The following is a 48909-nucleotide window of genomic DNA, read 5'->3' as shown; positions in this document are numbered from 1 at the left end:
CCACTATCTGAACTACCATCTATGAAGTTATCAAAGAGCAATAAACGAACTGGAAATTACCTCGAAAGAGGATTCTAAACTTACTATACGAGGAGTAACGATCATGAGTACAACAGAGCATAAGAAAGAAGCGCCAGCCCGTGTTAATTGTATGGTGATAACAGTTAGTGACACGAGAACTAAAGAAACGGATAAAAGCGGACAAACGATGATTAATTTGCTTGAAGCTGCAGGTCATGTTATTGGAGACTATGTGATTGTGAAGGACGAGCAGGAAGCCATTAAGGAGGCTATCATCAAAGGGTGTGAGAATCCTGACGTTGATGTCGTCTTAACGAATGGTGGAACGGGCATTGCGAAGAGAGATGTTACGATTGAGACTGTTCAAGGTCTGTTTGAAAAAGAGATAAATGGTTTTGGAGAGCTGTTTAGAATGCTCAGCTATCAGGAGGACATCGGTTCAGCGGCACTTCTTTCCCGTGCTGTGGCAGGAGTTGTGAACAACAAGGCTGTATTTTCCACACCTGGCTCCACGGGAGCGGTAAAGCTAGCGATGAACCGGCTGATTCTACCAGAGCTCGGTCATGTTGTGAGGGAATTGAAGAAGGACTTGTAGAAGGGTTGAGTGCCTATGACGACAAGAATAGTGGAAATCGGTTGGAAGTTGTCGTCATACAAGGTCAATGACGACAAGAATGGCGAGAACTCACCGGAAGTTGTCGTCATACAAGGTCAATGACGACAAGAATGATGAGAAATCGACAGAAATTGTCGTCATACCGGGCCAATGACGACAAGAATGACAAGAAATGACCGGAAGTTGTCGCCATAACAGGCGAATGAGGACAGGAAACGCCGAATTCCAGCGAATCCTGTCCTCAAACACAACCCTGCTCACCCAAAAGCCCCTTCTAGCTAACCCTATGGATTTTGTCCAACAACGAAGTCTCCCTATTGATGCATCTTCTCCGTAACATCCTGGTTTGTCCGATACCAGAGCCATAAATCATTGATAATCGAAGCAAGCTCTGCAATTTCGCTGTTCAACTCGCAGGACCTCGCAAAATCAGCTTCATCTGAAAGCTGTGCTTGTTTTCGATTGATGATCTCCTCCAGTTCAGCAATACGATCAGGAATTCTTCCACGAATTTTCTCCCAATGAAGCAGAATCGACTGCTGTGTTTCCTCACTATATTGATCCCACTCCAGCTGTAAATTGGGGGTGGAAATACCCAATCGTTCATTCTGTAAAAAATATTCATTCATTTAAATGCCTCCAACAGAAGTTCGCTTTTCTCTATTCTACTATACTAGTGAAAAACCTTCCATCCCGACAAAATCCAAGGGAATAAAAATTATTTTTATACAAAATGAAGAATAAGTATTGAAATGTATAATAAATCTTGGTAAATTTATATTCAAGATAAAGAATAAAAATATAAACAAATGAATAATTATTCAAACAAACCATCATTCTATAAAACTAGAATTGGCATTAAAGGGAGGAAATTTTAAACATGACAAATCAAAAAGTAGTATTAGCTTATTCCGGGGGACTCGATACTTCTGTTGCGGTTAAATGGCTGCAGGAACAAGGATACGATGTCGTTGCCTGCTGCTTGGATGTAGGGGAAGGAAAAGACCTCAACTTCATCAAAGAAAAGGCCCTAACCGTTGGGGCAGTGAGCTCTTATGTGATAGATGCAAAAGAGGAGTTTGCTAATGAATATGCATTAGTTGCCCTTCAAGCCCATACATTATATGAAAATAAATATCCACTTGTGTCGGCATTATCCCGACCTTTAATTGCCAAAAAACTTGTAGAAGTGGCGGAGAAAGAAGGAGCCGTAGCAGTTGCCCATGGTTGTACCGGAAAAGGAAATGACCAGGTGCGCTTTGAGGTATCCATTCATGCCCTGAATCCTAATCTAAAGGTGCTGGCTCCGGTTCGGGAATGGAGCTGGTCTCGTGAAGAGGAAATTGAATACGCGAAACAGCATGGAATTCCAATTCCAATCAATTTGGATAGCCCTTATTCCATTGATCAGAACCTTTGGGGTAGAAGCAATGAATGTGGAATTTTGGAGGATCCATGGGCTGCACCACCAGAGGATGCCTATGACTTAACGGTGGGCCTTGAAAATACTCCAGACACCCCAGACATGGTTGAAATTGAATTTGAACAAGGGGTACCGGTTAGCTTAAACGGCCAGAAATATCCATTATCCGAATTGATCTTGGAGCTGAATGCTCTTGCAGGCAAGCATGGGGTTGGGCGGATTGACCATGTTGAGAATCGCCTCGTGGGCATCAAATCCCGTGAGGTGTACGAGGCACCAGCGGCCATGACGCTGATTAAGGCACATAAAGAGCTTGAGGATTTAACTCTTGTAAAGGAAGTCGCTCATTTTAAACCGGTGATTGAAAAAAGAATCACAGAAGTGATCTATGATGGTCTTTGGTTCTCTCCATTAACCAATGCGTTAACTGCCTTTTTAAAGGAAACGCAGAAATTTGTAACAGGTACAGTTAGAGTCAAGCTATTCAAGGGTCATGCCATTGTGGAAGGAAGAAAATCGCCTTATTCCCTTTATGATGAAAAATTGGCCACCTATACGAAGGAAGATGAATTTGACCATAGTGCAGCAGTAGGCTTCATTCAATTGTATGGACTGCCTACAAAAGTTCAAAGCATGGTACAAAATAAGAAGGTGACAGTGTGAAGAAGCTTTGGGGTGGAAGATTTACGCGTACTGCAGAAGAATGGGTCGATGAATTCGGTGCTTCCATTTCCTTTGATCAAGAGCTCGTGCTAGAAGATCTAGACGGCAGCATCGCCCATGTAACGATGCTTGGAAAGTGTGGGATTATAGAAGAGGAAGAGGCTGGTCAGATTAAGAAGGGCCTCTTGGCTCTTAAGGAAAAAGCTATCAATAACGAGCTAGAGTATTCCGTTAAGCTGGAAGATATCCATCTTAATCTTGAAAGCCAGCTGACAGAGATGATTGGTTCAGTTGGGGGCAAGCTTCACACGGGAAGAAGCCGCAATGATCAGGTAGCAACCGATATGCATCTTTACTTGAAGAAACAAACGGGTGCCATCATTGAGCTCATTCATGAAATGCAATCGGCCCTTCTTTCCCAAGCGAAGCTCCATGTAGAAACGATTATGCCTGGCTATACCCATCTCCAAAGAGCACAGCCAATCTCATTCGCCCATCATTTAATGGCCTATTTTTGGATGCTCGAGCGGGATAAGGAGAGATACAAGGAATCGTTAAAACGGATTAATATATCACCCCTTGGGGCGGGAGCTCTAGCGGGGACGACATTCCCTATTGATCGGAAATTGACAGCGGAGCTTCTTGGGTTTGAGGGGATTTATGAGAATAGCCTTGATGCTGTGAGTGACCGTGATTTTATTCTTGAGTTCCTTTCAGCAAGCTCGATCCTGATGATGCATCTTTCTCGATTAGGGGAGGAAATTATTTTATGGTCATCCCAGGAGTTTCGCTTTATTGAATTGGATGATGCTTTTTCAACGGGAAGTAGCATCATGCCGCAAAAGAAAAACCCTGATATGGCGGAGCTTATCCGTGGGAAGACAGGGAGAGTATATGGGAATTTAATGGGACTTCTGACAGTCCTAAAAGGGCTTCCTCTTGCCTATAACAAGGACATGCAGGAGGATAAAGAAGGAATGTTTGATACGGTCAAAACGGTGACAGGCTCTCTGAAAATTTTTGCCGGTATGATTCATACGATGACGGTGAACACAAACCAAATGGAAGTGGCAACGAAAAGTGATTTCTCCAATGCGACTGAGCTCGCTGATTATCTTTCCGAAAAGGGCATTCCTTTCCGCGAGAGTCACGAAATTGTTGGCAAGCTCGTGCTTACCTGTGTGAAGAAACAATGCTATTTAGCTGATTTGACATTGGAAGAGTTTAAAGAAGCCCATCCCCTCTTTGAGGATGATATTTACCATGTTCTGAATCCCGCCACCGCAGTAGAGCGAAGGAATAGTACTGGAGGAACTGGCTTTCAGCAGGTACACCTAGCGATTGAAAAAGCAGAAGCTCTATTAAAAGAAGCACGCTAAAGTTAGCGTGCTTCTTTATGATCGGTATTTTCAAACCAATTTCACTTTAATCTTATTGTTTCAGAAGAAATAATGTACGAGAATGGATCTTTCTATGATTCATCCTTTTCTGTGCGAATGACCAACACGTCACATGGTGCATATCGAGTAATATGCTCTGAAACGCTTCCGATAAGGAATCGCTCGACCGCATTTAATCCAGTTGCTCCACAAATAATTAAATCGATATTGTTTTTCTTAGCAATGTCTTTTGGAATTTTCACCTTAGGGGAGCCGTAATCTACAATAAAAGATACTTCGTGAACCCCGGCATCCTGTGCTTGCTTTTTATAATTTTCCATAAGCTCTTTTGCAAAATGGTCTGCTCTTTCAGCAATGGTTCGATCGTATGCTTCAACGGTGGCGAAGGTACGTGTGTCAATCACATGTACTAATGTCATTTTTGCGTTGTTTCTCTTTGCAACCTCAATGGCTTTTTTAAACGCCCATTCTGCTTCTGTTGATCCATCAACAGCAACTAAAATATTTTTATAAGTGAGAGTCATTTCCATCTCCTCCTTTACCTAAATTATACAACTAATTCTTGCGAATATCTGTAACAAAATTTCGAAAACTAGCTAATGTAGGAATTAATTTTGAGGGGGGTTCTTAGTGAAGAAGGAGTCGAAAGGGAGCTCAGCTTTCTTCTATGATGAGCAGGGTACGGGTGTTGTCAGCGAGCAAATCATGAATGCTTATAATAGCGGTGTGATTGACCAGTCAGATGGTGCTTTTGATATGTCAAAGTTCACTGACGCAAAAGAGGATTAGTAGGACTAGAAAGAGGGGTGAATGATAGCGTCACCTCTCTTTGCATATAGATGACTTTGTTTAAGTGAGGACTAGTGATATTCGTGATAGAGCCAACTATCCCTTGCTCGTTAGAAAATATTTCTTTATGCTATACTTAACAAGGTGTTATAGTAATATCGAGTTTGAACATTTTTTAGGGAGGGAAAAGTATGCGCATTGGGGTGCCTAAAGAAATTAAGAACAATGAAAATCGTGTCGCGATGACACCTGCTGGAGTTGTAAACTTAGTAAACAGTGGACATGAGGTATACATAGAAACTGAAGCGGGTTTAGGCTCTGGTTTTTCTGATTCCGACTATATGAATGCTGGGGCGACTATTGTAAGCCGAGCGGAGGAAGCCTGGTCCAAGGAAATGGTTATGAAGGTAAAGGAGCCATTGCCATCTGAGTATAAGTACTTCCGTGAAGGTTTGATCTTATTTACATATTTACATTTAGCGGCTGAGCCAGAGTTGGCCAATGCTTTAATGGAGCATAAGATCACTGCGATTGCCTACGAAACGGTCCAGCTCCCTAATAAGTCTTTGCCCCTCCTTACGCCTATGAGTGAGGTAGCAGGGCGAATGGCAACGCAGGTGGGTGCACAATTTTTGGAAAAGGTGAACGGCGGAAAGGGGATATTATTATCCGGCGTCCCAGGTGTAAAAAGAGCGAAGGTAACGATTATCGGTGGGGGAGTTGCAGGAACCAATGCTGCTCGATTAGCGGTTGGACTTGGTGCGAGTGTAACGATTATCGATTTAAACCCCGATCGCCTTCGTCAACTAGATGATATTTTTGGTAGTGACGTGACAACGCTGATGTCGAATCCATATAATATTGCCGAAGCGGTCAAAGAATCTGATCTCGTGATTGGTGCCGTGCTTATTCCAGGTGCGAAAGCTCCAAAGCTAGTAACGGAAGAAATGGTTGAAGCGATGACACCCGGATCAGTCATCGTGGATATTGCCATTGACCAAGGTGGTATTTTTGAAACGACGGATCGCATTACTACACATGATAATCCAACCTACAATAAGTATGGGATTGTCCATTATGCTGTCGGAAATATGCCTGGAGCGGTTCCACGCACATCGACCATTGCTTTAACCAATGTAACGGTTCCGTATGCTATCCAAATAGCTAATAAGGGATATCGTCAAGCTTGTTTAGAAAATGAAGCTTTACTAAAAGGAATTAATACATTGAACGGTTATATTACACATGAAGCCGTAGCGAGCTCTCTTGGTTTTGAGTATAAACCAGCGAAAGAGCTTCTTGAATAAATAGATAGAAAATCCTCTAAGGGAAAAGCCTTAGAGGATTTCTTTTGCCTAAAAACCTGTGACATCATCGTAGCTGGTCCATGACAACTAGGATTAGAACCGGTTCTATTTGATGATTTGTAATTCCTTTGGAAACTTCGTTAACACTTCTAGTCCTGAATCGGTGACTACGACATCATCTTCAATTCGAACCCCCGCGACCTCAGGAACATAAATCCCAGGTTCAATCGTGAATACCATTCCTTTTTCGAGGAGCAGCCCATTCGTTTCGGTTAAGGATGGGTACTCATGAACACTGATCCCAAGTCCATGGCCAAGTCGATGAGGGAAATATTCCCCGAATCCTGCCTCGGTAATGATATTTCTTGCGCTTAAATCGACTTCGGAGCAAGGCATACCTGGTTTCGCAGCCGAAACAGCTGCCAGCTGCGCCCTTAAGACCGTATCATAGATTTCCTTTTGCTTGTCATTGATGTCGCCATAGGCCACCGTTCTCGTAATATCAGAGCAATATCCATCAACAACGACGCCTAAGTCAAAAAGGACAAGGTCTCCTTTTTGGATCTTTGTTAGACCTGGATTTCCATGTGGTGATGCCCCATTTGCTCCAGTTAAGACCATCGTTGAAAAGGACATGGCAGCCACACCCTTTTTCTTTAAGGCGTACTCAATCGCTGCAAGCACATCAAGCTCTGTCTTTCCTTCTTTAATTTCAGAGCAGCCTACCTCAATGGCATAATCAGCTAGTGCACACGCTTCACGAATGATCGAGAGCTCCTTCTCGTCCTTTATCATTCGAAGTTGTCTAAGCTTTTCTTCAGCCGACACAAAGCTTGCGCTTGGGAAGAGATGAGAAAGTTCCTCGTAGCGTTCAACATTTAAATGTTCTTTTTCAACAGCAATACGAGAAATTTTTCCTACCCTTTTAGATACGGCGTTTTGAACAAATTCCCAAGGGTTTTCAATATCGCTATAGCCGATAATTTCGTATGGCCATCCTGACTTCCGAGCGTCCTCCTTTTCCATGGCTGGACAAATGAGGAACGGCTCCTCCTCTTGGAATACGGCTACCCCGAGGAGTCTTTCATGAGGATCACTATAAAAATTACTTAAATAAAAAACATTTTCTGTTGATGTGAGAAAGCTAACTTGCACATCTGCTTCCTTCATCCATTGGGAAATTTTTTGCACTCTATCCATTGTTGGTCCCCCTCATTAATTTTTCTATTTTAAAGGCTGTGTTCATGTTCAGTGTTGATATTAGCCATATGTGCATGGTGTGAACGGGTTTTGCTCGGCACGAGCAACGTAGTGAACCCATGCACATATGGCGATATCAAGATCAACATTAAAATTTAACAGCTCTATATTTTAAAAGTAGCAACTTCAGGAGCAAAAGTAAACTTTTAGATACTATTGGAAATAGATAGTAGAGGAGGAATAAGAGATTATTTGTTGAAGTAAACATAGAATGACGAGATTGGAAGGAGACAAAAAGATGAAAATTTCATATCATGGACATTCAGTTGTAAAAATTGAGACGCAAGGTAAAACCATTCTAATGGACCCTTTTATTCGGGGAAACAGCTTAACAGATTTAAAGGTGGAAGAGCTACGTCCAGATTATATCCTCTTAACCCATGGGCATAATGACCATGTTGGCGACACGCTCGAGCTTGCGAGGAAAAGTGATGCGCTAGTCATTGCGAGTCCTGAAATCGAAACTTACTTTGGCTGGAAAGGACTCAAAACTTATGGAATGAACATAGGTGGTAGCCATGAATTTGAGTTTGGAAAGGTGAAGTTTACTCAAGCTTACCATTCGACTGGGTATGAGACCGTGGATGAACAGATCATTTATTTGGGCATGCCAATGGGGATTTTATTAACGATCGAAGGAAAAACCATTTATCATGCTGGGGATACGGGACTGTTTTCAGATATGAAACTGATTGGGGAAAGACATCCAATTGATCTTGCATTTCTTCCAATCGGAGATAATTACACAATGGGACCAGAGGATGCAGCCTATGCGGCAGGGCTTCTAGGAGCAAAAACAGTCGTGCCGATTCATTACAATACCTTCCCGGTAATCAAACAGGATCCCCATGCATTTGTCAAACTACTTCCTGAAGGTCAAGGGAAGGTGCTCACACCTGGCGAGTCGATCGATCTTTAACCTAATGAGCGCGGTATTATGCCGTGCTCTGTGCATAGAAAAAGCTAAAAAATCAGCAATAAAGATGTCATTTTCCTAGCCTGTCCGCATATGAATATTGCAAGAGGTGAATGACATGAACAAAAACCGCTATTTGCTCTGTCTATTGGGATGTGGAGCGATGCTTTATTACGCTTTGCCGAGATTGCCTGTTTTAGAGGGGAGCATGGCTTCCGTATTTGCAATTTCCTGGCTCGTTCTATGTCTCTTTGTGATTGCAGGAAATCTGTCCGCATTGCTATATGCACCGAAAAAATCAAAAGCAAAGCCGAGACCCCTTAAGCGACAAATGCATAAGAAAATTCGTCAATATTACTAATTTCTGCCTAGTTGATTGAATATCTAGCCAATTTCACTTTATAATGGGAGGAAAGAAGCATGTACAGATGTGTCTTGAATTTTTTATAAAGGGTGAAGCTCTTGGCTACGAAGCATGAACAAATATTAGAATATATTGATGGATTGCCAATTGGGGAAAAAATCTCTGTAAGGCAAATCGCCAAGGCGTTAAATGTAAGTGAGGGGACTGCATATCGTGCGATCAAGGATGCAGAGAATAAAGGGTATGTAAGCACGATCGAGCGTGTTGGTACCATCCGGATTGAGCGGAAGAAAAAAGAAAACATCGAAAAATTAACCTATGCAGAGGTCGTCAATATTGTTGACGGCCAAGTTTTAGGTGGACGAGCAGGTCTTCATAAAACGCTTAATAAATTTGTAATTGGTGCGATGAAACTCGAGGCGATGATGCGCTATACAGGGGCAGGAAATCTTCTTATCGTTGGAAATCGAACGAAGGCTCATGAATACGCTTTGAATGCAGGCGCTGCGGTGTTAATTACAGGAGGCTTCGATACGGAGGATGAGGTAAAAAAATTGGCGGACGAGCTTCAGCTCCCTATCATTTCTACTAGCTATGATACGTTTACCGTTGCGGCCATGATTAACCGGGCGATCTATGACCAGTTAATCAAGAAGGAAATTGTTTTAGTGGAAGATATTTTGAAGCCTGTTACAGAAACCATTTATTTAAAGACGACTGACAAGGTTGAGAAATGGTACGAGTATAACCGCAGTACAACCCATGGTCGCTATCCTGTTGTGGATGCAAATATGAAGGTGCAAGGAATTGTTACTTCAAAGGATGTCATTGGTGCTGATCTGAATCTACCCATCGAAAAAATTATGACGAAAAATCCGATGACTGTAGGTGGACAAACAAGTGTTGCCTCCTCTGCACATATGATGGTTTGGGAGGGCATTGAGTTACTGCCTGTCACGGACAATAACAATAAACTCCTTGGAATCATTAGCAGACAGGATGTTCTTAAGGCACTGCAAATGATTCAAAGACAGCCGCAGGTCGGAGAAACACTCGACGATATTGTCACAAGTCAGCTCATTTTAACGAAAGGGAAAACCAAAAGTGATGAAACTTATCGTTGTGAGGTCACCCCTCAGATGACCAACCATCTTGGAACGATTTCATATGGGGTTTTTACGACGATTGTAACGGAAGCGGCCAATGGAGTGCTAAGAGGTTTTAAGAAGGGCGACCTTGTCGTTGAAAATATGACGATTTATTTTCTTAAGCCAGTCCAAATTGATAGTACACTAGATATCCACCCTCGCGTTTTAGAGGTAGGGCGTAAATTTGGAAAGGTGGATGTGGAGGTTTATAATGAAGGTGTATTAGTTGGGAAGGCGATGATGATGTGTCAGCTTATTGATCGCCAGTAATTATTAAGCCGCCCTTTCTCTGAAGAAAGAGCGGCTTCAATGATTACTGATGCTTGAACTGTTCGGCTTCCTCAACGGCAAGAGGCAGATAAAACTTATACGACTTGATTCCACCCCACACATTTATAGCTCCTAACAGGACAAACACAGTCCCAACAATATAGCTAACAGCTGAATGATTGACAAAGAACTGATTTAATCCAAAAAAAGCAACGAAAAGACCTAAGCAAACGCTAGCCTTTGAAGAAATCCACTTTTTTTCGGCAGGTCTATTGGTTCGAAAATATTTTGCTTTATAAAAAACATAAAATGACAATGAGAATATAAAAAGGATAACAAGAATAGGCATAATACTTCCTCCATATTTCGACAGCTTCCTATATTTTAACGATTTTCTAAGAAAAAAGCTAGAAGAGTGTAAATCTTACATTAAATCTAAAATCATATTCTACACTTCTCAACCGAAAAATTTAGAAAATATAGCCTTTTCTTTTATTATTTGTGGTAAAAATGATAGTAGGAATAGATTTAAAGGCTAATACTTGTCAAGAGATTGACTTCCATAAAAGGAGTACAAAATGAAAGAGCAAATTTTAGAGAAGATCAAACAATACGAAACCATTATTATCCATCGTCATGTACGTCCGGATCCAGATGCATATGGCTCACAGGGCGGATTGGCGGAAATTTTAAAGGCCTCCTTCCCCGAAAAAAACATTTATACCGTTGGGAAAGAGGAAGAAACCCTTAACTATCTACGCAGGCTCGATGAGATCTCAAATGACGTCTATCAAGGCGCTCTAGTGATTGTGACAGATACGGCAAATGAAGCAAGAATCTGTGATGAAAGATATCAATTGGGTGATTTTATCATCAAAATTGATCATCACCCAAACGAAGAGCCCTATGGAGATTTGCTGTGGGTTGATACGACTGCAAGCTCATGCAGTGAAATGATCTATGAATTCTTCCTAGAGATGAAGGATAAAGGCTTAAAGATGTCCAACGAGGCCGCAAGACTTTTGTATGCGGGAATTGTTGGTGATACGGGCCGATTCCTTTACCCAAGCACAACTGAAAAAACCTTTGCCTATGCGAGTGAATTAATTAAGTTTCAGTTTGATCGGACAGAGCTTTTTGATCGAATGTACGAACTGCCACCGAACCTGGTGAAACTTCATGGTTATGTTTTACAGAATTTTGAAATGAATAAAAATGGTGTTGCCTCCATGGTCATTCACAAGGGGTTATTAGAGGAATTTGACACAAGACCATCAGATGCATCACAGCTCGTTAGCACATTGGGGGATGTAAAAGGAATTAAGGCATGGGCATTTTTTATTGAGGAAGAGGATCAAATCCGGGTCCGACTTCGCTCAAAAGGTCCAGTCATTAATACAATTGCGAGAAGATATAATGGTGGTGGACATCCGCTGGCAGCCGGAGCATCGATTTATTCCTGGGATGAAGTAGACCATGTCATGAAGGATTTAGAAGAAGCCTGTAAAAATTACTAAGATTTTAGCCTAGGGAGATAGTAGTCTCTCTAGGCTAATCATCAAATTGAATCGTTAAATATACGGAGAGGGTTGTATAGTAGATGATTTCTTCAATTTGTAGACGATATCGCTTATCATGTGCCTTAAAGGTTTTATTTTCAATGGTCCTTCTTAATAATTCGCGGCTTTTGTAGGCTGTTTCGATATCCTTTGCTAACAGTGAGCGGATATCCTCCTTCACATCCTCTTCTATTTCATAAACGCTGAAAAGATCTAATTTGTATCTTTCGTAGTTAATGATTTTGACGTCAATTTTCTGAATGGTCAGCTTATCTTTGTTCTCTTTATTGAGCTTCTGAATATCCTCCTGCCAAATTTCTTTTTCCTTCTTGAGATTATGAATACTTTCTTCTTGCTCCTTAATCGTCTTGCTGTACTTCTCCTGCCACTCCCCATAAATGTACAGAAAAATGAGCCAGCTAATAAGCGCTCCTAGCGCCATTCCTACAAAAAGTCTCCTCCATTCCTGTATCCGATAGCCAGGTGGGATTTTCATTGTGACACATGCTCCCCTGTTAACCAGGTGATGACCAGTGCCCCTGTTTGCGCTCCCCCTAATGCAGATAGAATATGGAGAAAGGTTTTGAAGAGATCCTTTGTGTCCCCGTCAAATAACCCTCTTTCAAAGCTGTAAAAAGCATCAAAGGTACCACCAATTGCTGCCACAATGGCCCATATTCGAATGGAGGATGAGATGCGAAAGATTTCTGTCATCAACGGTTTTCCCGTTAAAAAGGCTCCGATTCCACCAATAAGCGCTCCTCCAAGAAGAACACCTAAGGCAATGAAATAGCTGTCAAATAACAATGTAAAAAATGGCTGTTCCTTCATAGAATGTCATCCTCACTGTAAAAAGTCTCGTGTGACCGATACTACATCATATGGACAAACATCCACATATATGATTTTTCAGAGATACTTTTCTCACTCCGTATGAAAACGGCCTTCTGAGATCAAAAAAAAGAGAACATATTTTCTTTTTATTCACAGTGGCTCTATAATAAAGGAAAGAATGAAACGGTAAAGGTGGGGAAAAACAATGTCATTTGTTCACCTTCATGTATATAGCTCTTATAGCCTCTTAATGAGTACTGCAAGGATTGAGGATTTAGTCCAGCATGCAAAGGAACAAGGCTTCAGGGCTATTGCCTTAACGGATCGAAATGTGATGTACGGAACCATTGCTTTTTATAAAGCCTGCCTCAAGGCCTCGCTCAAACCGATTATCGGTTTAACCGTTATGGTTCAAAGTGAAAGCAATGAAGAGGTATCCTATCCATTAGTTCTATTAGCCAAAAACCAACAGGGCTTTCAAAATCTTTTAAAGATTTCAAGTACGGTCCAAACCACTTCTCCATCTGGGATCCCGCCAAAATGGCTGCGAGGATATGGGGGCGGTCTAATTGCGATTACCCCAGGATTAAAGGGTGAGATTGAGGGGTTCCTTGCCAACGGAAGCATGGAAGAAGCGAAGAGACGTGCAAAGGATTATTTAGAGATTTTTACTAATGAGAATTTTTATTTTGGCGTGCAAAACCATGGTTTGAAGAAGGAAGCAGCCATTAATGAGCAGCTCTTATCCTTAGCGAATGAGCTACAGGTTCAGGTCGTTGCCACAAACGAGGTTCACTATTTGAACAGGGAGGATGCTTTTGCCCATGAATGCTTGCTTGCTATCAAGAATGGAGAAAAGCTACAGGATGACGCAAGAGAACAGCTACCGAATGATCAATACTATTTAAAATCATCACAGGATATGGTAGAGCTTTTCTCTGCAATCCCTGATGCATTGGAAAATTCAATCAAAATTGCAGATGAATGCAATGTCATGATCGAAATGAATAAGATGAAGCTCCCAAGGTTTCCGGTCGAGGACAAAAGTGCTGAGGAGCTGCTTGAAGAACTATGCTGGGAAGGATTTAACAACAGATATAAGTCCCCAACGGAGAAAATCAAGCAAAGGCTTTTGTATGAACTGGACATTATTAAGAAAATGAGGTTTGCCGACTATTTCTTAATTGTGTGGGACTTTATGAAATTCGCGCGAGAAAACGGCATATTAACAGGTCCAGGCCGTGGCTCCGCCGCTGGTTCGATGGTAGCCTATGTTCTTTATATAACGGATGTGGATCCGATTGATCATCATCTTTTGTTTGAACGGTTCTTAAATCCGGAAAGAATTTCAATGCCCGATATTGATATTGATTTTCCCGATCACCGGAGAGACGAAGTAATCGAATACGTCGGTCAAAAATATGGCAAGCTCCATGTCGCCCAAATTATTACCTTTGGGACGTTAGCAGCAAAGGCTGTCATGAGAGATCTTGGTCGGGTCTTTGGCCTAGACACGAGTGAGCTTGATCAAGTTTCCCGTCTCATTCCCTCTCGGCCAGGAACAACGCTAAAAAACGCCGTAGTGGAATCGGAGGAACTGCGGAAATTAATTCAGGAATCTACGGTCCATCAAAGATTATTTGAAGTAGCCACAAAGCTAGAAGGTCTTCCCCGCCATACCTCAACCCATGCTGCAGGGGTGGTATTAAGCGAACAGCCGCTAGTTGAATCTGTTCCCATCCAGGCTGGACATAATGACATCTATTTGACCCAGTACGCCATGGAGCACTTGGAGGAAATAGGATTGCTCAAGATGGATTTCCTCGGTCTTAGAAATCTGTCGCTGATGGAATCGATATTGGACTCGATTCGGCGTAAGGCAGGCAGAAGATTAGAAATAAAAGACATCCCGCTTGAAGATGAATTAACCTTTGAGCTTCTTTCAAAAGGGGAAACAACAGGTGTGTTTCAGCTCGAGTCTGATGGGATGCGCAATGTTCTTAGGAAGCTAAAGCCAAGCCATTTCGAGGATATTGTCGCAGTCAATGCTCTTTATCGGCCCGGTCCGATGGAGAACATCCCACTTTATATCGAGCGAAAGCACGGATTGGAAAGAATTGAATACCCTCACCCTGATTTAGAGCCAATCTTACAGAACACATATGGCGTTATAGTCTATCAGGAACAAATCATGCAAATAGCTGCCAAGATGGCTGGTTTTTCCCTTGGAGAAGCAGATCTACTTAGACGAGCCGTTTCAAAAAAGAAGAAGAGCATTTTAATAAAAGAACGTGAGCATTTTGTTCAAGGGGCTTTAAGAAAAGGCTATGACCAAAATACCGCCAATACGATTTATGACTTGATTGTCAAGTTTGCAAACTATGGATTCAATCGAAGCCACGCCGTTGCCTACAGCATGATTGCTTATCAACTAGCCTATTTAAAAGCTCATTACCCGGAGTATTTCATGGCGGCCTTGCTATCATCTGTGAGCGGGAATGAAGGAAAAGTTGTGCAATATGTTCGAGAGATGAAAGAGATGGGGCTCAAGCTGCTCCCTCCTTCTATCAATAGCAGTGGGTATTCTTTTTTGGTCGAAAAGGAAGGGATTCGTTATAGTCTAGCTGCGATTAAAGGGGTAGGTATTGCGGCCTTAAAGGAAATTTTTCAAGCACGTAAAAATAAGAAGTTTCAAGACTTGTTTGATTTTTGCTTAAGGGTATCGCAAAGAGCTGTGAATCGCAAGGTGCTGGAAGCGCTCGTTCATTCGGGTAGCTTTGATGAATTCGGTGAAGATAGATCCGTATTATTAGCAAGCATTGATGTTGCCATTGAACATGCTCAGCTAGTGAATCCTGACGAGTTGGATGGGGCGGATTTATTTGCAGATGATGACGAGTTCTTTATTAAACCAAAATATATGGAGGCAGAGCCAATACGAATTGAAGATAAGCTTCGATTTGAAAAAGAAGTACTAGGCTTATACTTATCTGATCATCCAGTAACAATCTATGAGAATTATAGAGATGCCCTGCAAATAAAAGAATTATTTGCTGCCCTTTCAGATAAGAAGACTACAAGAGTGCTCGTCCATATTTCAGAGATCAAAAAAATTAGAACGAAAAAAGGGGAAGCGATGGCGTTCTTGACCATTTCCGATCAAAGCGGGGAAATGGATGCGGTCGTCTTTCCGAATCCGTATAAAAGGCTAATGGTTCTTTTGCAAACAGGGAACATTCTCTTAATGGAAGGAAAAATGGAGGTTCGGAATGGTAAAACCCAATTTATCATTCAAAATGCTGAAGATATTAAGCTGGCAATTGAGCGCATGAAGGATCAGAAGGGAACCCTATACTTAAAAATTGATAGGGAAAAAGAATCTCGCCCGTTGTTAGTAAGCTTGAAAAACATCATTCAACAAAACAAAGGTCTCGTTGATATCATCTTATTTTATGAAAGCTCCGAACGTTCTGTCCGCCTCGGACCTGAGGATCGCATCACACCCTCTGAAGATTGCCTGAAAAAGTTAAAAGCTTTACTCGGAGATGACTGTGTCGTCATGAAATATTCGTGAAATTGCTCCAAATGTTAAGGGAGCCATCAATTTTAAATCTTTACAATTCTACTAAGTGTAGTATATAGTTCTAAATATAAAGCGTGGTCTGACCACTAACATATGGAGAGATTAAAAAAGAGGGAGTGAATTTGGCTTGACTTTACGTGAAGAAGCATTGCATATGCATAAAATGAATCAAGGAAAACTAGAATCAAAATCAAAAGTACCAGTCAGAAATGCGAGAGATTTAAGTCTGGCCTATTCACCAGGAGTAGCTGAGCCTTGTAAAGTGATTTACGACAAGCCTGAGAGCGTATATGAATATACGATGAAAGGGAATATGGTTGCAGTTGTATCCAACGGAACCGCTGTTTTAGGCTTAGGGAACATCGGTCCAGAAGCAGCATTACCTGTAATGGAGGGAAAGGCGGTTCTATTCAAGAGCTTTGCCGGAGTTGACGCGTTCCCAATCTGCTTAAATACAACGGATGTTGACAAAATGGTCGAGACCGTCAAATTACTTGAGCCTACCTTTGGTGGCGTAAATCTCGAGGATATTGCAGCGCCAAAATGCTTCGAAATCGAAGAGAGATTGAAAAAGGAAGTTTCCATCCCAGTATTTCACGATGATCAGCATGGAACAGCGATTGTTACAGTGGCTGGATTGGTGAATGCATTAAAGCTTATCGGCAAAAAAATAACTGAAATTAAGGTAGTAGCAAATGGTGCTGGTGCGGCAGGAATAGCCATTATTAAATTACTATATACGTATGGAGTTCGCGATATCATCATGTGTGATACGAAGGGTGCTATCTATGAAGGAAGAGCATCAGGAATGAATTCCATTAAGGATGAGGTGGCCAAATTCACAAATCGCCATAATGAAAAAGGCAGTCTGGCTGATGTTGTAAAGGGTGCGGATGTCTTTATCGGGGTTTCTGCGGAAGGGGCACTTACAGCAGAAATGGTTCAATCGATGAATCCCGATCCAGTTATTTTTGCCATGGCAAACCCAAATCCAGAGATTATGCCTGATGTGGCAAAAGAGGCTGGTGCGAAGGTCGTCGGCACTGGTCGTTCTGATTTTCCAAATCAGGTGAATAATGTGCTTGCTTTTCCAGGAATCTTCCGAGGAGCATTGGATGTTCGCGCAACCCATATTAATGAAAAAATGAAAATTGCGGCAGTGGAGGCCATTGCTGGTCTTGTATCTGATGAGGAGCTATCGTCAGACTATGTGATTCCAGCTCCTTTTGATCCACGGGTTGCACCTGCTGTTGCGGCAGCAGTTGCTAAAACAGCGATGGAAACAGGTGTTGCTCGGATTAAGGTTGATCCTGAAGAAGTGAAATTAAGAACGAGCGAGCTCTCTATTATTGGAAAATAGTATATTTAACATGGTTTTTGATATGGTTTGAGAAGACTTTTTATACGAAATAGTCTTTAGAGAAGTGAGTGATTTTCAGATTTGAATACAGAAGCAGCAAGAGATAAGGTTTATATCGAAATTGTTAGGAAAATTCGCAGGATGATTGACGAAGCTGGGCTTCATCCTGGTGACAAAATTCCTTCCGAACGTGAGCTGTCAGAGCGCCTTCAAGTTGGGCGCTCTTCCGTTCGTGAAGCACTGAGAGCATTAGAGCTTCTTGGATTGATTGAAACAAGGAGAGGAGAAGGTACGTTTCTTAGAGATGCTCGAGGAAACCAGCTTGTGCAATTGCTCAGTACTTTCATTCTGCAGGATGAAAAGGCCGTAACAGATGTTGAGGAGACCAAATTTTTAATTGAAATGGATTGTTTAAGATTGCTCCTTCAAAGAAATAATGAAGAACAGTTATTAAATTTCCGTAGCAAAGTAGAACAAATGGGAGATCGGTTAACGGATTCTGAAGAACAACCTGAACAGTCTTCGATTAAGGAAGATGAGTTTTTTTTGAGTCTCGTAGAGCTGGCAGATAATCATTTAATGTACAGAATCTGGCTGATCCTTAGTGATTTTTACAATTCCTTGAATTTTAAAAAAGACTCCATAGTTAAATCAGATTATTTATCCTTATTGGATGTATTACTAGCATCTGATGAAGATGCCGTCATAAGAGAATATAAGAGGATAAGAAAATTGTCGAGCACTTAACGACAATTTTCTCAAGAATTCTTTATACCATTCATATATACTTGTACACATGCTATTTGCCTTAATTTAAGGGATTATTTTTTCGAATTAGTGGTCTGACCACTCAAAAAAGGAAATTATTCATAAGGTAGTAAATGGGGAGGTAGAGACTGTGATAAAAGATATTTTTTCGAAACCGAAGAAGAAAAAATATGCAACAATCCCATCAGAGTCGGCAAAACAGGATGTTCCCGAAGGAATTATGACAAAATGTCCGAACTGCAAAAAAATCATGTACTCCAAGGAATTAAAGAAGAATCTCAAAATTTGTTTTCACTGCGACTATCATTATCCAATGAATGCACAGGAAAGACTGGAGAGTTTTCTGGATGAGGATAGCTTTCAGGAGTTAGATGGTGATTTGATTTCTACGAATCCACTTCAGTTTCCCGATTATTTGGAGAAAATCGAAAAGGATCAAGCGAAAACAAAGCTTAATGAAGCGGTCGTAACGGGGATAGGAAGAGTGAATAATCAGACAATAGTCATTGCCGTCATGGATTCAAATTTCAGGATGGGAAGCATGGGCTCGGTGGTAGGAGAAAAAATTACAAGAGCGATTGAAAAAGCGGATGAGCTCTCCGTTCCATTTATTATTTTCACAGCTTCTGGTGGTGCGAGGATGCAGGAGGGTGTCCTAAGCCTGATGCAAATGGCAAAAACAAGTGTGGCACTGAAGAGATTTAGTGACAATGGGGGATTGATTATCTCCATTATGACCCATCCAACAACTGGAGGCGTTTCGGCAAGCTTTGCTTCACTAGGTGACTACAATTTTGCAGAGCCGGGAGCTCTTATTGGATTTGCGGGCAGAAGGATCATTGAACAAACCATTCGTGAGGAGCTGCCAGAGGATTTTCAAACGGCGGAATTCCTTTTAGAAAAGGGCCAATTAGATGCAGTCATATCGCGGGCAGATTTGAAGGATAAGATTGCAACCATTCTTGACATTCATCAACCTGGGGGTGACTTAATTTGGTTGGAGAACTAGAATTTGAGAAACCAGTGATTGAATTAAGAAAAAAGATAGCAGAATTAAAGGAAATTACAAAGGCAGCAGATGTCGATCTGACCGATGAAATTGAAAAGCTAGAGGTCCGTTTGGAACGTTTAGAAAAGGAAATATATGAAAATATGAAGCCATGGGATCGAGTTCAAATTGCTCGTCATCCAAACCGTCCCACTACACTTGACTATGTTTCCCTTCTTTTTACCGATTTCTTTGAGTGCCATGGAGATCGAACCTTTGGCGATGATCAGGCCATTGTGGCAGGAATTGCGAAATTTCAAGGTCTTCCTGTAACAATTATCGGTCATCAAAGGGGAAAGGATACGAAGGAGAATATCCGTAGGAATTTTGGTATGCCCCATCCAGAAGGTTATCGAAAAGCCCTTCGGTTGATGAAGCAAGCTGATAAATTTAGAAGACCTATCATATGTTTTATTGATACGAAGGGTGCTTATCCAGGAAAGGCAGCTGAGGAGCGAGGGCAAAGTGAAGCAATTGCAAGAAACCTGTTTGAAATGGCTGGCTTAAAAGTCCCTATTATCTGTATTGTCATTGGGGAAGGCGGAAGTGGTGGAGCGCTTGCTCTTGGCGTTGGAAATCGCATTCTTATGCTTGAGAATTCCACTTACTCTGTCATTTCACCAGAGGGAGCAGCCTCCATTCTTTGGAAGGATGCAACGAAGGCGAAGCTTGCTGCAGAGAAAATGAAAATTACCGCACCTGATTTAAAGGAACTAAACATCATTGACGACATCATTCCTGAGGTAAAAGGCGGTGCACACAAGGATATGCTTCTTCAGGCTGAGTCGATTCATCATGCCTTAGTCAAAACCTTAAGGGAACTAAATCAGCTTTCAGAAGAGCAATTAATTCAAGATAGATATGAAAAATATAAAGCAATTGGCGAGTTTTCCTCTCAGAATGAGTATATCGGGACAACGAAATGATGGACAAATCAAGAGGCGTGCTTTTATGAGTACGTTTTTTGTTTTGTTTTAGTTAAAAGCAGCTCTGATGGAGAAAAGAGATATTATGGAAATGGAGCGTTTCCATTTTACCAACTATTCTGCCTATTGATGTAAGCATTTCCATAAGTTGAGTAGTAGACTCTCTCGTGGTATGTTAGAAATAAATATTTCACTGTATAATGTTTATAATAAAAAAATGCATGCTAATCTAATAGTTATTACGAAATAGATGCTTTATCCATATTATGAATGAGGTGATACTTTTGAAAAGAATCGGTGTATTAACAAGTGGCGGAGATGCACCTGGAATGAATGCTGCGGTTCGGGCCGTCGTTCGAAAAGGAATCTACCACAATTTAGAGGTTTACGGAGTCTATGGAGGATATGCGGGTTTAATAAGTGGAAATATAAAAAAGCTTGAGCTGGGTTCTGTTGGAGATATTATTCATCGTGGGGGAACCATGCTATTCTCAGCAAGATGTGAGGAATTTAGAACTCCGGAGGGACAGCAGCAGGGAATAGAGCAGCTTCAAAAGTTTGGCATTGAAGGTCTTGTCGTGATCGGTGGCGATGGGTCCTATCGAGGAGCCAAAGCTCTTACGGAGAAGGGCTTTCCATGTGTGGGGGTACCAGGTACGATCGACAATGATATTCCAGGGACACAATTTACGATCGGCTTTGATACTGCCATTAACACAGTAATTGATGCCATTGATAAAATTCGCGATACTGCAACCTCACATGAAAGAACGTTTATCGTTGAAGTAATGGGACGAAATGCCGGTGATATTGCCCTTTGGTCAGGCTTAGCAGGTGGAGCCGAGACAATTTTAATTCCGGAAGAGAATTTTTCAATGGACGAGATTGTCGAACGGCTTCTTAAAGGAAGCGAACGGGGAAAAAGACATAGTATCATCATTGTGGCTGAAGGGGTAGGCAGCGGCGTAGATATTGGTAGACAAATTAAAGAGGCAACAAATTTTGATACCCGTGTTTCAGTCCTAGGACATATGCAAAGGGGAGGAACACCGACGGCTGCGGATCGTGTATTAGCGAGTAGACTTGGTGCGAAAGCAGTTGAGCTTTTGATGGAGAGAAAAGGTGGTCGAGCAGTCGGCATCGTGAATAACCAGCTAGTCGATTATGATATTATTGAAGCTTTAGAAAATAAAAAGCACCAAATTGACACGGGAATTCTAAGGCTATCCAAGGAGCTTTCCATTTAGAAGGCTCAGGTGTTGATACCCGTTAATCTTAAGGAGGTTTGTTGGTTAGATGCGTAAAACTAAAATTGTTTGTACAATTGGGCCAGCGAGTGAAAGTATTGAAAAATTGAAGGAACTCATGGAGGCTGGTATGAATGTAGCCCGATTGAACTTTTCCCATGGAAATCATGAAGAGCATGGACAGCGGATCAAAAATATTAGAGAAGCCGCAAGACAAGTGAATAAAAATATTGCTATCCTACTGGATACAAAAGGTCCAGAAATAAGAACACATGATATGAAGGACGGGGCCATCGAGCTTGAATCCGGGAATACGGTTATTATTTCTATGACTAAAGTGGAAGGAACTTTAGAGAAATTCTCAATTACATATGAAGGCTTAATCGAGGACGTACATGTGGGTTCTAAGATTCTTTTGGACGATGGTCTTATCGGGCTGGAAGTCACTCACATTGATAAAGCCGCAGGGGAGATTCACACCAAAATTTTGAATGGTGGAACGCTAAAAAATAAAAAAGGTGTAAACGTTCCAGGAGTATCTGTGAAGCTTCCAGGTATCACGGAAAAAGATGCGGAAGATATCCTTTTTGGGATTGAGCAGGAGGTAGATTTTATTGCTGCTTCCTTTGTTCGGCGTGCATCAGATGTTATGGAAATTCGAAAATTATTAGAGGAAAACAATGGAACCCATATCCATATTATTCCGAAAATCGAGAATCAAGAAGGCGTAGATAATATTGATGAAATTCTCGAAATATCTGACGGACTCATGGTCGCTCGTGGGGATCTTGGAGTTGAAATACCTGCAGAGGAAGTTCCATTGGTTCAAAAACAATTAATTAAGAAATGTAATGACCAAGGGAAGCCAGTCATTACGGCAACCCAAATGCTTGATTCCATGCAGCGCAATCCAAGACCTACGAGGGCTGAGGCGAGTGATGTAGCAAATGCCATCTTTGATGGGTCAGATGCGATTATGCTTTCAGGAGAAACGGCTGCTGGAATGTATCCAGTTGAGGCTGTTCAAACGATGCATAATATTGCTTCACATACAGAAACAGCCCTTGACCATAAAAGATTATTATCCGTTCGGAGCAAGGAAATGGATTCCAATATTACGGATGCGATTGGACAGTCAGTAGCGCACACAGCCTTAAACTTATCAGTAAAAGCGATTATCACGCCAACTGAAAGCGGTCATACAGCGAGAATGATTTCAAAATATCGACCGGAGGCACCGATTATCGCTGTCACCTCTCACAAAACGGTTCTTCGCCGTTTGGCACTTGTTTGGGGAGTCTATCCTCAGCTAGGGGAATTAGCTCATACGACTGATGATATGTTGGAAACCGCCGTCCAGCAAAGCTTAAACAGTAATATCGTTAAGCATGGGGATTTAGTTATCATCACTGCTGGAGTACCTGTAGGTGAGTCAGGAACAACAAATCTAATGAAGATTCATTTAATTGGAGATGTTCTTGTCAAAGCCCAGGGGATCGGCAGAAAATCAGCTTATGGAAAAGTCGTTGTAGCCCATGATGCGGCAGAGGCTATTAAAAAGGTCACCCAAGGCTCTATTCTAGTAACGATTGGTTCAGATGCTGATATGGTCCCTGCCATTGAGAAATGCAGCGCTCTCATAACAGAAGAGGGCGGGTTAACGAGCCACGCTGCCGTAGTGGGGTTAAGCTTAGGCATTCCGGTCATCGTAGGTGCTGAAAATGCAACAACCATTTTAAAAGAAGGTCAAGAAATAACAGTAGATTCAAACCGAGGTGTGGTCTATAACGGACATGCTGGGGTTTTATAATAAGGGTATTTTCTTCAAACATTCTTGCTAGTGAATAATAAGAATTAAAAAAGACGTCACCTCTTTAAAGAAGTGGACGTCTTTTTAATTATTTTTCCGGTCCCATGATATAGCTCCAAATATCCCGAAATACATTCGCTCTATGGAGTGTGGTTATTAGTACCAAGGTTACGGGTCCGGCAATTAAACCAAGAAACCCGATCAATTTAAAACCAACAAATAGCGCGATAAGTGTTGCTAAAGGATCCAAACCAATATTAGAGGAGAGCACCTTTGGCTCCATCACCTGTCTTTGTACTAATACAATAATATAGAGGACTCCAAGCCCGATCGCTAGACTCATTTCACCGATGACGGCTTCGTATATAATCCAAGGGACAAAGATCAATCCGGTACCTAAATAAGGAATAATATCAACAAGGCCCGTTATAAGAGCAATGGTAATGGCATAATCGACCCGCAAAATGAGCAGCCCAATCAGGATGATCACCGTCGTAATCGATATTAATGTCATCTGTGCCTTGACAAAACCAAATAATGCTTTTTTCAAATCTTCAAAAACGGTTTTACTACTAATTCTGGCCTTTTGAGGAAGCACTCTGCTTGCTACAGAGGATAGTTTGTACCAATCCTTGCTTATGAAAAAGGTACCTAATAAAGAAAAAATCACAACAGTCGCAGCATTTGGAAACCAAGAGACGACCTTTGGAATCTTATCGAAGAAGTTCTGGATGAAGGAGCCTAAGGTCGAGCCGATCGTCCTGCCGACATTTTCGATATTTTCCATGATCGTACTTTGCTGGCCAGAATCGAGATTATTAAACATGCTTGTTAATTGATTGTATAGAGGAATGATCTGCGCAGCAAACAAATGTTCAATGTAATCGATTAAGGTATCCAGATGATTTGGGACCACTTTTGCTAAATAATCTGCCCCAGAGACGATTTCCGCAATCAGCAGAGTAATTAAACCTGCAAAAATGGCGAAAATAACAACAAGGCCGACAAGAACTGCGAGAGCCCTTGGCATTCTAGTTTTTTTCTCAAAAAAGTTGACTAATGGGTTGATCAAAAAGGCAATGAAAAACCCAATAATAAAGGGATAGGTAACCTTTGACAAAAAGTAGATGGAAAGAAAGCCAAGAAGCACAACACCAATAACGAATAAGAACCTTAATGATCGATGCACGTATGTAGGATTCAAATTAAGCCTCCTTTCTTAATAAGAAGAGAATAGAGCTTCTCCTCATTATACTACGTCTTCTTCTACGAATTAACTAATCAAAAGGTTTCTGATTTTTGAAAGGCACTTTTTTAAACAGATATTCAATTTTATGAGGCAAAAATTTTCATTCACAAGGTAAACTATGTTAAAATAGCATTAATTTAGAAAGGATGTTACCAGTAGTGACATTTCAACCCTATATTTTTTGTTGTTATTATTAGCTATCGGCTTCCTAGCGAAAAATAATTCCTTAATGTTTGCTGTGGCGGTTTTACTTATAATTAAGTTGATTGGAATGGACTCTAAAATTTTCTCCCTTCTTCAATCCAAAGGGATCAATTGGGGAGTAACGATCATAACCATAGCCGTCTTAGCTCCCATAGCTAGTGGAACAATCGGATTTAAGGACTTATCTGCAGCATTTAAGTCTCCATATGCTTGGATTGCCTTGATCTCGGGTATGGCAGTAGCCCTTATTGCAAAGGGTGGGATAACCCTTTTGGCAAAGGATCCCCATATCACTACTGCGCTAGTCTTCGGAACTGTTCTCGCCGTTTCGTTGTTTAAGGGGGTAGCAGTGGGCCCTTTAATCGGTGCAGGAATTGCCTATATGGCAATGAGAATATTTGATTTCTTTAAATGATGATTTCTTTTAATCCTTCGTTTTCATCAACAATTTTTCACTTTTATATTTTTCTAATAAAATATTAGTTTTTTCACATTTTGTTACCTTTTCGTTCACAAATGTCAGATAATTGTTTATAATAGGACTTGTAAGCGCATCCTTCCTGTCATTTGAAATAGTTATGCGGGAAAGTTTTGGACAGTGAAACAACTTCTTTTTTTGATGTTGAATGAGCAACCGCTCAGGAGCCTGTTTTGCTCTGTGGTTTGCTTAAAGGGGCTGACTTAACGGTCTTTTGAGGCCGTAAAGTTCGTTTAGATGATGAAGATGAGAACAGACAAAGGGTAAGGGGAAATTTTAATAGGTAAAGGAGAGAATCATTATGACAGTAACACGTGGTCTCGAAGGGGTAGTAGCAACAACTTCCTCAATTAGTTCAATTATCGATGATACGCTGACATATGTTGGGTATAACATTGATGATTTGGCTGAGAATGCTAGTTTTGAAGAAGTTATTTATCTACTATGGCACAGAAAGCTTCCGACAAAAGCACAGCTCGATGAGTTAAACAAGCAGCTAGCTGAGAACGCTGAATTACCTAAAGAGGTTATTGAACATTTTAAATTGTATCCTATTGATAAAGTACATCCTATGGGTGCATTGCGCACAGCTGTTTCATTGCTAGGGCTTTATGATGAAGAAGCAGACCTTATGGACCCAGAGGCAAACTACCGCAAAGCGGTTCGTTTACAGGCAAAAATGCCGACCCTTGTAACGACGTTTGCTAGAGTAAGAAAAGGACTTGAACCAATAGCACCAAGAAAGGATTTAGGCATTGCAGCTAATTTCCTGTATATGCTAACCGGTAATGAGCCAGAGCCTATTGCCATAGAAGCTTTTAATAAGGCACTTGTCCTACATGCCGACCATGAATTAAATGCATCTACTTTTACAGCACGAGTATGTGTGGCAACACTCTCTGATGTATATTCGGGTATTACATCTGCTATCGGTGCTCTCAAGGGTCCTCTTCATGGAGGGGCGAATGAAGCAGTGATGAATATGCTGACGGAGATTGGCTCAGTTGATCGAGCAGAGTCTTATGTCCGTGAAAAGCTTGCCAATAAGGAAAAAATCATGGGCTTCGGTCACCGAGTCTATCGTCAAGGAGATCCACGTGCGAAGCACTTGAAGGTCATGTCTGAGAAACTAACGAAGCTAACTGGTAAACCAGAATATTATGAAATGTCCACTTTAATTGAAGGCATTGTAACTGGCGAGAAGAATCTACCACCAAATGTTGACTTCTATTCTGCTTCTGTATACGATAGCCTTGGAATCGATCATGACTTATTTACGCCAATTTTTGCTGTAAGTCGTGTTTCTGGGTGGTTGGCACATATTCTAGAACAATATGAAAATAACCGTCTGATCCGCCCGCGTGCTGATTATACTGGTCCTGGAATGCAAAAATATGTTCCAGTAGAACTAAGAGACTAATATTTTTTCAAAAAAAATAGAAAGCAGCATTTTACTTTTTCGTAAAAAATTGCTGTAATAGTATTTGGGAAAAGGTTAGTAGACAACGTCGAGCAGGGTGACAGAGTTACTAACCTTTGATTCTGCATTTTGCAAATAGGTAAAATGCGGAAATTAGAAATTGGAGGGAGAATATAAAATGACAGGTGAAAAAATCACAGTAACAAATGGGGTATTAAATGTTCCAAACCATCCAATTGTGCCTTTTATTGAGGGAGATGGAATCGGACCAGATATTTGGGCAGCAGCTTCGAGAGTACTTGATGCAGCAGTAGAGAAAGCTTATAATGGTGAGCGCAAAATTTTTTGGAAGGAAGTTCTTGCAGGTGAGAAGGCATTCAACCAAACAGGTGAATGGCTACCTCAAGAAACTCTAGATGTTATTAGAGAATACTTAATTGCCATCAAAGGTCCATTAACAACACCAATCGGTGGTGGAATTCGTTCTTTAAATGTGGCTCTTCGTCAAGAATTAGATTTGTTTGTATGCCTACGTCCAGTACGTTGGTTTGAAGGAGTACCATCTCCAGTTAAGCGTCCTCAGGATACAGATATGGTGATTTTCCGTGAAAATACTGAGGACATCTATGCAGGAATTGAGTATGCAAAAGGTTCTGATGAAGTAAATAAATTGATCTCATTCCTTCAAAATGAGCTAGGAGTGAATAAGATACGTTTCCCTGAAACTTCAGGTATCGGGATCAAACCAGTATCAGAAGAAGGAACAAGCCGTCTAGTTCGCTCAGCGATTGAATATGCGATTAAAGAAGGTCGTAAATCAGTCACATTAGTTCATAAAGGAAACATCATGAAATTCACAGAAGGTGCCTTCAAGAACTGGGGTTACGAGCTTGCTGAGAGAGAATATGGAGATAAAGTATTCACTTGGGCTGAGTATGACCGTATTAAGGATGCAGAAGGTACGGAAGCAGCCAATAAAGCACAAGCTGATGCAGAAGCAGCTGGCAAGATTATCGTGAAGGATGCCATTGCTGACATCTTCCTACAGCAAATCCTAACTCGTCCACGTGAGTTCGATGTGGTTGCAACGATGAATCTAAATGGTGACTATATTTCTGATGCGTTAGCTGCACAGGTTGGCGGTATCGGTATTGCTCCTGGAGCAAACATCAACTATGAAACAGGTCACGCTATCTTTGAAGCAACGCATGGTACAGCTCCAAAATATGCAGGGCTTGATAAGGTGAACCCTTCATCCGTGCTACTTTCAGGAGTTCTTATGCTAGAGCACTTAGGCTGGAATGAAGCGGCCGATCTCATTACGAAATCAGTTGAGAAAACAATTGCTTCTAAGGTTGTTACTTATGACTTTGCTCGTCTCATGGAAGGTGCAACAGAAGTGAAATGCTCTGAGTTTGGTGACGAGCTTATCAAAAACCTTTAATTCTTTTTATAAGACTGACTCACGGCAATGAGTCAGTCCTTTCTACAAGGTTCTGCAAAGAGTTTTTCAATCCAAAGGGGGAGATGGATGATGTCTTTAAAACGGAAAAAGATTTCAGTAATTGGCGGAGGTTTTACAGGCGCAACAACAGCTTTTTTATTAGCCCAAAAAGAGCTTGGAGATGTTGTTTTAGTTGATATTCCACAAATGGAGAATCCCACAAAAGGGAAGGCTCTAGACATGCTGGAGGCAAGCCCTGTACAAGGCTTCGATGCAAATATTACAGGTACATCCAACTATGAGGATACGAAGGATTCTGACATCGTTGTCATCACGGCAGGAATTGCTCGCAAGCCGGGTATGAGCCGCGATGATCTAGTTCAAACCAACCAAAAAATCATGAGAAGTGTTACGCAAGAAATCGTTAAATACTCCCCAGATGCGTACATCATTGTTTTAACAAATCCGGTTGATGCAATGACCTATACCGTTTTCAAAGAATCAGGTTTTCCTAAGAACAGAGTCATCGGACAGTCTGGTGTGCTTGATACTGCAAGATTCCGCACATTTGTCGCCCAGGAATTAAACGTTTCTGTCAAAGACATTACAGGCTTTGTGCTTGGTGGACACGGTGATGATATGGTACCGCTCGTACGTTACTCATATGCCGGTGGTATCCCATTAGAGGCTCTTATTTCGAAGGATCGATTAGATGCCATTGTGGAACGTACTCGTAAGGGTGGCGGAGAAATTGTTAATCTTCTCGGTAACGGAAGTGCATACTATGCTCCAGCTGCATCTCTCGTTGAGATGTGTGAAGCCATTCTTAAGGACCAACGTCGCATTCTTCCATCTATTGCGTACTTAGAAGGGGAATACGGCTATGAAGGAATCTATTTAGGGGTTCCTACTATTCTCGGTGCAAACGGAATTGAAAAGGTGATTGAGCTTGAATTGACAGCAGATGAAAAAGCAGCCTTAGAAAAATCAGCCGAATCAGTAAGAAATGTTATGGCAGTACTGGCATAGTTTGAGGCTTTTCTAAAAAAGTAATGGTCAAAATTTAAACCCAGGGGTTCGAATCCTTGGGTTTTTCATTTTATCACGATTATGATAAGATTTATTCAATTAATAATGTAAACGTTTACGATTGAGAGGGTGTGACTTTTGTGGTTCTTGGGAGAAAAAGAAAATTAGGAAGAAAAATAGATGAAATTACGAAGGGGGAAAAGCTGACTCTAACTGAAAAAATAGAAGACAAGGATTTGCTATTATATTTAGGCTTAACGGATGATGCAAATCCTCTTTATATTCAGCATGACTACGCCTCACGAACATCCTTTAAAAGGCCGATTGTTCCAACAATTATGCTGACAGGGATGGTAAGCTCTGCTATTTCAAAATACCTTCCTGGTCCAGGAAGCCATATTCTTAGACAGGATATTGAATTCATAAAGCCTGTCTATCACTATGAAAATATTCAGTTTCTATTTGAGGTCCTTGAGGTGAATGAGAACACAAACACGATTCATATGAGAGTGGAAGGAACCAATGAAGGAAATGAGCTGGCTCTTCAAGGAAGATTGGAGGTTTGCCCTCCCGAACATCTTGAGGGTCTGGATGGCAAAGCGCTTGAAAATTTTTGAAACCATTGGTCACGAGCTTTTAATTTTTTGTTTCAGCAATGTAAAAGTATTGTAAATCTACGATGAAAAGAAGTTTTTATATTATAATGAAAATATCAAAATCGTTCACTCAAAATATGTTGACCGGAGGATCTACCATTGAAAAAAGTTCTAGTCGTAGATGATGAGCAGTCAATCGTTACTTTGTTACGATATAATTTAGAACATGCTGGCTTCGAGGTAATGACCGCAATGAATGGTGAAGAAGGAAAAGATATGGCGATCCAAAACTCTCCAGATATAATTATTCTGGATCTAATGCTTCCCAAAATCGATGGAATTGAAGTGTGCAAGCAGCTGAGACAGCAAAAGATCTCGACGCCAATATTAATGTTAACGGCTAAGGATGAAGAGTTTGATAAGGTGCTAGGACTTGAATTAGGTGCAGACGATTATATGACCAAGCCCTTTAGCCCAAGAGAAGTAATAGCGCGTGTGAAGGCAATTTTGAGAAGAACCCAAGTTCATGCTGCCCCGATGGAGCCGGAGAAGGAGGAGCATGATACCATAATAATAAGCGAGCTAAAAATTCATCCCGAACAATATGAGGCCTTTTTTAGTGGTGAATTGTTGGATTTGACTCCAAAGGAATTTGAACTATTGCTTTATCTGGCGAGGAATAAAGGAAGGGTACTAACAAGAGACCAACTTCTAAGTGCGGTATGGAACTATGATTTTGCTGGGGATACAAGAATTGTTGATGTCCATATAAGCCATCTTCGTGAAAAGATTGAAGAGGATTCCAAAAAACCAGTTTTTATTAAAACAATAAGGGGACTAGGATATAAGATGGAGGAGCCGAAAGGGGAATGACAAGATATCGTACAAGGCTCCTTTTTGGATTGATTACACTTATTTTTATCGTGTTGATCGGGTTAGGACTATTGCTGGGCCAATTATTTAAGAGCCATTATGTCAATACCTATGATTCTCGTCTTAATAAGGAGAGCAAAATCATTTCCTCATTCATAATGGAATCTGGAGGAATTCATTCCTTCGATGAAGAAAAGATGAATTGGTTTAGCGAGACTTTAAATAGCCGCATTTTTATTGTTGATGCAAAGAAGGAAATGATATATGACAGCGGAAATATGGATGATATTCCTGACAAGCAACATGAGAACCTAATACAGGAAATTCTTCAAAATATGGGCGAAGAAAGTGAGAAAGCAATTGAATTAGGCGGAGGCCATAATTTACATGTTCACTGGACCCCGATTGTCGATAATGGAACATTGCAAGGATATCTTTTTGTGAGTACGAAGCTTGCTGAAATTCAACGGGCCTATCAACAAATATGGTGGCTTCTTATTTTCAGCTTAGGTGCTGCCTTGATCGTCATTATTATTCTTGGTTCACGAATCATGGTCCGTTACACAAAACCGATTGAATCGGCTACGAAGGTCGCGATTGAGCTAGCAAAAGGGAATTATCGGGCAAGAACCTATGATGATCATGTTTCAGAAACTGGAATGCTGAGTTCCTCGATAAATATTCTCGCTAGAAATCTACAAGGCATGGTCAAGGCTAATGAAATTCAGCAAGGAAGATTGAGTGCTTTAATTGAAAATATGGGTAGTGGCCTTCTCCTTATTGATAGTAAGGGACAAATTATTCTTCTGAATCGAACCTTTAAAGAAGTATTTCACGTTGAAAGTTCCGACTATATTGACAAGCTATATTACCAAGTAATTGAACATAAAGAGATTTCAGAGCTCATTGAAGAGATTGTAATGACTGAGCAAAAAATAAAGAGGCAGCTCCATCTTCCAATTGGAATTGAGAGAAGACATTTTGAAGTATATGGCGTACCCATCTTAGGAGTCAATGAAGAATGGAAAGGAATTCTTCTAGTTTTTCATGATATTACGGAAATAAAAAAGCTTGAACAGGTGAGAAAGGATTTTGTCGCTAACGTGTCCCATGAATTAAAAACCCCGATTACCTCGATCAAAGGTTTCACAGAAACCCTGTTAGACGGGGCAAAAGAGGACAAGGAAACGCTGGATCAGTTCCTTAAAATAGTCTTGGAGGAAAGTGATAGGCTGCAATCCTTGATCCTTGATTTATTAGAGCTGTCAAAAATCGAACAGCAAGGGTTCGTCCTTTCAATTCGAAAAATGAATCTTGTTCAACTGCTGCAAGAGCTGATCATCATATTGAGGCGCAAGGCAGAGAAAAAGGGGATTGAGCTCGTTTTCGAAGGTACAGAAAAGGAGATTTTGATAGAAGCCGATTATGATCGATTAAAGCAGGTTTTTATCAACATCATCAGCAATGCGATTTCCTATACGTTAATAGGTGGAAAGGTCGCTATATCTATCGCAGAGAGCCAAAAATCTGTATCGGTTTCCATCAAGGACACTGGAATTGGCATTGCCCAAGAGGAAATTCCCCGCATATTTGAAAGGTTTTACCGGGTTGATAAAGCACGAAGCAGAGACTCAGGAGGAACGGGATTGGGTCTTGCGATTGTAAAGCATTTAATTGAGGCACATCATGGGAAAATATCCGTTAAGAGTACGGTTGGAGAAGGGACCATGTTTACGATAGAATTAAACAAGGTCTTTTCTGGGAGAACGGAGGTAGAAGCCTGAGGGCTTTGGCCTCTTTTTTTTAACAATTTTGAAACTAAAACGTTACTTTTCCGTATAAATAGACAGAATAATATATTTATAGGAAAGGAGACCCTATGATTAGTTTAAAAAGAATTTATACCATTATTGGACTTGTTGTTTTAATTATTCTTTTGAGCATCGTAGCTTTTACCACTTGGTACACGGTGGATGAGTCGGAACAGGCCGTTATTTTAACCTTCGGAAAGGTTGAGGAAGGGGTCACAGAGCCAGGCCTAAACTTCAAGCTGCCCTGGCCAATCCAAAGTGTAGAGAAGCTTTCAAAGGAAACCTACAGCCTTCAATTTGGATTTGAGGAAGTAGACGGAGAGACAAAGGAATTTCCTAATGAAACGAAAATGATCACAGGGGATGAGAATATTGTCTTAGCTGACCTAGTCGTTCAATGGAAGATTACCGAGCCAGGAAAATACCTTTATAACTCAGACAACCCAAAGGAAATCCTTCGAGATGCTACGTCGGCATCGTTAAGAAGTATTATTGGTAGCTCAGAGATAGATGATGCCTTAACGTCGGGCAAGGCTGAAATTGAAGCGGATGTTCGGGAATTACTTTCTACTTTAATGCAAAAATATGATATCGGGATCTCGATCCTAGCAGTAAAGCTTCAGGATGTTGAGCTGCCAAATGCTGAGGTTCGTCAGGCCTTTACAGCTGTAACGGATGCTAGGGAAACGATGAATACGAAGAGAAACGAAGCGAATAAATATAAGAATCAAAAGGAGAATGAGGCTAAAGGAGAAAAGGATGCCATCATTCATAAGGCCAACGGGGAAAAAACAGCCCGGATTGAAACCGCAAAAGGGAATGTGGCCGTATTCAATAAGCTGTATGAAGAGTACAAGAAAAATCCTGATATAACAAGACAGCGTCTAGTATTAGAAACGCTTGAACAGGTTCTTCCAGGCACAGAAATATATATTATGAATGACGATGGCAATACGATGAAATATTTCCCGATTCGTCCATTGGAAAATACACAACCAAAGGCAAAAGAGGAAGGAAGTGAAAAGACCAATGAGTGATCACAATGTGATTGACATTAATGAGCGTAGTGGCGGTGGTGGCATGAATGGCCGCACTTACATAAAACTAGGAATTTTTGCAGTGATTATTATTGCTTTACTCATCCTCATATTTACAAATATATTTGTTGTAAAAGAAGGAGAGTATAAGGTGATCCGTCAATTTGGTGAGGTTGTCAGAATTGATGATACTCCAGGAATTTCTTTTAAGGTACCTTTCGTTCAAACGGTGACGACCCTACCAAAATATCAAATGGCATATGATGTATCAGAAGCTGAAATCAATACGAAGGATAAGAAACGGATGCTAATTGATAATTATGCCATTTGGAGAATAGACGATCCGAAGAAAATGATCTCCAACGCAAGAACCGTTGAAAATGCAGAAACAAGGATGGAAGAGTTCATCTATTCTATTGTCCGTACTGAATTAGGTCAGCTAAACTATGATGAGATCATCAGCGATGAGAAATCATCAAGAGGCTCCTTAAATGATCGCATTACTGAACAAGTCAATGAGCTATTAGCTAACGATAAATACGGAATTACGGTGACCGATGTCAGAATTAAACGGACTGATTTGCCAGAGGAGAACGAGCAATCTGTCTATACAAGAATGATTTCGGAGCGTCAATCGAAAGCACAAGAGTATTTATCGATAGGAGATGCAGAAAAAAATCGAATTGAAGCGGAAACGGATAAGACGGTGCGTGAGTTGTTGGCGAAGGCTAATTCAGAAGCAGAGATGATTCGTGCTGAAGGAGAGGCTGAGGCAGCCAAAATCTATAACGAAGCTTTTTCGAAGGATCCTGAATTCTATTCCCTGTACAGAACTCTTGAATCCTACAAAAAGACGATCAATGATGAGACTGTCATTGTCCTCCCGTCTAATTCCCCATATGCCCGACTTTTAATGGGGTATACTAAATAATAAAACGATAAGCACCGTTATTTTTCCTTCTCCACATTCTCATGATAGAATAAAGGAAGGAAAATAACGGTTTTTTTAATGGCAAACATGGTTGCTTTGAAACTTATAGAGAGTGAGGTTTGATAATTTTGAAGAAACTGGTTCTTATTGATGGAAACAGTATTGCCTATCGTGCATTTTTTGCCTTGCCCTTACTGAACAATGATAAGGGAGTACATACGAATGCTGTTTATGGCTTTACAATGATGCTTATGAAAATACTAGAAGATGAGAAACCGACACATATCATGGTTGCTTTTGATGCTGGCAAGACAACCTTTCGTCACAAAACGTATAGCGAATATAAAGGAGGAAGGCAGAAAACTCCACCTGAGCTATCGGAGCAGTTTCCTTTTATTCGTGAGCTCCTAGACGCCTATGGGATTGCCCGCTACGAGCTTGAAAATTATGAAGCCGATGATATTATTGGGACCTTATCCCTAAAAGCAGAACAGGATGGCTTTGAAGTTAAGGTCATCTCCGGTGATAAGGATTTAACCCAATTAAGCTCGGAGAAAACAACGGTCGCCATCACTCGAAAAGGAATTACCGATATTGAAGAATACACTCCCGAGCACATAAAAGAAAAATATGGACTCACACCGGAGCAAATTATTGATATGAAGGGGTTAATGGGGGATGCCTCCGACAATATTCCTGGAATTCCTGGAGTGGGTGAAAAAACGGCCATTAAACTACTAAAGGAATTTCAAACCGTCGATCATCTGATTGCCTCTGTTGATCAAGTGACCGGTAACAAACTAAGAGAGAAGATTGAAGAATTTAAGGATCAAGCTCTTATGAGCAAGGAGCTTGCGACGATCTTGCGCAGTGCTCCAGTTGAAGTGCAGCTTGATCAATTTGAGTATGAAGACTTCGATAAAGAAAAGGTGGTCAAGCTCTTTAAGGAATTAGGCTTTAACTCACTCCTGGACAAGCTTGGGGACGAAGTGGAGGAAACTCTTGCTTTAGCGGAGATCGAATATACGACGATAACAGAAGTAACAGACCGTATTTTTGCTGATGAATCCGCATTTTATGTGGAAATTCTTGAGGATAACTATCATTATGCACCTATTCTTGGATTTGCCCTTGTGAATCATGAAGGAAATTTCTTTATCTCAACTGAAACAGCGATTCAGTCTGAAGCTTTCAAGAAGTGGGCAGAGGATGGAAATAAGAAAAAGTGGGTCTATGATGCGAAACGCTCAGAGGTAGCTCTCCGTCATCATGGCATTCATTTAAAGGGAGTCGAGTTTGATTTATTAATTGCCTCCTATTTATTAAATCCCTCAGAAACGATTGAGGATATTGCCTCTATTGCAAAAACCTATGGACATGGAAATGTTGAATCAAACGATGCTTTTTATGGGAAAGGTGCAAAACGAAGCATTCCTGATGAGAGCAAGCTATCAGAACACTTAGTGAGAAAAGCATTAACGGTGTTTGAATTAAAGCAATCATTGGAAGATAAGCTGAAAGAGAATGAACAATTTGAATTATTTTATGAGCTAGAAATGCCTTTATCTCTCATTTTGGCTGATATGGAGTCCACTGGAATCAAGGTTGATTTAGACCGACTCCGGACAATGGGGCAGGATTTCAACAACCAATTAGTCGAGATCGAAAAACGGGTATTTGCGCTCGCTGGTGAAGCATTTAACATCAATTCACCAAAGCAGTTAGGAATTATTCTGTTTGAAAAATTGAACCTCCCTGCGATTAAGAAAACAAAGACGGGGTATTCCACCTCTGCAGATGTCCTTGAAAAATTAGCGGATGACCACGAAATCATCAAAGAAATTTTGCACTATAGGCAGTTAGGGAAGCTGCAATCCACTTATATTGAGGGCTTGTTGAAGGTGGTTAACCCGGAAAATGATAAGGTTCATACCCGTTATAATCAAGCACTAACACAAACAGGGAGATTGAGTTCAACGGATCCGAACCTGCAAAATATTCCCATTCGGTTGGAGGAAGGAAGAAAAATTCGTCAGGCTTTTATCCCTTCAGAAGAGGATTGGGTCATATTTGCTGCGGATTATTCGCAAATTGAGCTCCGTGTACTTGCCCATATTGCTGGAGACAAAAAGCTCATCGAAGCTTTTAAAGAGGGAATGGATATCCATACGAAGACAGCGATGGAGGTTTTCCACGTCAGTAAGGATGAAGTGACCGCTAATATGCGCCGTCATGCAAAGGCCGTAAACTTTGGGATCGTATACGGAATCAGTGATTATGGGCTCTCCCAAAGCTTGAATATTACACGTAAGGAAGCGGGCACCTTCATCGATAAATACTTGCAGAGCTATCCAGGTGTGAAGGATTATATGGAAGATATCGTGAAGGATGCGAAGCAAAAGGGCTATGTCTCGACGCTTCTTCATCGAAGAAGATACTTGCCTGAGATTACCAGTAGGAACTTCAATCTGAGAAGCTTTGCTGAGAGAACCGCTATGAATACGCCGATCCAAGGAAGTGCCGCCGATATCATCAAGAAAGCCATGATCGATATGGTCGATCGTCTAGACAAAGAAGGTCTTAAAACCAGACTTCTTTTGCAGGTTCATGACGAACTAATCTTTGAGGCACCGAAGAATGAAATTGAGAAATTGAAGGAAATCGTCCCTGAGGTCATGGAGAATGCGATTGAACTGAAGGTACCATTAAAGGTTGATTATGCATACGGACCAACATGGTTTGACGCTAAGTAGGTAAGGGGGAAGAAAAAGTTGCCTGAGTTGCCAGAGGTTGAGACAGTCAGGAGAACGTTAGAGCAGCTCGTTCTCCAAAAGGAGATCAAATCCGTCACGGTTACGTGGCCCAAAATCATAAAAAAACCTGATGAGGTAGAGCAATTTAAGGATGCACTTGTTGGTCAGGTGCTTGAGAAAATCAGTCGAAGAGGAAAATTTCTAATCCTATACACCACCGATTATGCACTGGTTTCTCATCTTCGAATGGAAGGCAGATACGGGCTATTTCAGCCAAATGAGGAAAAAGACAAGCATACCCATGTGGTTTTCCATTTCACTGACGGTACCGAGTTGCGTTATCGTGATGTGAGAAAGTTCGGGACGATGCATCTTTTTAAAAAGGGAGAGGAATTTAGCCAGCTTCCCTTATCACAGCTTGGCCCTGAGCCATTTTCGGATGAGTTTACAGTCGAGCGGATGAAAGAGCTGCTTTCAAAAACGAATCGAAGCATTAAGACAGTGCTGCTTGATCAAAAGCTGGTAGTTGGACTCGGAAACATCTATGTGGATGAGGCATTATTTAGATCAGGCATCCATCCTGAACGGAGTGCCAACTCCCTTACAAAAAAAGAAATCACAAAGCTGCACGAGGAAATTATTCAGACACTGAAGGAAGCGGTGGAAAAGGGCGGAAGCACGATTCGATCGTATGTGAACAGCCAAGGACAAATTGGTTTATTTCAATTAGAATTGTATGTCTATGGCCGTAAGGGAGAGCAATGCAAAACATGCTCCTCTGAGTTAGAACGGATAGTTGTAGGCGGTCGAGGAACAGTTTTCTGTCCAAAATGTCAGAAAAATAAGAGCCAAAATTAGAAATTAACATTGGAATAGCTCCCTCCATATACTATCTTAGCTTTTGGATGGGAAGGAGCTACTCCAGTGTTTACATTTTCATTAATACTACTTGCGTTTGCAGTCAGTCTTGATAGTTTTAGCGTTGGATTCACCTATGGGCTTAGAAAGATGAGAATTCCTTTTAAATCTATCTTCATAATCGCATGTTGTTCTGCCCTAACTCTCCTCGGAGCAATGGCCGTCGGGCAAATCATTGAAGTTTTTCTTTCCCCTGAAATGGCTGAAAGAATTGGGGGGATCATGCTTGTTCTATTAGGTGGTTGGATTCTGTATCAATTCTTCCGTCCGGAAAAATCGAAGGAACTGCTACCCCATGAAAAAACGATTGTCAATTTTGAAATTAAATCATTAGGGATTGTCATCAATATTTTAAAGAAGCCTATGTCTGTTGACTTTGATAAGTCTGGAACCATTACCGGCATTGAGGCTTTCGTTCTTGGTTTCGCTTTGTCGCTAGATGCGTTTGGGGCGGGAATCGGGGCAGCGATGCTCGGATATTCACCTCCGCTTTTAGCCTTATCGGTTGCGGTCATGAGTTCCTTATTTGTGACATTGGGAATGAAAACAGGTGCACTGCTATCGAAGTGCCATGTTGTACAAAAATTCACATTTATACCAGGAATACTGTTAATTTTTATCGGCATTTGGAAAATGTAATGGTCAATTAAGAAGGGAAGTAGGGTATGGCATTAATTGTTGGATTGACAGGTGGAATTGCCAGTGGAAAGAGTACGGTAGCTAATCTAATTCGCAGTAAAGGTTATACAATCATTGATGCCGACGTGGAGGCGCGACTTGCTGTAGAAAGGGGTGAACCCGCATACAACGAGATTGTTGCCTTCTTTGGAAAGGAGATTTTACTGGACGATCAACAAATCAATCGGGCTAAGCTGGGTGAAATTATCTTCAATGATGAGGAAAAAAGACAGAAGCTTAATAGTATTGTCCACCCTGATGTTCGTAGAAGAATGCTAAATAAGCGTGAGGAGGCCATTCATAAGGGAGAAAAACTTATTATCATGGATATCCCACTCTTGTTTGAAAGCAAGCTGACCGGGATGGTTGAAAAGGTTTTGCTCGTGTACGTGGATGAACAGACACAGCTCCAACGTTTGATGGAAAGAAATCAGTTTACCGAGGAAGAAGCATTGGCAAGAATTCGTTCGCAAATGCCACTGAAGGATAAAGTACCACTAAGTGATGCGATCATAAATAACAATGGATCGATTGAGGAAACCGAAGCTCAATTGAATCAAATCTTAATCGATTGGAAAGTCATGTAAGAAGCTGGTTGGCTTCTTTTTTTGTCTGAAAAAATTTAGAATAATAAAACAATATTTTTTTGTATTTTATTCCTCACAAAGTGGCTCAAATATGTTATACTAATGCCAACAATATACACTAAAAAGTATAACACTTATCCGGAGGGAACCGTTAAATGAAGGCGAAAGTTGCGATCAATGGGTTTGGGAGAATTGGTAGAATGGTATTTAGAAAGGCCATTCTTGAAGATAATTTAGATATTGTGGCAGTGAACGCCAGCTATCCAGCGGAAACGTTAGCACATTTGATAAAGTATGACACAAATCATGGCAAGTTTGCTGGTGAGATCATCGCCGAGGATGATGCGCTGATCGTTAATGGAAAAAGGGTGCAGCTTTTGAGCAACCGTAATCCTGAGGAGCTTCCTTGGAAGGAATACGGGATTGATATTGTAATTGAAGCTACAGGAAAGTTTAACTCAAGAGATAAGGCAAGTCTTCACTTGAAGGCTGGTGCAAAAAAGGTTATTTTAACAGCACCAGGCAAGAATGAAGATGTCACCATTGTCATGGGTGTAAATGAAAGCGTATTAGATATTGATAGACATGATGTGATTTCCAATGCTTCTTGTACGACGAACTGTCTGGCTCCAGTAGCCAAAGTATTAGATGAAGAATTCGGTATTATAAACGGCTTAATGACAACGGTTCATGCCTATACAAATGACCAAAAGAATATCGATAATCCGCATAAGGATTTAAGACGTGCTCGTGCTTGTGCACAGTCGATTATTCCGACCTCAACTGGTGCTGCAAAGGCATTGTCCTTAGTATTACCGAGCTTAAAAGGTAAGCTGCATGGGATGGCTCTTAGGGTTCCAACCTCTAATGTTTCCTTGGTGGACTTAGTGGTTGACCTTAAAAGAGAGGTTACGATGGATGAAATTAATCATGCCTTCAAAACAGCAGCTAAAGGTTCCTTGAAGGGAATTTTGGATGTTTGCGATGAACCTTTAGTATCCGTTGATTTTAATACAAATGAACATTCCGCCATTATTGATGGCTTATCGACCATTGTTATCGGTGCGAATAAAGTCAAGGTGCTTGCATGGTATGATAATGAGTGGGGCTATTCCTGCCGTGTCGTTGATTTAACCAATTATGTAGCACAGGCGATGGTTTCGCCCACAAAAGTAAAAGTTGGATAATCTGAGGTTATGGAGATCGCTAGATTGAAGGCGGTCTCTTTTTTCGTGAATCACAATCGTCAGTTGGTATACCTGAACGAGCCTTTGCTCGTGGGTTTCGAGCAGCAGTGAAGAGAAGGTGTGCCAACTGATGATTCTCATATTGGGTGCTCATGAATGTTTTTGGCTTCGACGGCAGTCTATACTTGTACTACAAACATCTTTCTAATAAGATATAAATAGATAGATTTCTTATTGGATTCGGAGCTGATTGTAAAATGAAATGCCCTTCGTGCCAAAATAATAATACAAGAGTGCTTGATTCACGCCCAGTGGATGATGGTCGATCCATTCGCCGTAGAAGAGAGTGTGAAAGATGCTTATTTCGCTTTACGACCTTCGAAAAGGTGGAGGAAATTCCTCTAATTGTTGTTAAAAAGGAAGGGACTCGTGAGGAATTTAGTCGCGACAAAATTTTGCGAGGCTTGATTAAGGCCTGTGAAAAAAGGCCAGTTGCCCTCGTTAAGCTCGAGGAAATAACAGCCGAGGTTGAAAAGGAATTGCGAAGTCAGGGAGTATCTGAAATTGACAGTGAAGTCATCGGAGAAATGGTCATGGAGCGTCTCGCAAAGGTAGACGATGTGGCCTATGTTCGGTTTGCTTCTGTCTACAGACAGTTTAAAGATATAAATGTATTTATTGAAGAATTAAAAGAGCTGATTAAAAAAGAATCATAACATAAGGCTAAAGGATGACTTTGGCTTTTTTTTCTTATTTTGATGGAGAGGTTGAGACTGAAATGGCCCATTGGAAGGAACTGCTGCCAATTGACCGGTATTCTGTAGCTACGGGCGGTTTATTGCATGAATATGACAGAAAAATTATCACCCTGCTGTATCAGCCACTAATTGGTCCGCTTTCCATGAGCTTATACATGACTCTCTGGGCGCAGGTCGAGGAGAATAGGCTTTGGTCCCAGACGAATTCCCATCACAGCCTGATGAGTTTTATGGACCTCAGCCTAAATGCGATTTATGAAGCTCGGTTAAAGCTTGAGGGAATCGGCCTGCTTAAAACATTTGTCCAATCCTCTGAAGGGGAGCGAGAATTTGTTTATGAGCTCCAGCCACCTTTATCACCGGAGCGCTTTTTCCTTGATGGCATGTTAAATATATATTTATATCAAAAGGTTGGAAAAAATCGTTATTCCGCATTAAAGCAATTTTTCTCAGATAAAGAAATAGCTGTTCATGCTGGTTTTGAAGAAGTGACAAGAGCTTTCCAGGATGTGTATGATTCAGCCGTTCCAACAACATTTGAGAATGCCCCAGACGAGAATTTTACGGACCAAGCCTTGATGGGCAGAATATCTCCAAAAGGGATTCAAATCGATGCTACGGCTAACTTTGACTTTGATTTGCTTTATGCAGGATTATCCGAATCATTAGTGCCCAAAAAAGCGATCACTCAAAAGGTTAGAGAGGCAATCAGCAACCTCTCCTTTCTCTATGGAATTGATCCGATTCATATGAAGAATTTACTCATTACCGCTATGGATGATGTAGCTAATAAAATAAATATTGAGGAACTAAGAAAGTCCGCAAGAGATTGGTATCAGCTTGAACACCAGGAACGGCTTCCAGAATTAGTCGATAAGGTACATCCGGTTATTAAGCAAACGATAGTTTCAGAGCCGAAATCAAAGGAAGAGAAGCTGATTCATTACTTAGAAACCACTTCTCCGAGACAGCTACTGATCGATATTGCGGGTGGGACCTTGCCTTCTAAGGCCGATCTGAAAATAATTGAAGATGTGATGTTCAAGCAGAAATTATTGCCTGGAGTTGTGAATGTCCTGATCGAATATGTCCTGCTAAAATCAGACATGAAGCTAACGAAGGCTTACGTGGATAAGATCGCTTCCCATTGGGCTAGAAAGCAAATTTCAACCGTCAAAGAGGCGATGGACCTTGCCATTAAAGAGCATCGTCAATATATGGAATGGGCAGATAATAAAAAGACCACAAAGTCAGGGGGAAAAAAGCAGCCGATTCGGACCGAATTGCTTCCTGATTGGTTCAATGAGGAAGACGACAAGAACCTCGCTCAACCATCGGATGATCAATTAATCGATAAGAAACGTGCATTAGAGGAAAGACTGAAAAAATACAAAAAATAAGGGGGTGGCACAGTGGAAAGAATCAATGACACCTTAAAAAAATTGGGGAATAACGCAAGCTTTCAGGCAAGATACCAAAAAATGAGGACGGATATTCTTCAAAATCCATCGGTCCGCACCTTTTTAGTAGAGCATGAGAATGAGCTTACACAGGATATGATCGAAAGAAGCTTAATGACCCTATTTGATTTTGCCGATCAAAGCAAAAATTGCCAGGAATGTGCATCTCTTAAAGAATGTAAGAATCTTATGCAGGGCTATCATCCGAAGCTGGCAATCGGGAGGGGAGCCATTGATATTTATTATGAGCGTTGTCCTCTTAAGGTCATGGATGATGAAAAAAGAAGGAGCGAGCGGCTGATCAAATCCATGTATGTTCCGCTGGATATTACCGCAGCATCCTTTGCAGACATCGATCTGAATGACACAGGTAGATTGGAAGCAGTCGATAAAGCAACGCAGTTTGTGGAGAACTATCTTCGAGATGGAAGGCAAAAAGGGCTTTATTTCTATGGGAAATTTGGTGTAGGAAAGTCCTTTCTGCTAGGTGCGATTGCCAATGAACTGGCCAAGAAGAAGGTTTCTTCGATGATCGTCTATTTTCCGGAGCTTTTGCGGGAATTAAAGAGTTCCATTGGCGATTCCACCCTTAATGAAAAAATTGAAATGATCAAAAAACAACCCGTCCTGATGATTGATGATATTGGAGCGGAAACGATGTCAAGCTGGACGCGTGATGAGGTACTGGGGCCAATTTTGCAATTTCGAATGCAGGAATTTTTGCCGACTTTTTTTAGTACCAATTTTGACTACGATGGACTCGAGCATCATTTAACCTATAGTCAGCGCGGAGAGGAAGAAAAAATGAAAGCCCGTCGAATTTTAGAGCGAATCCGATTCTTGACGGAGCCGGTTCTAGTCGAAGGACCAAACCGGAGAAGATAATCATTTGTAAGGAGCTACCCGAGAAAGTTCGGTAGCTTTTTTTGTTTTATGCCGACTTCTAATTTGGCCAAGTTCCCCATATATATGAATTGAGGGATTAACCCTAAGGATTTCGTTAAAAGGGGGGATTTGGTTGGCAGAAATTATTTTTCAAAATAGAGAGGATGCTAGCCAGTTTCACAAATACATACAGAATCATTTGCAATCCATATCAGCAAATAACAAATTGATTCTTCTTTTAGAAGATGAACATAGAGCCAGAGTGAAAATTGAACAAGGGGTAAAGGAAATTATGGAAGCCTGCAAAAAGGCTTTCTTACAATTTATCATAAAGATAAAATTAAATGACTGGTTCAGGATGATTCTAAGTGAGCAATATTATTATGAAGACGAGGATGAACAGCAGCAAATTTTAGATATTATTCAGTCCATTTTAGAAGGGAATCGAGAGGATTTGGAGTCCTTGATTCATCATATGAACGTGAATGAGCAAATGGAAAAGGCCATTTCACAGCTATTTGATGAGCAGAGATCCTTTTCATTTGATTCATTTGTGAGATTTCGAATGAGACCATTTATGCAGCAGCTGGAAAAATATGTAGAAATCTCCATTGATGAATACAAATTAGAGCAGGAATATCAAATGTTTATTCAAACCTTGCGGCAGTTTTTATCCGGACGTGAGCCGAAAATCCACCAACTCCATTTGTTAATGGAGGAAGGTGTTGCTTTTTTTGATGGAGAATTTCAGGAAATTCCAAGAGCTGAGCTAGTTCGGATGATTGATAGAAGGCTTATTTCGAATCATCCAGTATATATCGATTCAGTGACGATTGCCCCGCTGCTTTCCATTGCTCCTTCAAGCATTTATTTGTATACGGATGATCGCGAACAGCCGCTTGCACGAACGATCCAAAATATATTTGAGGAGAGAGTGAAATTTTTGTCATTAAAGGATTTTGTTGATGTAAAAAAACACCATCTGTAATTTTCTTAAAAAAATTTGCACTCGGCTTGATTTTCCCAATAGAAACCACTATAATTACGTTCATAATTAAAAATTATTAGTAGTATCGATGAGGATATGAGTATTCTTTAAACGGTTTCTAGAGAGGGAAGACATTGGCTGAGATCTTCCTAACACGAATGGAATGCTTACCACCTCTGAACTTCAACCAGGAACACGGGAGAATCCTGCAAGTATGGGTTGACGGCTAGAACCGTTATATTTGTCACTAAAGTCACTCATTTGCTGTTTTTGAGTGAGAATTAGGGTGGAACCACGTGTTAACAACAACTCGTCCCTTTTATAGGGACGGGTTTTTTTATTTTTATAAGGAGGAATACCAAATGCAAGAGATTGTAAAGTTATCGTTTCCAGATGGTGCTGTAAAGGAGTTTTCGGCTGGGGTAACGACAGAGGATGTTGCGGCTTCGATTAGCCCTGGACTTAAGAAAAAAGCGATTGCTGGTAAATTAAATGGCGCGATGATTGATCTACGCCGTCCGATTGAAGAGGATGGAGCAATTGAAATCGTAACTCAAGGCAGTGATGATGCCCTAGAGGTATTGCGTCATAGCACCGCTCACTTGCTCGCTCAGGCCATCAAGCGTCTATATAAAAATGTAAAGCTTGGGGTAGGTCCTGTGATTGAAGGTGGATTTTACTATGATATGGATCTAGAAGAGGCAATCACACCTGAAGATCTACCACTTATCGAAAAAGAAATGAAAAAAATCATCAATGAAAATTTGGAGATTGTTCGTAAAGAAGTGAGTCGTGAAGATGCCATCAAGCTATATCAGGAAATTGGTGATGAATATAAGCTTGAGCTTATCGATGCGATTCCAGCTGATGAAAAAGTAACCATCTATGAACAGGGAGAATTCTTCGATTTATGCCGTGGCGTTCACGTTCCTTCAACAGGCAAGCTCAAGGAATTCAAGCTCTTGAGCATCGCCGGTGCTTACTGGCGTGGTGACAGCAAAAACAAAATGCTGCAAAGAATCTATGGAACAGCCTTCTTCAAGAAGGAAGACCTTGAAGCGCATTTAAAAATGCTTGAAGAAGCGAAGGAACGGGATCACCGCAAGATTGGAAAAGAGCTAAATCTTTTTACAAACTCTCAATTAGTCGGACAAGGCCTGCCATTATGGCTTCCTAAAGGAGCAACGATTCGCCGTGTCATTGAGCGCTATATTGTTGATAAGGAAGAAAGACTTGGCTACAACCATGTCTATACACCAGTACTAGGTAGTGTCGAGCTCTACAAAACATCTGGACATTGGGGGCATTACCAGGAAAATATGTTCCCGGTCATGGACATGGACAACGAACAGCTTGTTCTTCGTCCAATGAACTGCCCGCATCATATGATGGTGTACAAGCAAGGCATTCATAGCTACCGTGAGCTTCCAATTCGCATCGCTGAGCTTGGAACGATGCACCGTTATGAAATGTCAGGTGCCCTTTCAGGCTTACAGCGTGTTCGTGGCATGACTTTAAATGATGCTCACGTCTTTGTTCGCCCTGATCAAATTAAGGATGAATTCAAGCGTGTTGTTCATTTAATCCAAGAGGTATACAAGGATTTCAATCTTAATAATTATTCCTTCCGCCTCTCCTATCGTGATCCGGAGGATACTGAAAAGTATTTTGACGATGATGCGATGTGGGAAAAGGCGCAATCCATGCTGAAGGAAGCAATGGATGAGCTAGGACTTGATTACTTTGAAGCAGAGGGAGAAGCAGCCTTTTACGGTCCGAAGCTTGATGTTCAGGTGAAGACAGCTCTTGGCAAGGATGAAACTTTATCAACTGTTCAATTAGACTTCTTGCTACCTGAGCGTTTTGATTTAACCTATGTGGGAGAGGACGGAAAGCAGCATCGCCCGGTTGTTATCCATCGTGGTGTCGTTTCCACAATGGAACGCTTTGTTGCCTTCTTAATTGAGGAATATAAAGGGGCGTTCCCTACTTGGTTGGCTCCTGTCCAAGTCGAAGTAATTCCTGTTTCACCAGAAATTCATTTTGACTATGCGAAAAAGGTCCAGGAACAGCTTCAAGCTGAGGGCTTCCGCGTAGAGCTTGACGACCGTAACGAAAAGATCGGTTACAAAATTCGTGAAGCTCAGGTGCAGAAGATTCCATATATGCTTGTTGTTGGTGATAAAGAAGTGGAAGAAAATGCAGTCAATGTGAGAAAATACGGTGAACAAAAATCAGAAACAATTTTATTCGAGGATTTTGTTAAAGCATTGAATGACGAGGTAAAGCGCTTCTAAAGGACTTTTCTCAAACTTTTTGTTTTTAAACAAATTAATAGAGTTTGTATGAAATCAGCCTTGCTAAAAAATGCTATTGCCAATCGTAAAATATTTTGATACAATTTCTTTTGTTGCGATAAAAGAAGTAACATTGACAAAACAACATGCTTTGTTGTAGAATAGTTAGGTAACTGAATACAGTTTTAGGAAAAGAAGAGGCACCCGCTTCTCACCTGATTGACGCAAAGGGCAGTTGGCAGGTTTTACGAGGATTTGATTGATTACGTTTGTTTTCGTAAAGTGTGGGTGTTTCATGCATCCACACTTTTTTAATGCTATGAAAGCTGCGATTCAACTTTGAGTCAATGAGATGATTATGGTGTTTCTGCTAAATCTTATTTACATTCTTGACCTAAACGTTGTGTTCGCGAAATTAATGGAGGTGTCTAACTATTAGCAAAGACATGTTGTTAAACGAGGGTATTCGGGCCCGGGAAGTTCGATTAATTGACCAAAATGGCGAGCAGCTAGGGATTAAATCAAAGAATGAAGCACTTGAAATTGCTGCACGTGTGAATTTGGACCTTGTGCTTGTTGCTCCGAATGCGAAACCACCAGTAGCAAGGATTATGGACTACGGTAAGTTTAAATTCGAACAACAGAAAAAGGAAAAAGAAGCGCGCAAAAATCAAAAAGTGATCAGTGTCAAGGAAGTTCGTCTTAGTCCAACTATTGATGAGCATGACTTTAATACAAAGCTGCGAAATGCCATTAAGTTCCTAGAAAAAGGCGATAAAGTGAAAGCTTCGATTCGATTTAAGGGTCGTGCGATTACACATAAAGAAATTGGTCAACGTGTTCTAGTCCGTTTCGCTGAGAGCTGCAGTGAAATTGCAACTGTTGAATCTCATCCAAAAATGGACGGAAGAAGCATGTTCATGATGCTTGCCCCTAAAAACGATAAGTAATAAGGAGGAAATTCCAAATGCCAAAAATGAAAACTCACCGCGGCGCTGCAAAGCGTTTCAAGAGAACAGGATCTGGTAAACTGAAGCGTTCACATGCTTACAGAAGCCATATGTTTGCTCACAAATCTCAAAAACAAAAGCGTAAACTTCGTAAAGGAACTCTTGTTTCCTCAGGTGATTACAAGCGTATCCGTAACTTATTAGTACACATTTAAGTAATATCCGATCTTAGGAGGGAAATAGAATGCCACGTGTAAAAGGCGGTACAGTTACTCGCAGACGTCGTAAAAAGGTATTAAAATTAGCTAAAGGTTATTTCGGTTCTAAACATACATTATATAAAGTTGCTAACCAGCAAGTAATGAAATCATTACAATATGCTTACCGTGACCGTCGCCAGAAAAAGCGCGACTTCCGTAAGCTTTGGATTACTCGTATCAACGCAGCTGCTCGCATCAACGGTCTTTCTTACAGCCGTTTAATGCATGGATTAAAGGTTGCAGGTATCGAAGTAAACCGCAAAATGCTTGCTGACCTTGCAATCAGCGATGAAAAAGCATTTGCTGAATTAGCAGCAGTTGCAAAGCAAAATTTAAAGTAAATAGAAAAGCGGAATCGGCTTGCACAGACCCGACAAGCATAAGACGATCCGGCATGAAGGCTGTCCTTTAACCTTCCTGACGGATTGGCTTATGACCTCGAGGGTCTAACCGATGGAGCTAGACAGTAAGAAATAAGCCATTCTCATTAATGAGAGTGGCTTTTGATCTTAAAAGGGGAGTTGTTTGTGAATTACATATTGGGTTATTTCATAGGAATAAATATTCTTAGCCTTCTTCTTATGTACATAGATAAAAATCGGGCAAAGAGAAATCAATATCGAATCAGTGAAAAAACATTATGGATGGCTGCCCTTTTTGGAGGGGCTTTAGGGGGAGTGATTGGGATGAACTGCTTCAGGCATAAGACGTGTTTTCAATCAATGTCTATGACGCTAAATCTTAATAATTCCGCCAATGTATTTGTCAGTCTTGGAAGTAATTACATAACGACAATAGCCTAAT

46 protein-coding genes and 2 other annotated features are annotated in these 48909 nt (G+C 41.0%); of the genes, 39 read left to right on the top strand and 7 right to left on the bottom strand.

Annotated elements, in window-relative coordinates; translation table 11 throughout:
- The first annotated feature begins 103 nt into the window (after nt 1-103).
- Nucleotides 104-616 (top strand): MogA/MoaB family molybdenum cofactor biosynthesis protein, encoded by a 513-nt coding sequence (locus J2S07_RS17820; protein WP_307151761.1) that lies wholly within the window; start codon nt 104-106, stop codon nt 614-616.
- A 335-nt stretch (nt 617-951) separates the two neighbouring features.
- Here the strand turns inward: J2S07_RS17820 and J2S07_RS17815 are convergent, their stop codons facing one another.
- Nucleotides 952-1266: a hypothetical protein gene (locus J2S07_RS17815; RefSeq protein ID WP_307151760.1), complete on the bottom strand. Its 315-nt coding sequence runs from the start codon at nt 1264-1266 to the stop codon at nt 952-954.
- A gap of 251 nt (nt 1267-1517) precedes the next feature.
- On the opposite strand from J2S07_RS17815, the gene J2S07_RS17810 reads away from it, so the two are divergent.
- Both J2S07_RS17810 and argH read left to right on the top strand, forming a co-directional pair.
- Nucleotides 1518-2723, top strand: a complete 1206-nt coding sequence (locus tag J2S07_RS17810) for an argininosuccinate synthase (protein ID WP_307151759.1) — start codon at nt 1518-1520, stop codon at nt 2721-2723.
- The gene (gene argH / locus J2S07_RS17805; RefSeq protein ID WP_307151758.1) at nt 2720-4102 is read left to right on the top strand and encodes an argininosuccinate lyase; all 1383 of its coding nucleotides are present in this window, start codon (nt 2720-2722) and stop codon (nt 4100-4102) included. Before J2S07_RS17810 ends, argH begins: the two co-directional genes overlap by 4 nt.
- A 92-nt stretch (nt 4103-4194) precedes the next feature.
- Here the strand turns inward: argH and J2S07_RS17800 are convergent, their stop codons facing one another.
- Nucleotides 4195-4647, bottom strand: coding sequence for a universal stress protein (locus J2S07_RS17800; protein WP_307151757.1), 453 nt, complete (start codon nt 4645-4647; stop codon nt 4195-4197).
- A gap of 106 nt (nt 4648-4753) precedes the next feature.
- Between J2S07_RS17800 and J2S07_RS17795 the strand changes: the two genes are divergently transcribed.
- Both J2S07_RS17795 and ald read left to right on the top strand, forming a co-directional pair.
- Nucleotides 4754-4912: a hypothetical protein gene (locus J2S07_RS17795; protein ID WP_307151756.1), complete on the top strand. Its 159-nt coding sequence runs from the start codon at nt 4754-4756 to the stop codon at nt 4910-4912.
- 191 nt (nt 4913-5103) lie between these two features.
- Entirely contained in the window at nt 5104-6219 is a 1116-nt protein-coding gene (gene ald / locus J2S07_RS17790) for an alanine dehydrogenase (RefSeq protein WP_307151755.1), read from the top strand.
- A 105-nt stretch (nt 6220-6324) separates the two neighbouring features.
- Here the strand turns inward: ald and J2S07_RS17785 are convergent, their stop codons facing one another.
- Complete coding sequence (locus tag J2S07_RS17785; RefSeq protein ID WP_307151754.1) at nt 6325-7419, bottom strand: M24 family metallopeptidase; 1095 nt, start codon at nt 7417-7419, stop codon at nt 6325-6327.
- A gap of 298 nt (nt 7420-7717) precedes the next feature.
- Between J2S07_RS17785 and J2S07_RS17780 the strand changes: the two genes are divergently transcribed.
- The 3 genes from J2S07_RS17780 to J2S07_RS17770 all read left to right on the top strand — a co-directional run bounded on the left by J2S07_RS17780 (nt 7718) and on the right by J2S07_RS17770 (nt 10177).
- The gene (locus J2S07_RS17780) at nt 7718-8398 is read left to right on the top strand and encodes a metal-dependent hydrolase (RefSeq protein WP_307151753.1); all 681 of its coding nucleotides are present in this window, start codon (nt 7718-7720) and stop codon (nt 8396-8398) included.
- A gap of 115 nt (nt 8399-8513) precedes the next feature.
- The gene (locus J2S07_RS17775) at nt 8514-8756 is read left to right on the top strand and encodes a hypothetical protein (RefSeq protein WP_307151752.1); all 243 of its coding nucleotides are present in this window, start codon (nt 8514-8516) and stop codon (nt 8754-8756) included.
- A gap of 101 nt (nt 8757-8857) precedes the next feature.
- Nucleotides 8858-10177 carry a CBS domain-containing protein gene (locus J2S07_RS17770; RefSeq protein ID WP_307151751.1) on the top strand — a complete coding sequence of 440 codons (1320 nt, stop codon included), beginning with the start codon at nt 8858-8860 and terminating at the stop codon, nt 10175-10177.
- A 43-nt stretch (nt 10178-10220) separates the two neighbouring features.
- Here J2S07_RS17770 and J2S07_RS17765 read toward each other — a convergent pair whose 3' ends face one another.
- Nucleotides 10221-10526, bottom strand: a complete 306-nt coding sequence (locus tag J2S07_RS17765; protein ID WP_307151750.1) for a YtpI family protein — start codon at nt 10524-10526, stop codon at nt 10221-10223.
- Nucleotides 10527-10755: 229 nt separating this feature from the next.
- Between J2S07_RS17765 and J2S07_RS17760 the strand changes: the two genes are divergently transcribed.
- Nucleotides 10756-11694 (top strand): DHH family phosphoesterase, encoded by a 939-nt coding sequence (locus tag J2S07_RS17760; RefSeq protein WP_307151749.1) that lies wholly within the window; start codon nt 10756-10758, stop codon nt 11692-11694.
- Nucleotides 11695-11728: 34 nt separating this feature from the next.
- On the opposite strand, the gene ytrI is transcribed toward J2S07_RS17760, so the two are convergent.
- Together ytrI and ytrH are read right to left on the bottom strand one after the other, a co-directional pair.
- Entirely contained in the window at nt 11729-12232 is a 504-nt protein-coding gene (gene ytrI, locus J2S07_RS17755; protein ID WP_307151748.1) for a sporulation membrane protein YtrI, read from the bottom strand.
- A complete protein-coding gene (ytrH, locus tag J2S07_RS17750) occupies nt 12229-12567 on the bottom strand; it encodes a sporulation membrane protein YtrH (RefSeq protein WP_307151747.1) in 339 nt (112 codons plus the stop codon). The genes ytrI and ytrH overlap by 4 nt, the downstream gene beginning before the upstream one ends.
- A gap of 208 nt (nt 12568-12775) precedes the next feature.
- On the opposite strand from ytrH, the gene dnaE reads away from it, so the two are divergent.
- The 7 genes from dnaE to pyk all read left to right on the top strand — a co-directional run bounded on the left by dnaE (nt 12776) and on the right by pyk (nt 23312).
- The gene (dnaE, locus tag J2S07_RS17745) at nt 12776-16144 is read left to right on the top strand and encodes a DNA polymerase III subunit alpha (protein ID WP_307151746.1); all 3369 of its coding nucleotides are present in this window, start codon (nt 12776-12778) and stop codon (nt 16142-16144) included.
- Between the two features lie 136 nt (nt 16145-16280).
- On the top strand, nt 16281-17513 hold the full coding sequence (gene ystJ / locus J2S07_RS17740) for an NADP-dependent malic enzyme (protein ID WP_307151745.1): 1233 nt from the start codon (nt 16281-16283) through the stop codon (nt 17511-17513).
- 141 nt (nt 17514-17654) lie between these two features.
- Nucleotides 17655-18260, top strand: coding sequence for a FadR/GntR family transcriptional regulator (locus J2S07_RS17735; protein WP_370872880.1), 606 nt, complete (start codon nt 17655-17657; stop codon nt 18258-18260).
- A 151-nt stretch (nt 18261-18411) separates the two neighbouring features.
- Nucleotides 18412-19290 (top strand): acetyl-CoA carboxylase, carboxyltransferase subunit beta, encoded by an 879-nt coding sequence (accD, locus tag J2S07_RS17730; protein WP_307151743.1) that lies wholly within the window; start codon nt 18412-18414, stop codon nt 19288-19290.
- Complete coding sequence (gene accA / locus J2S07_RS17725) at nt 19275-20255, top strand: acetyl-CoA carboxylase carboxyl transferase subunit alpha (RefSeq protein ID WP_307151742.1); 981 nt, start codon at nt 19275-19277, stop codon at nt 20253-20255. Before accD ends, accA begins: the two co-directional genes overlap by 16 nt.
- A 284-nt stretch (nt 20256-20539) precedes the next feature.
- On the top strand, nt 20540-21502 hold the full coding sequence (pfkA, locus tag J2S07_RS17720; protein WP_307151741.1) for a 6-phosphofructokinase: 963 nt from the start codon (nt 20540-20542) through the stop codon (nt 21500-21502).
- Nucleotides 21503-21551: 49 nt separating this feature from the next.
- Nucleotides 21552-23312, top strand: coding sequence for a pyruvate kinase (gene pyk, locus J2S07_RS17715; RefSeq protein WP_307151740.1), 1761 nt, complete (start codon nt 21552-21554; stop codon nt 23310-23312).
- Nucleotides 23313-23400: 88 nt separating this feature from the next.
- Here pyk and ytvI read toward each other — a convergent pair whose 3' ends face one another.
- Complete coding sequence (gene ytvI, locus J2S07_RS17710; RefSeq protein WP_307151739.1) at nt 23401-24516, bottom strand: sporulation integral membrane protein YtvI; 1116 nt, start codon at nt 24514-24516, stop codon at nt 23401-23403.
- Between the two features lie 208 nt (nt 24517-24724).
- Here ytvI and J2S07_RS17705 point away from each other — a divergent pair, with 208 nt between their 5' ends.
- The 23 genes from J2S07_RS17705 to J2S07_RS17595 all read left to right on the top strand — a co-directional run bounded on the left by J2S07_RS17705 (nt 24725) and on the right by J2S07_RS17595 (nt 48908).
- Complete coding sequence (locus tag J2S07_RS17705) at nt 24725-25180, top strand: DUF441 domain-containing protein (RefSeq protein ID WP_307151764.1); 456 nt, start codon at nt 24725-24727, stop codon at nt 25178-25180.
- A gap of 364 nt (nt 25181-25544) precedes the next feature.
- On the top strand, nt 25545-26663 hold the full coding sequence (citZ, locus tag J2S07_RS17700; protein WP_307151738.1) for a citrate synthase: 1119 nt from the start codon (nt 25545-25547) through the stop codon (nt 26661-26663).
- A gap of 178 nt (nt 26664-26841) precedes the next feature.
- The gene (icd, locus tag J2S07_RS17695; RefSeq protein ID WP_307151737.1) at nt 26842-28107 is read left to right on the top strand and encodes an NADP-dependent isocitrate dehydrogenase; all 1266 of its coding nucleotides are present in this window, start codon (nt 26842-26844) and stop codon (nt 28105-28107) included.
- 90 nt (nt 28108-28197) lie between these two features.
- Nucleotides 28198-29136, top strand: a complete 939-nt coding sequence (gene mdh, locus J2S07_RS17690; RefSeq protein WP_307151736.1) for a malate dehydrogenase — start codon at nt 28198-28200, stop codon at nt 29134-29136.
- Between the two features lie 140 nt (nt 29137-29276).
- Nucleotides 29277-29753, top strand: a complete 477-nt coding sequence (locus J2S07_RS17685; protein ID WP_307151735.1) for a MaoC/PaaZ C-terminal domain-containing protein — start codon at nt 29277-29279, stop codon at nt 29751-29753.
- 138 nt (nt 29754-29891) lie between these two features.
- On the top strand, nt 29892-30605 hold the full coding sequence (locus J2S07_RS17680) for a response regulator transcription factor (RefSeq protein ID WP_307151734.1): 714 nt from the start codon (nt 29892-29894) through the stop codon (nt 30603-30605).
- Nucleotides 30602-32389, top strand: a complete 1788-nt coding sequence (gene pnpS, locus J2S07_RS17675; protein WP_307151733.1) for a two-component system histidine kinase PnpS — start codon at nt 30602-30604, stop codon at nt 32387-32389. Before J2S07_RS17680 ends, pnpS begins: the two co-directional genes overlap by 4 nt.
- Nucleotides 32390-32484: 95 nt before the next feature.
- Entirely contained in the window at nt 32485-33453 is a 969-nt protein-coding gene (hflK, locus tag J2S07_RS17670; protein ID WP_307151732.1) for an FtsH protease activity modulator HflK, read from the top strand.
- The gene (gene hflC / locus J2S07_RS17665; protein WP_307151731.1) at nt 33446-34384 is read left to right on the top strand and encodes a protease modulator HflC; all 939 of its coding nucleotides are present in this window, start codon (nt 33446-33448) and stop codon (nt 34382-34384) included. Before hflK ends, hflC begins: the two co-directional genes overlap by 8 nt.
- Nucleotides 34385-34509: 125 nt before the next feature.
- Complete coding sequence (polA, locus tag J2S07_RS17660) at nt 34510-37137, top strand: DNA polymerase I (RefSeq protein WP_307151763.1); 2628 nt, start codon at nt 34510-34512, stop codon at nt 37135-37137.
- 18 nt (nt 37138-37155) lie between these two features.
- Nucleotides 37156-37995 (top strand): DNA-formamidopyrimidine glycosylase, encoded by an 840-nt coding sequence (gene mutM / locus J2S07_RS17655; protein WP_307151730.1) that lies wholly within the window; start codon nt 37156-37158, stop codon nt 37993-37995.
- 66 nt (nt 37996-38061) lie between these two features.
- Nucleotides 38062-38694, top strand: a complete 633-nt coding sequence (gene ytaF / locus J2S07_RS17650; RefSeq protein WP_307151729.1) for a sporulation membrane protein YtaF — start codon at nt 38062-38064, stop codon at nt 38692-38694.
- A gap of 26 nt (nt 38695-38720) precedes the next feature.
- The gene (coaE, locus tag J2S07_RS17645) at nt 38721-39320 is read left to right on the top strand and encodes a dephospho-CoA kinase (protein ID WP_307151728.1); all 600 of its coding nucleotides are present in this window, start codon (nt 38721-38723) and stop codon (nt 39318-39320) included.
- Nucleotides 39321-39475: 155 nt separating this feature from the next.
- Nucleotides 39476-40507: a glyceraldehyde-3-phosphate dehydrogenase gene (locus J2S07_RS17640; RefSeq protein ID WP_307151727.1), complete on the top strand. Its 1032-nt coding sequence runs from the start codon at nt 39476-39478 to the stop codon at nt 40505-40507.
- A gap of 257 nt (nt 40508-40764) precedes the next feature.
- Nucleotides 40765-41223, top strand: a complete 459-nt coding sequence (gene nrdR, locus J2S07_RS17635) for a transcriptional regulator NrdR (RefSeq protein ID WP_307151726.1) — start codon at nt 40765-40767, stop codon at nt 41221-41223.
- 14 nt (nt 41224-41237) lie between these two features.
- Nucleotides 41238-42665, top strand: a complete 1428-nt coding sequence (locus tag J2S07_RS17630) for a replication initiation and membrane attachment family protein (RefSeq protein WP_370872879.1) — start codon at nt 41238-41240, stop codon at nt 42663-42665.
- A 12-nt stretch (nt 42666-42677) separates the two neighbouring features.
- Complete coding sequence (gene dnaI / locus J2S07_RS17625; protein ID WP_307151725.1) at nt 42678-43610, top strand: primosomal protein DnaI; 933 nt, start codon at nt 42678-42680, stop codon at nt 43608-43610.
- A gap of 133 nt (nt 43611-43743) precedes the next feature.
- Nucleotides 43744-44598: a putative sporulation protein YtxC gene (gene ytxC / locus J2S07_RS17620; protein ID WP_307151724.1), complete on the top strand. Its 855-nt coding sequence runs from the start codon at nt 43744-43746 to the stop codon at nt 44596-44598.
- Nucleotides 44599-44674: 76 nt separating this feature from the next.
- Nucleotides 44675-44919 (top strand) — a binding site (T-box leader).
- A 41-nt stretch (nt 44920-44960) separates the two neighbouring features.
- Entirely contained in the window at nt 44961-46895 is a 1935-nt protein-coding gene (gene thrS / locus J2S07_RS17615) for a threonine--tRNA ligase (RefSeq protein ID WP_307151723.1), read from the top strand.
- 186 nt (nt 46896-47081) lie between these two features.
- Nucleotides 47082-47214: a sequence feature (ribosomal protein L20 leader region), on the top strand.
- A 127-nt stretch (nt 47215-47341) separates the two neighbouring features.
- Nucleotides 47342-47845: a translation initiation factor IF-3 gene (gene infC / locus J2S07_RS17610; protein WP_307151722.1), complete on the top strand. Its 504-nt coding sequence runs from the start codon at nt 47342-47344 to the stop codon at nt 47843-47845.
- A 17-nt stretch (nt 47846-47862) separates the two neighbouring features.
- Nucleotides 47863-48060: a 50S ribosomal protein L35 gene (rpmI, locus tag J2S07_RS17605; protein WP_307151721.1), complete on the top strand. Its 198-nt coding sequence runs from the start codon at nt 47863-47865 to the stop codon at nt 48058-48060.
- 29 nt (nt 48061-48089) lie between these two features.
- Nucleotides 48090-48446: a 50S ribosomal protein L20 gene (gene rplT, locus J2S07_RS17600; RefSeq protein ID WP_307151720.1), complete on the top strand. Its 357-nt coding sequence runs from the start codon at nt 48090-48092 to the stop codon at nt 48444-48446.
- 186 nt (nt 48447-48632) lie between these two features.
- Nucleotides 48633-48908, top strand: coding sequence for a DUF1294 domain-containing protein (locus tag J2S07_RS17595; RefSeq protein WP_307151719.1), 276 nt, complete (start codon nt 48633-48635; stop codon nt 48906-48908).
- Nucleotide 48909 lies beyond the last annotated feature (1 nt).

The organism is Anoxybacillus andreesenii, assembly GCF_030813005.1.
Taxonomy (GTDB): Bacteria; Bacillota; Bacilli; order Bacillales; family Cytobacillaceae; genus Robertmurraya; species Robertmurraya andreesenii.
This window is presented reverse-complemented; position numbering and strand designations above follow the sequence as displayed.

Bases quoted from the DNA above. Each gene is read 5' to 3' on its own strand.
- J2S07_RS17820 (WP_307151761.1), top strand. From the start codon at position 104: ATGAGTACAACAGAGCATAAGAAAGAAGCGCCAGCCCGTGTTAATTGT.
- J2S07_RS17815 (WP_307151760.1), bottom strand. From the start codon at position 1,266: ATGAATGAATATTTTTTACAGAATGAACGATTGGGTATTTCCACCCCC.
- J2S07_RS17810 (WP_307151759.1), top strand. From the start codon at position 1,518: ATGACAAATCAAAAAGTAGTATTAGCTTATTCCGGGGGACTCGATACT.
- J2S07_RS17800 (WP_307151757.1), bottom strand. From the start codon at position 4,647: ATGACTCTCACTTATAAAAATATTTTAGTTGCTGTTGATGGATCAACA.
- ald (WP_307151755.1), top strand. From the start codon at position 5,104: ATGCGCATTGGGGTGCCTAAAGAAATTAAGAACAATGAAAATCGTGTC.
- J2S07_RS17785 (WP_307151754.1), bottom strand. From the start codon at position 7,419: ATGGATAGAGTGCAAAAAATTTCCCAATGGATGAAGGAAGCAGATGTG.
- J2S07_RS17780 (WP_307151753.1), top strand. From the start codon at position 7,718: ATGAAAATTTCATATCATGGACATTCAGTTGTAAAAATTGAGACGCAA.
- J2S07_RS17775 (WP_307151752.1), top strand. From the start codon at position 8,514: ATGAACAAAAACCGCTATTTGCTCTGTCTATTGGGATGTGGAGCGATG.
- J2S07_RS17765 (WP_307151750.1), bottom strand. From the start codon at position 10,526: ATGCCTATTCTTGTTATCCTTTTTATATTCTCATTGTCATTTTATGTT.
- J2S07_RS17760 (WP_307151749.1), top strand. From the start codon at position 10,756: ATGAAAGAGCAAATTTTAGAGAAGATCAAACAATACGAAACCATTATT.
- ytrI (WP_307151748.1), bottom strand. From the start codon at position 12,232: ATGAAAATCCCACCTGGCTATCGGATACAGGAATGGAGGAGACTTTTT.
- ytrH (WP_307151747.1), bottom strand. From the start codon at position 12,567: ATGAAGGAACAGCCATTTTTTACATTGTTATTTGACAGCTATTTCATT.
- dnaE (WP_307151746.1), top strand. From the start codon at position 12,776: ATGTCATTTGTTCACCTTCATGTATATAGCTCTTATAGCCTCTTAATG.
- J2S07_RS17735 (WP_370872880.1), top strand. From the start codon at position 17,655: ATGATTGACGAAGCTGGGCTTCATCCTGGTGACAAAATTCCTTCCGAA.
- pyk (WP_307151740.1), top strand. From the start codon at position 21,552: ATGCGTAAAACTAAAATTGTTTGTACAATTGGGCCAGCGAGTGAAAGT.
- citZ (WP_307151738.1), top strand. From the start codon at position 25,545: ATGACAGTAACACGTGGTCTCGAAGGGGTAGTAGCAACAACTTCCTCA.
- icd (WP_307151737.1), top strand. From the start codon at position 26,842: ATGACAGGTGAAAAAATCACAGTAACAAATGGGGTATTAAATGTTCCA.
- mdh (WP_307151736.1), top strand. From the start codon at position 28,198: ATGTCTTTAAAACGGAAAAAGATTTCAGTAATTGGCGGAGGTTTTACA.
- pnpS (WP_307151733.1), top strand. From the start codon at position 30,602: ATGACAAGATATCGTACAAGGCTCCTTTTTGGATTGATTACACTTATT.
- hflK (WP_307151732.1), top strand. From the start codon at position 32,485: ATGATTAGTTTAAAAAGAATTTATACCATTATTGGACTTGTTGTTTTA.
- hflC (WP_307151731.1), top strand. From the start codon at position 33,446: ATGAGTGATCACAATGTGATTGACATTAATGAGCGTAGTGGCGGTGGT.
- coaE (WP_307151728.1), top strand. From the start codon at position 38,721: ATGGCATTAATTGTTGGATTGACAGGTGGAATTGCCAGTGGAAAGAGT.
- J2S07_RS17640 (WP_307151727.1), top strand. From the start codon at position 39,476: ATGAAGGCGAAAGTTGCGATCAATGGGTTTGGGAGAATTGGTAGAATG.
- nrdR (WP_307151726.1), top strand. From the start codon at position 40,765: ATGAAATGCCCTTCGTGCCAAAATAATAATACAAGAGTGCTTGATTCA.
- J2S07_RS17630 (WP_370872879.1), top strand. From the start codon at position 41,238: ATGACTTTGGCTTTTTTTTCTTATTTTGATGGAGAGGTTGAGACTGAA.
- thrS (WP_307151723.1), top strand. From the start codon at position 44,961: ATGCAAGAGATTGTAAAGTTATCGTTTCCAGATGGTGCTGTAAAGGAG.
- infC (WP_307151722.1), top strand. From the start codon at position 47,342: ATGTTGTTAAACGAGGGTATTCGGGCCCGGGAAGTTCGATTAATTGAC.
- rpmI (WP_307151721.1), top strand. From the start codon at position 47,863: ATGCCAAAAATGAAAACTCACCGCGGCGCTGCAAAGCGTTTCAAGAGA.
- rplT (WP_307151720.1), top strand. From the start codon at position 48,090: ATGCCACGTGTAAAAGGCGGTACAGTTACTCGCAGACGTCGTAAAAAG.